This window comes from Kingella sp. (in: b-proteobacteria) (assembly GCF_030527935.1).
In the GTDB taxonomy this organism is placed as follows: domain Bacteria; phylum Pseudomonadota; class Gammaproteobacteria; order Burkholderiales; family Neisseriaceae; genus Kingella_B.
Window position 1 is genome coordinate 1 of the sequence record NZ_JAUMZV010000014.1, and the last position, 52901, is coordinate 52901.

The window sequence follows — 52901 nt, forward strand, 5'->3', positions numbered from 1 at the left end:
CATTTTAAAACAATTGGTAAGAAGTAATTTATCCTAGTTATCTAGGACAGCCCCTATCTTTTTTGTAACAGCCAATTTTTGGGCAGCCTGAAAGCGTAAGTAACCCATTCAAAACACGCCATTTTTGGATAACCGCCCTTGCTGGCGCAAATGAAGCAAAACGTTATTATTTGAATGCAAAACAATCGTTTATGATGTAAAGAATTTTGTCAATATGTTCAGACAGCCTGAAAATTTGTAAAATTTGCCCACTCAATAAACACACCAAAATGCCGAATTTAAACTCGGCATTTCGCATTTTTGTAGGGAGAAGCACACATGACCGACAACATGAAAGTAACCAAACGCGATGGTCGGCTTGAAGCCATTGATTTGGACAAAATCCACCGAGTTGTAACATGGGCAGCCGAAGAATTGGACAATGTGTCCGTGTCGCAAGTGGAGCTGAAATCGCACATCCAGTTCTACAACGGCATTCGCACCGATGACATCCACGAAACCATCATCAAATCCGCTGCCGATTTAATCTCGGAAGACACGCCCGATTATCAATATCTTGCTGCGCGGCTGGCGATTTTTCACCTGCGCAAAATTGCCTACGGCGAATACACCCCGCCGCATTTGTTTGCCCATGTGCAAAAAATGGTGGCATTGGGCAAATACGATGCCCATCTGCTGCAAGACTACACCGAAGCCGAATACGATGAAATCAACGCCTATATTGACCACGAGCGCGATTTAACCTTCTCCTACGCGGCGGTTAAGCAGCTGGAAGGCAAATATTTGGTGCAAAACCGCGTAACGCGGCAAATCTTTGAAAGCCCACAGTTTTTGTATATGTTGGTGGCAATGTGCCTATTTGCCAAATATCCCAAAAACACGCGCTTGGATTATGTGAAACGCTTTTATGATGCCGTTTCGCAATTCAAAATTTCGCTGCCCACGCCGATTATGAGCGGCGTGCGCACGCCCACGCGCCAATTTTCCAGCTGCGTGTTGATTGAATGCGATGACAGCTTGGACAGCATCAACGCGACCACATCATCCATTGTCAAATACGTTTCCCAACGCGCGGGCATCGGAATCAACGCGGGGCGCATTCGCGGCTTGGGCAGCGAAATTCGCGGTGGCGAAGCGCAACACACGGGCTGCATTCCGTTTTTCAAAATGTTTCAGGCTGCCGTGAAGTCGTGTTCACAAGGCGGCGTGCGCGGCGGCGCGGCAACGCTGTTCTACCCGCTGTGGCACATTGAAGTGCAAAGCCTGCTGGTGTTGAAAAACAATCGCGGTGTGGAAGAAAACCGCATCCGCCAGTTGGATTACGGCGTGCAAATCAACAAATTGATGTACACGCGCTTGATTAAAGGCGGCGACATCACGCTGTTCTCGCCACATGAAACCCCTGGCTTATACGAAGCCTTTTTCGCCGACCAAGACGAATTTGAACGCCTTTACGTTCAATACGAAAACGACCCAAATATCCGCAAAGAAACCATCAGCGCGGCGGATTTGTTCTCCATCTTAATGCAGGAACGCGCAGGCACGGGGCGCATTTATGTGCAGAACGTGGACCATTGCAACACACACAGCCCGTTTGACCCGAAAGTTGCGCCTGTGCGCCAGTCTAATCTGTGCTTGGAAATCACGCTGCCGACCAAACCGCTGAACAACATCAACGATGAAAATGGCGAAATCGCGCTGTGTACGCTGTCTGCGTTTAATTTGGGCGCATTGGAAAATTTGGACGAATTTGAAAACTTGGCCGACCTAGCCGTTCGCGCCTTGGATGCGCTGCTGGATTATCAAGATTACCCCGTGCCCGCCGCGCACAAAGCCACCATGAACCGCCGCACGCTGGGCATTGGCGTGATTAACTACGCTTATTATTTGGCGAAAAACGGCGCGAAATACAGCGATGACAGCGCAATCGGCTTAACCCATCGCACCTTTGAAGCGATGCAATATTATTTGCTCAAAGCATCGGTAAACCTAGCCAAAGAATATGGCGCGTGCCCGCTGTTTGGCGAAACCAATTACGCCAAAGGCATTTTGCCGATTGACACCTACAAAGCCGATTTGGACAAATTCTGCACCGAGCCTTTGCATTACGACTGGGAAGCCCTGCGCGCCGATATTGTTAAATATGGCTTGCGCAACAGCACGTTAAGCGCGTTAATGCCCAGCGAAACCAGCAGCCAAATCGCCAACGCCACCAACGGCATTGAGCCACCACGCGGCTTGGTAACCATTAAGCAATCCAAAGATGGCATTTTGAAACAGGTTGTGCCCGAGTTTGAACGCCTGAAAAATCAATACGAAACGTTGTGGCAAATGGGCGGCAACGATGGTTATTTGAAACTGGTGGGCGTGATGCAAAAATTTGTGGATCAAGCCATTTCTGCCAACACCAGCTACGACCCCAAACGCTTTGAGGGCGGGCGCGTGCCGATGAACCAAATGCTCAAAGATTTGCTCTCGGCATACAAATACGGCGTGAAAACGCTGTATTACCACAACACGCGCGATGGCGCGGATGATAGACAGTCGGATTTGCAAGATGATGATTGCGCGGGCGGGGCGTGTAAGATTTAGTTTCAGGCTGCCTCAAAATGAAATTTCTCAATTTTAATTACAAAGGGCAGGTATTTGATTTATCACATCTTGCCTCTTTTTATTGTGAGTATATTCAACCAGCAAGCGCATCTTCTGATGAGAAAATTTATCGTTGTATTGTAGAGTTTAGCGGGCATTGTTTTACTAAGTCGCCCAACCAGCGCAAAGGCGAAACTCTTGCCAGCTATGAGTCCGAATTGCATTATTCTCTTGCAACTGAAACGCGAATTTTTTGTTTTGAACGGCATCGCTATTCTTTGCAATTACCGCAAATAATCAAAGAGCTTGCTAATAGAAAATGCTTTTTCACTTCGGCAGACGATAAATTTTTAACCATAGAAGTACAAAACGAAGAGGGTAAAACAGTTGATTATGAAATTTATTTTTCGTTGAAAAAATCAAAAGAAAAACAATGCGATATTCATCTGTTTATCAATAGTGCATACATCCGTAGCGATGATTACAAACCAGTTAATCATCCCATTCGTCGTAAATCTATTTCATTTTTTGTTTTGCTTCACAATACGCTGACTAATAAACGCATCAAAAAACCATGCTAAAAAAATACGCCCCTGAAACTCTCAGGGGCGTTTGTACAGGCATCGCTTTATAACTGCTCTTGGGCTAGTAGCCAAATTGGCTGGATAAACGCTGAATTAAATTCAAGCCTGCTCACACGTTTTATTGGATGTGGATTTTACTTTTATTGTTGTGTTTCATCAACTCTATTTTTCAGGCTGCCTTTGGTGTCATGCAATAGGCAGCCTGAAAACGTTTAATTCACCGTGCCCAGAAGTTCGCCTACGCGAGTTTCGGCATTTTCTTGCAGGCGCGCATCCAGCGTGATGGTGTTGTGGGGGAAAAGGTTGATAACGGTTGAGCCGAGCAAGAACGCGCCCATTTCGTCGCCTTTGTTGAAGCGGATGGCTTGCTCACCGTCGGTGGGGTAATCCCATACGCGCACGGTTTCGCTGCGTGGCGGGTTGATGATGCCTGCCCATGTTGTGCGGATGCTGGCGGTGATGGTGGCGCCAACGAGAATTTGCACCATTTTGCCAAAGGCGGTATCAAACACGCAAATTACGCGCTCGTTGCGGGCGAATAGGTTGGGGATGTGTTGGGCGAGAAAGGGGTTCACGGAATAGAGTTCCCCCGGCACATAAACCATTTGGCGCAAGGTGGCGGCGCAGGGCATATGCACGCGGTGGTAGTCGCGGGGGGAAAGGTAGGTGGTGATGAATGTGCCGTTGGCGAATTGGGCGGCGAGTTCGTGGTCGCCTGCGAGCAGGTCGGCTAGCGTGAAGCTGTGTCCTTTAGCTTGCAGCAGTTGGTTGCCGTGGATTGCGCCGCTTTGACTGACGCGCCCGTCGGCGGGCAGGGCGATTTGTTTGTCGCCTGATACGATGGGGCGTGCGCCGTCTTTTAGAGCGCGGGTGAAGAATTGGTTGAAGGTGGGGTAGTCGCTGGGGTTGGGCTGGGCGGCTTCTTGCCAGTTGATTTGGTAGGCGCGGGCGAATTGTTTGATGATGAAGTGGGTGGCTGCGCCCCATTGTTGGTTGGCAATCCAGCCTGCTAGGCGGGTGAGCGCGTGTTGGGGGGTCAGGTAATGCAGAGCGAGTTTGATGCGTTGGCGGGCGGTGGGTTTGGGGTAGAGTTGGTGGGGCATGGGGGTTCCTTGTGGGCAGGGGAACGTGGCGGGTGGTGTCCTAAAAAGTATGCTGCACCGCTGTCCCCTTTCCCGCTGGCGGGGGAGGGTTAGGGTGGGGGTGGCTGTTTAATCCACCTACCACCCCCATCCTAGCCTTCCCCCGCCAGCGGGGGAAGGAACAGATGACAGGATTTTTAACCCATACTGCTTGCTATCAACCATAATCAAGCCAGCATACTTTTTAGGACACCACCTTATTTTTCAGGCTGCCTTATAGCTTTGCGCGTGGGTTTACAAGCCCATTTCGTCTAGCTTGGCGAGTGCGTCTTTGGCATCTTGGTTGTCTTGGGCTTGGGCTTTGTTCCACCAATGCCGCGCGTGGGTGTATTGCTTGGCGTTGGCGTAGAGCACGCCAAGGTTGTATTGGGCGGGGGCGTGTCCTTGCAGGGCGGCGGCTTCGTACCAATCGGCGGCGGTGTCGGTGTCTTGTGGCACGCCGTTGCCTTGCACATAAAGCGAGCCGAGTTGGTATTGGGCATCGTCTATGCCGTATTCGGCGGCGCGTTGCCAGTAGTGGGCGGCTTTTTCGGGGTTGGGTGTGCCGATTTCTTCGTCCATCAGCAAGTAGCCGAGATAGTGTTGCGCGGGGGGGATGTCGTTGTCGGCGGCTAGGGTGCAATAGGCTAGGGCTTTGGCGGCATCGGGTTCGGTGCCTTGCCCATTGTGGTACATGATGGCTAGGTTGAACTGGGCTTGGGCATCGCCTGCATCGGCAAGCGGTTGCCATGCGGCGAGCGCAGTGGCGTAGTCGCCGTTTTGGTAGGCAGTTAGGGCTTCGTCTTGGGCGGCGTGGTTTTTGTCGGTTTCGTGTTGGGTTTGGGGTTCGGTGGTCATGGTGGGCTTTCGTTTTGAGTGGGAGAAATGGGGGAGTGTTGCAAGTGGTGTGCCAGTTTTGGGGTGGGGGTTGAATAGGCAGCCTGAAAAACCAAAAGATTGGTGTAACGATGTGGCGCAGTAGGCAGCCTGAAACCTTTGCGCAGCCCGCAAGCGATGGCATCAAAGGTTCGCCGATATTGCCAACCAATACAGCTCCATTGAATAAACCATTTGGCGACGAGCCGTCGCCGCTCCATTTTGGTTTTCAGGCTGCCTATTATTTTTTCAGCAGCAAGGTCAAACCATCGCCCAGCGGCAATGTGAGCGGGATGATGCGATTGTCGCGCGGTAGGCTGGCGTTGAATGTTTGCAAAATGGCTTGGCTGGCGGGGCTGCGTTCGTTGGTGGGCTGGATGATGCGCCCGCCCAGCAATAGGTTGTCGATGGCGATGATGCCGCCGCTGCGGATGAGTTTCAGGCTGCGTTCGTAGTAATGCGGGGTGGGCGGCTTGTCGGCATCGATGAATATCATGTCGTAGCTGCCTGCTTTGCCTTGGGCGATGAGTTCGTCCAGCGTGATGATGGCGGGTTGCAGGTGCAGCGTGATTTTGTGGGCGATGCCTGCGCGTTGCCAATATTGTTGCGCGATGGCGGTGTGGGTTACGTTGATGTCGCAGCAAGTGAGTTGTGCGCTGTTGGGCAGGGCGAGCGCGATGGCGGTGCTGCTGTATCCTGTGAACGTGCCGATTTCTAGGTAATTTTGCACGCCCATCAGCCGCGCCAGCCATGCGAGCAAGGCGGCTTGCTCGGGGGCAATCGCCATTTTGCCAAGGCGGTGCGCTTCGGTGTGGGCGCGGATTTGGGCGAGTATGGGATGCTCGGGTTCGCTGATTTGGCTCAGATAGGCGAGTAAATCAGGAGTGAACTGGGGGGCGTGGACGGTCATTGACTTTCAGGCTGCCTGTTAATCGGCTTGGTAGGTGTAGGGCTTTTTGGCGATGCGCGATTCGGCAAAGGCTTGTTGCTCATCGGCATTGAGTTCCACATCCCACAGCAGCTGGCGGTTTTTCAAGCGTTGCTCGGCTTCTTCCGCGTGTTGCGCGATAAATTCGTTTAAAAATTGGGTGGCTTCGGATTGGTAGTTATACATGGCGATTCCTTTTATATGGATGAATAGGCAGCCTGAAAGCTGGTTGATAAACAAAAACAGCGGTATTTTACTGGATTATTGCGGATTTGTTTACGCAAGTTTACGAAAGCGTTTTCAGGCTGCCTATTGCTGTGCCGATGTAAAGGCAGCCTGAAAGCCCATCATACCGTTTCAGGCTGCCGATTAGTAAACAGCCATCGCACCAAACAATAAGCAGCCTGAAAACGAGTAACGCTATTTCAGGCTGCCTATTGATAAACACCCATCGGCCAACCCAATAGGCAGCCTGAAAACAACCCCAGCCCCACCCGCCCCACCCCATTGTGTTTACAAAATCTCACACCGCCCCACCCCGCGCAACCCGCATCAACACAAGCCCATCCCGCCCATTTCCGCCCCAATCCCCATTTCAGGCTACCTGCCCCTTACATAACTTCACAAAAAAGCATTACAATACACTACATCAGGCAAAGGCAGCCTGAGAAGCTGTATTCATTATTTGCGTAGGTAGATTTGATGACATAAAAGCGTGGATACAGGTTCTAAACCCCAACCCTTGCCCACAAAGGACAACGTGCAATGAAAGAAGCCCGCAATTTCTCCTACCTATTCGGTTCAAACGCGCCCTACATCGAAGAACTCTACGAATCCTATCTGGATAACCCCCAATCCGTTGAAGAAACATGGCAACGCTATTTTGCCAGCCTAGCCGCCACAGGCAGCGGCGCAAAAGACGTTGCCCACCGCCCCATCCAAGCATCCTTTGCCCAGCTTGCCAAGCACCCACGCCGCGCAAGCCGCAGCAGCGCAGGCTTGGATGAAGCCATGCTCAAAAAACAAATCGCCGTGCAACACCTGATTACCAACTACCGCATCCAAGGCGCAGATGCCGCCGATTTAGACCCGCTCAAACTGCGCCACCCCCGCCCCGTGCAAGGCTTGCAGCCCGAAGAACACGGGCTCACCGCCGCCGACATGACCGTACCCTTTGGGCTAGGCGATGGCGATTTTGCCGTGGGCGGTTCAGATAAACTGCCGCTCTCTGAAATCATCAGCAAGCTCAACCGCACCTATTGCCAACACATCGGCGTGGAATATATGCACATCGGCAGCCGCGAAGAACGCCTATGGATACGCGACCGCTTTGAACACGATTTATCCACCCCCCATTTCAGCGCAGACGAAAAACGCTACATACTCAAACAAATCACCGCCGCCGAAACGCTAGAACGCTATTTGCACACCAAATACGTTGGGCAAAAACGCTTCTCGGTAGAGGGCGGCGAAAGCGCGATTGCAGGCTTAAACTATCTCATCCAAAACGCCAGCAAAGACGGCGTAGAAGAAATCATCATCGGCATGGCGCATCGCGGGCGGCTCAATGTGCTGGTGAACGCGCTGGGCAAAAAACCTGCCGATTTGTTTGCCGAATTTGAAGGCAAGCAAGACATCAAATTCCCCAGCGGCGACGTGAAATACCACAACGGTTTCAGCTCCAACATCGCCACACCACACGGCGCGGTGCACGTTTCGCTGGCGTTTAACCCATCGCATTTAGAAATTGTGAACCCCGTGGTGGAAGGCTCGGCACGCGCCAAACAACGCCGCCGTGGCGAAAAAGGCACCGCGCAAGTGTTGCCCGTGTTGATTCACGGCGACAGCGCGTTGATTGGCTTGGGCGTAAACCAAGCTACCTTTAACCTATCGCGCACCCGTGGCTACGGCACAGGCGGCACAGTCCACATGGTGATTAACAACCAAATCGGTTTCACCACATCCGATACCCGCGACACCCGCTCCGCCGTGTATTGCACCGACATCGCCAAAATGGTGGAAGCCCCCATTTTCCATGTAAACGGCGACGACCCCGAAGCCGTGTGCTATGTGATTCAGGCTGCCTTAGACTACCGCCGCACATTCCACAAAGACGTGGTGGTGGATGTGGTCTGCTTCCGCAAGCTGGGGCACAACGAGGGCGACGACCCCACGCTCACCCAACCGCTGATGTATCGCGCCATCGCCCAACACAAAGGCACACGCGCCCTATACGCCGAAAAACTGGTCAGCGAGGGCGTGATAACCGCCGAGCAAGCCGAGGGCTTTGTTACCGCCTACCGCGAAGCGTTAGACAAAGGCGAACACGTTGAACTCACTCGCCTAACTGACTACGAAAACAAATACCGCGTGGATTGGAACAAATACCAAGGCAAAGACTGGCGCGAAAAAGTGGAAACAGGCTTGCCCGCCTCCGACATCGCGCGTTTGGCAGAAAAATTCACCGCCGTGCCCGACAACTTTGGCTTGCACAACACCGCCAAGCGCGTGATTGAGCAGCGCAAAGCGATGGCAAAAGGCGAGCAGCCGCTGGACTGGGGCATGGCAGAAACCATTGCCTACGCCAGCATGGTTACCAACGGCACGCCCGTGCGCATTTCGGGCGAAGATTCAGGGCGCGGCACGTTCTCGCATCGCCACGCCGTGTTGCACGACACGCAACGGCAAAAACACGACTTGGGCATTTACACCCCGCTGGAACACATGGCGGAAAACCAAGCATCGTTTACCGTGATTGACAGCATTCTCAACGAAGAAGCGGTGTTGGCGTATGAATACGGACACGCTTGCTCTGCGCCCGAGCAGCTCACCATTTGGGAAGCGCAGTTCGGCGATTTTGCCAACGGCGCGCAAGTGGCGATTGACCAGTTTATCTCGTCTGGCGAAACCAAATGGGGGCGGATGTGCGGTTTAACCGTTATCCTGCCGCATGGCTACGATGGGCAAGGCCCCGAGCATTCATCGGGGCGATTGGAGCGTTGGCTGCAACTGTGTTCCGAAGAAAATATGCAAGTGATTATGCCCAGCGAAGCCGCGCAAATGTTCCATATCTTGCGCCGCCAAACGCTGCGTTCTTACCGCAAGCCGTTGGTGATTTTTATGTCCAAACGCTTGCTGCGCTTTAAAGATTCCACCAGCCCGCTGGCGCAGTTTGTGGAAGGCACAGCGTTCCGCCCTGTGATTGGCGATGGCTTATCGCGTGATAATAAAAACGTGAAGCGCGTGATTGTGTGCGCGGGGCAAGTGTATTACGACCTGCTGGCAGGGCGCGCCGAACGCGGTTTGGACAACGAAATCGCCATCGTGCGGCTGGAACAGCTTTATCCGATGCCGTATGCGGAATTAGCCGCCGAGTTGGCAAAATACCCCAACGCGCAGCTGATGTGGGCGCAAGAAGAGCCGAAAAACCAAGGCGCGTGGTATCAAATTCGTCATCGCTTGGAAAATGTGTTGGCGGATGCGGGTTGCGCGGGCAAACCTTGGCAGGTTGTCGCGCGCCCTGCTAGCTCTTCGCCAGCGGTGGGCTATAGCAGCTTGCATGTGGCGCAATTGAAGCAGTTGGTGGAAGATGCGTTGAAATTGGATTGATGGGCTGTTTAGGCAGCCTGAAAACGAGTTGAGCGACTTTGCGCGAAGCCAAACCAGCATTGGAACAGACGTTTTCAGGCTGCCGATAATCAGCCATTCTGCGCTAGCATCCATCTTTATAAACACACATAGGCAGCCTGAAACCTATTAGCAGCCTGAAAACCATATCAAGGCAGTCTGAAACCCTATCTGAAACCTTTGCAAAACCTAAAACGCCATAAGAAATAGTAAATTCTCCGTCATTCCCGCGCAGGCGGGAATCTTGGTTGAGTTTATGCAATAGATTGTTTTATAAGATGATTTTTGAATATCAAACAAGATTCCCGCCTACGCGGAAATGACGGCATTTCTTGTGTTTCAGGCTGCTGTTAGGGGTTTTGCAAAGGTTTCTATCTTGGAGACAAATCATGATTATTGAAGTAAACGTACCCGTATTCGCCGAAAGCATCACCGAAGGCACTTTGCTCAAATGGTATAAAAAAGTGGGCGAAAGCGTTGCTCGCGATGAAACGCTAGTAGACATTGAAACCGACAAAGTGGTGCTGGAAGTGCCTGCGCCGCAAGCGGGCGTGCTGGTGGAAATCATCGTGCAAGATGGCGAAACCGTTACCACGCAGCAACTGCTCGCCAAAATTGACACCGAAGCCGCTGCCACGCAAGCCGCGCCTGCTGCTGATGCCGTTCAGGCTGCCCCTGCTGCTCCCGCATCGGCACAAGCCGCATCCAACAGCCAAGCAGGTGTTGCCATGCCTGCCGCTGCCAAGCTCGCCGCCGAAAAAGGCGTGGACGTGAGCCAAATTCAAGGCTCGGGGCGCGATGGTCGCGTGTTAAAAGAAGACGTGCTCAACGCGCCTGCCGCGCCCAAAGCTGCGCCCGCCGTTCAGGCTGCCGTTGCCCTGCCCTTGGGCGACCGCTCCGAGCAGCGCGTGCCGATGAGCCGTTTGCGCGCGCGGGTGGCGGAACGTTTGCTGGAATCGCAAGCGCAAAACGCCATTTTGACCACGTTTAACGAAGTGAACATGAAGCCCGTGATGGATTTGCGCGCCAAATACAAAGACAAATTTGAAAAAAACTACGGCGTGAAGCTGGGCTTTATGTCGTTCTTTGTGAAAGCCGCCGTTGCCGCACTGAAAAAATACCCGATTGTGAACGCATCGGTGGATGGCAAAGACATTGTTTATCATGGCTATTTTGACATCGGCATCGCCATCGGCAGCCCGCGCGGCTTGGTTGTGCCCATTTTGCGCGATGCCGACCAAATGAGCATTGCCGACATTGAACGTGCCATCGCCGATTACGCCACCAAAGCCAAAGATGGCAAAATCGCGATTGAAGACTTAACAGGCGGCACATTCAGCATCACCAACGGCGGCACATTCGGTTCCATGATGTCCACGCCGATTATCAACCCGCCACAATCCGCCATTTTGGGCATGCACGCCACCAAAGAGCGCGCGGTGGTGGAAAACGGCGAAATTGTGGTGCGCCCGATGATGTATCTCGCGCTGTCCTACGACCACCGCATCATTGACGGCCGCGAAGCCGTGCTCACGCTGGTTACGATTAAAGAATTGCTGGAAGACCCCGCGCGTCTGGTGTTGGATGTTTGATGTTGCGCGGTGAATAAAAGGCAGCCTGAAACTGGGGTACTGGTTTCAGGCTGCCTTTGGTGTTGACAGCGATATAGGCAGCCTGAAACCTTTGCCCAAACCTAAGTAGGTCGGGCATTTATGCCCGACGTTTTTAAATTTATAGCGTATTAAGAACCTGTATTCACTATTTCCATAGGCAGATTTTATGAAATAAAAGCGCGGATACAAGGCAAAAAGCGCAGCAAGGTTGGACACCTTGCGAGCATTTTTAACGCAGTAGCCACGTTTTTAGGGCATAAAAGATGTCTATGGAAATAGTGAATACAGGTTCTAAAATAAATGCGTGAGTATTTGTCGGGCATAAATGCCCGACCTACTAAACAACAGTAAACCTTTATTGCAAATCCTTCGCTCAAAGCAAAGGCAGCCTGAAAACGAGCGTAGTGAGTTTCAGCGAAGCTAAAACAGCATCTAAAAACGTTTTCAGGCTGCCTACTCTTTTTCAGGCTGCCTTATTTTGCCAACGGCTGCCATTTCCATTCCGCCACTTCGGGAATGTCCTTGCCGTGTTCGCGGATATAGCTACGGTGGAACGCAATGGTTTCGTCCATCTTGTTGGCAAAATCCGCCGCTTTTTCGCCGTAAACCGCTTGCGCCGCGTCTTTGGCAACGTGGAATCTGTCCATTTCCGACAACACGCGCATATCAAACGGCGTGGTGATGTCGCCATTTTCGCGGTAGCCGTGAATGCGCACATTGTGGTTGTGGCGCGGGAAGAAAATATCGCGCACCATGTTTTCATAGCCGTGGAAGCAGAACACAACAGGTTTGTCACGGGTAAACAGGGCATCAAACGCTTCATCGCTCAAGCCGCGCGGGTCAATGCTGGGGTGGCGCAGTTTCAAAATATCCACCACATTGATAAAGCGGATTTTCAGCTCGGGATAATGCTTGTGCAGCAAGTTCACCGCCGCCAACGCTTCCATGTTTGGCTCTGTGCCCGCCGCCGCCATCACCACATCAGGCTCGCCATCGTGGCAAGTGGATGCCCATTCAATCACTTTGTAGCCTTCGCGCACCAATTCTTTGGCTTCGTCCGCGCTGTAAAACTGCGGGCGCAAGTGTTTAGACGACACGATTAAATTGATACGGTCGCGCGAAGTTAAGGCTTCACTCATCACCGCCAACAGCGTGTTGGCATCGGCGGGCAAATATTCGCGCACAAATTCGGGCTTTTTCTCTGCCAAATGGGTGAGCAAGCCAGGGTCTTGGTGGGTGTAGCCATTGTGGTCTTGCTGGAACACGGTGGAAGTGGCAATCAAGTTCAGCGATGGATAATCCTTGCGCCAAGGCGCGTGGGTTTTGCATTTGCGCAACCATTTGAAATGCTGGGTAATCATAGAATCCACCACGCGCAAGAACGATTCGTAGCTGGCAAAAAAGCCATGTCGCCCCGTCAAAACGTAGCCTTCCAAAAAGCCTTCGGCTTGGTGTTCCGATAATTGCGAATCAATCACCCGCCCAACAGGCGCAATCCATTCGTCATACGCCGCATCGCGCACGCCCAGCCATTGACGGTTGGTTACTTTAAACACTTCGTTCAAGCGGTTGGATTTGGTTTCATCTGGGCCAAAGATGCGGAAATTATCGGGGTTGGCGGTAATCACATCCGCCATCAAGCGTCCGCACTCAATCATATCTTGCGCGTCTTGGCTACCGGGGGTGCCAATTTTTAGCGCGTGTTTCGTCCAATCAGGCATCACTAGGGCTTTGGGCGCAACGCCACCATTGGTAATCGGATGCACCGACATCCGTTTCGCGCCTTTGGGCGAAATCTCGCGCCATTTGTCCAAAAAGCGACCGTTGTCGTCAAACAATTCTTCTGGGCGATAGCTGCGCAGCCATGCTTCCAGCGCATCAGCGGTGCTCATATCGTGCGAATTGGTGGGAATGGGCACTTGGTGGGCGCGAAAGCCACCTTCAATCGGCTCGCTGTTCCATGTTTTCGGACCTGTCCAGCCTTTGGGAATCCGCGCCACCAACACAGGCCAGCGCGGCATGGTGGCTTGGTCTGCGCTGCGGCTGCGTGCATCTTGCCAAATCGCCAAAATGCGCTCCACCGCTTCATCCAATTTTTGCGCCATGATGGCGTGGCTATGGGCAGGGTCGATCACTTCCACAAAAATCGGCTCCCAGCCCATACCGTTGAAATATTGGGTTAATTCGGCATCGGTTTTACGCGCCAAAATGGTGGGGTTGTGGATTTTGCCGCCGTTCAAATACAAAATCGGCAACACTGCGCCATCGTTCACAGGGTTGATAAATGTGTTGCCAAACCAGCCTGCGCACAACGGCCCTGTTTCCGCTTCGCCATCGCCAATCACCGCAGCGGCGATGATATGGGGGTTATCCAACACCGCGCCAAAAGCGTGCGATAAGGCGTAGCCCAATTCGCCACCTTCGTGGATAGACCCAGGAGTTTCAGGCGCGGCGTGCGAAGCGATGCCACCGGGGAACGAGAAGATTTTGCACAGTTTTTTTAATCCCGCTTCATCTTGCGTGATTTCGGGGTAGATGTCGGTGTAGCTGTGGTCAAGATAGGAATTGGACACCATCACTTGCCCGCCATGCCCCGGCCCTTCAATGTAGAACATATCCACATCATATTTGTTGATGGCGCGGTTTAAATGGGCATAGATGAAATTTTGCCCTGGCACGGTGCCCCAATGCCCGATAGGGTGCGCTTTCACATCGTTTGCCGTTAGCGGTTTTTTGAGCAATGGGTTGTCTTTTAAATACATTTGCGCGGCGGAAATGTAGTTGGCAGCGCGCCACCAAGCATCTACTTTGGCAAGGTATTCGGGAGTATCAAATTGCGTGTTTTGCATATTTTTCTCTTTCTATCGTTGTTTACAATGGATTACGGTGTGCAATCATACTCTCTTTGTCTGTGTTTTTGTAATAAAACTAGAATAGTTTGCGCATAAATTGCGCATAAACAAAGGCAGCCTGAAAACTAAATTTCAGGCTGCCTTAATGATGCTTATACCGGCGTGATTAAATTACAAGCCAGACAAACGCGCGGTGTCGTGTGCAATCATCAATTCTTCGTTGGTGGGGATGACTACGCCAGCCACAGGGCTGTTTTCGGCGGTGATGTAGCCACCATTGCCAAAGCGTGCGGCTAGGTTGCGCTCGTGGTCGGCTTTCAAGCCCAAAAATTCGCAGTATGCCAACACTTTTTCGCGGATAACATTGGAGTTTTCGCCGATGCCGCCTGTGAACACCACGGCATCCACACCGCCTGCGGCAACTGCCATAGCGGCAACGTATTTCGCCAAGCGGTAGGAGAAAATTTCCAACGCCAATACTGCGCCTTCGTGTCCTTTTTCGGCGTTTTCTTCAATGGTTCGGCAGTCGTTAGACAAGCCTGAAATGCCGAGCAAGCCGCTTTCTTTGTTCAACATATCGGTAATTTGTTGGATGTTCATGCCTGCGTTGTTTGCCAAGAATGAGAACACGCTGGGGTCAATGTCGCCAGAGCGTGTGCCCATTACCAAGCCTTCCAATGGGGTTAAGCCCATGCTGGTATCCATACATTTGCCATTGCGCACGGCAGCGATGGATGCGCCGTTGCCCAAGTGGGCGATGACCAGTTTCAGGTTGCTGCTGTCTTTGCCCATAAAGCGTGCGGCTTCTTCGGCAACAAAGCGGTAGCTGGTGCCGTGTGCACCGTAACGGCGCAGACCCAAATCGGTGTAGTATTTGCGTGGGATGGCGTAGGTGTAGGCGTGTTCGGGCATGGTTTGGTGGAATGCGGTATCAAACACGGCAACATTGGGCAAGCCCACGAAGTATTTACGCGCGGCGTGGATGCCGAGCAAGTGCGCGGGGTTGTGCAAAGGCGCGAGCGGAACGCATTTTTCAATGCCTGCGATGACTTCATCTGTAATCAACACCGAGTCGCTATACAATTCGCCGCCGCTTACCACGCGATGACCGATTGCGCCCACTTTTTCATACAGCCCCAATTTTTTCAATTCTGCCAACAGGGCTTCCACCGCACCTGTGTGGTTGGGCGCGTGTGCCAATTCAACACGCTCTTTTTCGCCGTTTACTTTGAACGTGATGTAGGCATCGGGCAAGCCCATTTTTTCTGCCAAGCACGTCATCAACACGTCGCCGTTGTCGTTGTTTAATACCGCGCCTTTGAGCGATGATGAGCCGCAGTTCAATACCAAAATCAGTTTATCTGTCATGATTGAGATGTCCTTAATAAAAAGTCGTGAAGTTAATCGGGCGCACGCCCAAAAAAACCTGCGCATTCTAGCATGAAAAAGCCCCCAATATTGGGGGTTTTCGTTTTACTGATTTTCAGGCTGCCTTTTGTTGCGCTACATTGCCGCTAATCGATTTTCAGGCTGTCTAATGCTTCTTGCCCAACATTTTGCCCAACAGCAACACCACCGCGCACGCCGCCGCCCCTACCACAATTCCCACGCCAATGGTAAAGCCCGTATCCGCCAAAAAATTATTCCAATGAAAATGATGCAGCCAAGCGACGTTGTGCACAAAAATCCCGCCGCCCACCATAAACATCGCCAGCGTGCCCACCACGCTCAACCCGCGCATCAGCCAAGGCACAAAGCGCACCAAGCCCTTGCCCAGCCATTGCACTAATTTGCTCGGCTTGCGCATCAAATGAAACCCCAAATCATCCATTTTCACAATCATCGCCACCAAGCCATACACCGCCACCGTCATCCCCACGCCCACCAGCGACAACGCCACCACCTTGCTCAGCATCGTAGCCTTGCCCATGCTATCCATCGCGCCCAACGCCAAAATCACAATCTCCGCCGACAAAATAAAATCGGTGCGAATCGCGCCGCGTATTTTTTCTTTTTCCGAATTTAATGAATCGGTTACGATTGGTTTCTCCGTATGGTCATCCTGCGGCAAAATTTTGTGCAACAGCTTTTCCGCGCCTTCAAAACACAAATACGCACCGCCAATCATCAGCAAAGGCGTAATCCATTTGGGCGCAAACGCCGCCAGCAGCAGCGCAATCGGAATCAAAATCACCTTGTTCACCAGTGAGCCTTTGGCAACTTCCCACACAATCGGGATTTCGCGCTCCGCCGCCGCGCCCGTTACTTGGTTGGCATTCAACGCCAAATCATCGCCCACCACGCCAGCGGTTTTCTTGGCGGCGACTTTGGTCATCAACGCCACATCGTCCAGCACGGATGCGATGTCGTCCAACAAGGTAAAAAGAGAAGCTAATGCCATCGGGATTCCTATTTCAGCAAGATAATGAAAGGGCAGGATTATATTTTTAGGCAGCCTGAAAGTCTATGATGCGTTGGGCGAGGCATCAGCGGGTAAACACGTTTTCAGGCTGCCTTGATGCGCGGATATTAGGCAGCCTGAAACGAAGTCCAAGCCACGCCACGCATCTATTTTCAAGCTGCCTAATCGCGTGAACACATACAGCCCAAAAGGCAGCCTGAAAATCGGATAGCAAAATGGCAATCACCCAATTCATCCCACCATCAACCCAATTCTTTGCCAGCGCACGGCTTGCAAGCAAGCCGTAGGGAACGCGGGGCAAACATTTCAGGCTGCCCAACCTTCGCGCCCGCGTTCAAAGTTTCAGGCTGCCTTGTTGTACGAATAAAAGGCAGCCTGAAACCTTTGCAAAACCCCTAACAGCAGCCTGAAACACAAGAAATGCCGTCATTCCCGCGTAGGCAGGAATCTTGTTTGACATTAAGAAACTCATGTAAAAACAATCCATTGCAAAAATTTCACCAGGATTCCCGCCTACGCGGGAATGACGGAGAATTGACCCTTTCTTGTTTCATTTTAGACTTTGCAAAGATTTCAGCCTGAAAACGAGCGTAGCGAGTTTCCGCGAAGCTAAAACCACCCTACTTCCCATTTCAGGCTGCCTAATCAAACAAATCCCCCTGCTTTTGCAAACTCAACACCTGCACATCGCTCGCCCCATGCGCAAACGAAACGTGCAACGTCTGCCCCTGCTTCAACGAATCCGCATCGCGCACCACCTGTCCCCGCGCATTCTGCACAATCGCAAAGCCCCGCTCCAACACCGCGTGCGGCGACATCGCCGCCAACACGTCCGCCTGCTTCGCCAGCCGCGCCGATGCAGCCTGAAATTGCGTTTGCCAGCCAAACGACAAAGCAGCCTGAAACCGCTCCATCCGCTGCTGCGCCCGTGCCACATCAGGCTGCTGCCCACGCAACGCCTGCGCCGCCTGTGTCACACGATGCTGTTGCCCGCCAAGCTGCTGCCCCATCGCCCATGTTAATTGCGCCCGCAGTTGAGCCACTTGCGCCTGCTGCGTTTGCCATTTTTGGCGCGGATGCTGCAACTGCTTCGCCAAAAAATCCACATTCTGCGCCGCATTCTGATAACGCTGCTGCAAGGCAGCCTGAAATCGCGCCTGATAATTCGCCAGCTTGTGCAACAACTCCGCGCGATTGGGGCTCACCAATTCCGCCGCCCCCGTAGGCGTAGGCGCGCGCGCATCCGCCACAAAATCCGCCAGCGTAAAATCCGTCTCATGCCCCACCCCGCTCACCACAGGCAACGCGCAATCCGCAATCGCCCGCGCCACCACCTCCTCGTTAAACGCCCACAAATCCTCCAAGCTGCCACCACCACGGCACACAATCAACACATCCACTTCCGCGCGCGCCGCCGCCGTCCGAATCGCCTGCGCAATCTGCTGCTCGCTGCCCGCCCCCTGCACAGGCGTGGGATACACCACCAGCGCAAGATGCGGCGCACGACGGCGCAGCGTAGAAACCACATCGCGCAGCGCAGCCGCCGCCAAACTCGTTACCACACCAATGCGCTGCGGATTTTCAGGCAGCCTTTGTTTACGCTCGGGCGCGAACAAACCCTCCGCATCCAACTTCTTTTTCAGCCGTTCGTACCGCTCAAAAAGCTGCCCCACACCCACCTGCCGCACTTCGTTCACATTGATTTGAAACTCGCCCCGTGCCGCATACACCCCAATCTTGCCGCGCACCTCAATATGCTCGCCCTCGCGCAACGGTTGCGCCAACCGCGCCGCCGTAAATTTAAACAACGTGCAACGCACCTGCGCCAAATCGTCTTTCAGCACAAAATAATAATGCCCGCTCGCCGCCCGCGTTAAATTAGACACTTCCCCCGCCACCCAAATGCCGACAAACTGCTGTTCCAGCAATTCATCCGCCATGCCGTTTAACTCATGCACCGATAACGCGCTGGGCGCAAATAAATCATCCATCGTATTTCCCATAAACATAAAGAAAGCTGCCTGAAATTCAGGCAGCCTATTGTGCATCACGCTAAATTATTTCTTTTTAGCAGGTTTTGCTTTGCTTGCAGCAACCGCGTCTTTCAACGTTTTGCCAGCAGTAAATTTGGGCACGCGAGCCGCAGGAATTTTAATCGCTTCTTTGGTGCGTGGGTTCAAGCCTTGGCGAGCAGCGCGTTCAGCCACTTTAAAAGTACCAAAGCCAACCAAAGCGATGCTATCGCCTGATTTCAACGCATCTTTTACCACAGTAGTAAACGCATCAACGGCTTTGCCAGCGTCGGTTTTGGTTAAGCCAGAGTGTTGGGCGATTGCTTCAATCAATTCAGATTTATTCATAGTGAACTTTCCTTTATGTTATGGTTAGGATATTCATTCAAATGCCCGAAAAATCGGGCATTCACACGGTTTTTTACAACGAATGGATTTATATCAATTCCTAAATTACCGTGTCAAGCACAAAAGTTAAAATTGTTAAGAAATCGTGTTGAAAGCAACACATTTTGTTAATTATTAATGTTGTTGCGCTTTTCTGCTGGATTTCGCTTTGGGCTTGGCAGGCACAGTTTCAGGCTGCGTTTGCGCGATATAAGGCGTGGGCTGACGCTCCAAGCCCCATTCAAACACTTCATCAATCCATTTAACCGCATGGATTTCCAAACCATCTTTCACGTTTTGCGGAATTTCTTCCAAATCTTTCACGTTGTCTTTGGGAATCAAAACGTGTTTGATGCCGCCGCGCAAGGCTGCGAGCAGTTTTTCTTTTAAGCCGCCAATCGGCAACACTTCGCCGCGCAACGTGATTTCGCCCGTCATCGCCACATCGGCGCGCACGGGAATGCCTGTGAGCGCAGACACCATCGCCAGCGTCATTGCAATGCCTGCGCTGGGACCATCCTTGGGCGTTGCGCCTTCGGGAACGTGAACGTGCATATCGTTTTTTTCGTAAAAATCAGGCGCGATGCCCAAACTTTCGGCGCGAGAACGCACCACCGACCACGCGGCGGTAATGGATTCCAGCATCACATCGCCCAATTTGCCTGTGCGCACGATGTTGCCTTTGCCTTTGAGCGCAACGGCTTCAATAGTGAGCAATTCGCCGCCCACTTCCGTCCACGCCAAGCCTGTTACTTGCCCTACGCGGTTTTCGCCTGCGGTTACGCCGTAATCAAAGCGACGCACGCCCAAATAATCGTTCAGATTATCGGCGGATACTTTAATCACTTTCGCTTTTTTCGTTTTCAGGCTGCCTGAAAGCTCATTTTTAATCACGGCTTTGCGGCAAATTTTGGCGATTTCGCGGTCTAGCGAGCGCACACCCGCTTCGCGCGTGTAATAGCGCACAATATCGCGCACGGCGGTTTCGTCAATCAACAATTCGCCGTCTTTCACGCCGTTGCGTTTAATTTGTTTGGGCACAAGGTATTGCATGGCGATGTTGATTTTTTCGTCTTCGGTGTAGCCCGATAGGCGGATAATTTCCATGCGGTCAAGCAGCGCGGGCGGAATGTCAAAGCTGTTGGATGTGGCGATAAACATTACATCGCTTAAGTCAAAATCCACTTCAACAAAATGGTCGGCAAATTTGGCGTTTTGCTCAGGGTCTAGCACTTCCAACAACGCCGCCGCAGGATCGCCGCGGAAATCGTTGCCCAGTTTGTCAATCTCGTCCAGCAAAAACAGCGGATTTTTCACGCCAGCTTTAACCATGCTTTGCATGATTTTCCCTGGCATAGAGCCGATGTAGGTGCGGCGGTGCCCACGGATTTCGCTTTCATCGCGCACGCCACCCAACGCCATGCGAACGTATTTGCGCCCTGTGGCTTTGGCGATGCTTTCGCCCAGCGATGTTTTGCCCACCCCCGGTGGCCCAACCAAGCACAAAATCGGACCTTTCAGCTTATCGGTGCGTTTTTGCACGGCAAGGTATTCCAAAATGCGCTCTTTGACTTTTTCCAAGCCGTAGTGGTCTTCATTGAGCACCAAATCGGCTTTGCTTAAATCTTTGCTGACGCGCGTTTTTTTCTTCCACGGCAGTTCAATCAGCGTTTCAATATAGTTGCGAACCACGGTGGCTTCGGCAGACATAGCGGGCATCATTTTGAGTTTTTTCAGCTCGCTCATGGCTTTTTCTTCGCCTTCTTGGCTCATGCCTGCGGATTTGATTTGCTGTTCCAGCTTGTCTAATTCGCCTTTTTCGTCTTCTTCGCCCAGCTCTTTTTGGATGACTTTAATCTGCTCGTTTAGGTAATAATCGCGCTGGTTTTTCTCCATTTGGCGTTTCACTTTGCCGCGAATGCGTTTTTCTAGCTGCGAAATTTCCAACTCGCCTTCAATTTGCGCCAGCAAAAACTCCATGCGCTCGCCGATGTCTGCCAGTTCCAGCAGTTTTTGGCGTTGCTCTAATTTGAGTTGCAAATGGGCGGCGACGGTGTCAGCAAGGCGGCTGTTGTCTTCAATTTCTTGAATGCTGGTGAGCACTTCGGCGGGGATTTTTTTGTTGTTTTTGGTGTATTGGTCAAATTGCGCCAATAGGCTGCGGCGCAGGGCTTCTTGGTCGGCGGGCGCGGCGATGCTGTCGGCTAACACGCTGACTTGCGCTTCAAATAATTCGCCCGTGTCTTGCAGCGTGTTGATGCGGGCGCGTTGTTTGCCTTCCACCAGCACTTTTACTGTGCCATCGGGCAGTTTTAATACTTGTAGGATTTCGGCGATGGTGCCTGTTTCGTGCAAATCGTTGGGGCTGGGGTCTTCATCGTTGCCGTTTTTTTGCGCGAGCAGGAAGACGGTTTGGTCGGCGGTCATTGCGGCGTTGAGCGCGGCAACGGATTTGGCGCGGCCCACAAATAGCGGCAGCACCATGTGTGGGTAAACCACCATGTCGCGCAGGGGCAGCGTGGGCAATGTGATGGGTTGAGATTTTTTTCTTGCCATGATGTTCTCTTGTATTGGGAAAATAAGTGGGGCAGCAAATGGGGCTGCCGGGGGATATTTCAAGCGATGGGGATGAAATGTTTTCAGGCTGCCTTACTCTAACTGATTAGGCAGCCTGAAAATATTAGCGTAGTCGTCCTGCTTTGCGTTTGCCGCCTTGCTGGCGTTGTTGCTTCATCAGCTCTTGGTTGGCAGCTTGCTTGCTGATGCGTGCGCTGAGTTGTTTTTCGGCTTCTTGCACCGAGCAGCGCATGGCTTGGCTGGCGATAAACAAGGCATCTTTGCGGTCTTTGCCGCCCGAGAAATACATTCGGCGCAAATCGGCTGGGTTGATTTTGCCTGCTTTTAGGTCAATGTTGAAGCGGGCGGCGTTGTCAATCAGCTTTTTTTGTTTCCAATAGACTGTGCCTGTGGCGATGCCGACAATGGCGGCAACGGTGGCGATGCCAATCAGCGCGGCAACGATGGGGTTTGCGCCCGAAAGGTAGGCGATAAGCCCGATAACGGTTGCCATAGCAATCCAAATCAATATGGCGCGTTTTCTATCCATGATGTGTTCCTTGTGTGTTGCGAGAAAGGGGTGGGGTGGTTTTCAGGCTGCCTTTGGCAGAGCGAATAGGCAGCCTGAAAAGGGTGTTTTGGGGTTTTCAGGCTGCCTATTGAGCGGGATGCAGTAGGCAGCCTGAAAAGGATGTTTCGCTGTGGATTGTTGGGGCTACGCTGAACTGCGTTTCAGACTGCCTTATGTTGCCAACTGCATCACCAACTGGCGCAGCGTTGTCCAAGCATCGCCTGTTTCTGCGCCTTTGATTTGGCGGTCAATTTGCGCACAGGTTTTCAGCGCGTCAATTAAGCGTGGCGCGGTTAAACGCGCGACGGCTTGGCTGGTGTATTGTTGCTTATCGCCCCACAAGCGCAATTCGTTACGCACGGTTTGCACGGTTTTGCCCTGTTTGAGTGCCGCGCTCAACCGTATCAACGTGCGCACATCTTCGGCAATCGCCCACAGCAGCAAAACAGGTTCTTCATTATCGGCAGCCAATCCGTCTAACAAATGGGCGGTGCGGCGCACGTTACCGCTCATCCACGCGGCGGCAAACTGAAAAACATCAAACCGCGCCACGTTGGCAATGCTCTCTTGCGCGTCTTGAATGCTGATTAAATGCCCTTGCGGGAACAGCAACGCAAGTTTGTCTATTTCTTGCTTGGCGGCGAGCAAATTGCCTTCCACGCGCTCGGCAAACAGCGCAACGGCGGCGGCTTCGGCTTCCAAGCCATGTTGTTGCAGGCGGGTGTTAATCCACGCGGGCAAGGCGTTGGGGCTAACGGCTTTGGCTTCCAGCATCGCGCCGTGTTTGCTTAACGCAGTGAACCATTTGGCTTGGGTTTGAGCGCGTTCCAGCTTGGGTAATACAATCAGCGTAACCGTGTCGCGCGGCAGGTTTTCTGCCAATTGCTGCAAGGCTTCGCTACCATTTTTGCCCACTTTGCCACTGGGGATGTGGATTTCCAGCAGTTTTAAATCGGCGAACAAGCCCGCGCTGTCGGCATTGGCTAAAACTTCGTTCCAATCAAAGCTGGCATTTTCTACGGTGTAGCTTTCGCGGTTTAAATAGCCGCGTTGCTTGGCTACGGCGCGGATACTGTCTAAGGCTTCAATGCGCAGCAAATCTTCTTCGCCGTGGATAACATAAAGCGGTTGCAACGTGCTTTTCAGGCTGCCTGAAAGCTGGTTGATGTCAAGCTGGGGCATTATGGATTGGGCTCGCTGGCGGATGGCTGCGATGATGCGTTTAAAAAGCCAAGCTGACGCACGATTTGCTCGGCGGCATCGTTGTGCATATCGCGCCAAATGGTGTTGGTTTCTTCGTCTTTGCCCAGTGTTAAGCCGTTTGAATACGGCATGGTGCGGCGCACATTGGCGACAAGCGGCGCGCCCCACGGTTGATTGTTGCGATAGGCTTGGGCGGTTACGCGCAGGGTAAACAGGTATTCGTTGAGCTTGGCGGCGCGGGTGATGGTGTAGATGTCGCGCTTGTTGTCAAAGCTGGTTACGCGCAACTCGGCTTGGGCTTGGTTGGATTGTGCAACAGGTTTGCCCGAAGCGTGGCGAATGGCGTTTTCCAGCGGTTTTTGCAGTTGCCCGCCCGAGATGTACCATTTTTGTTCAGGCAGATGGTCGTGCGCGTAGGTGCCTTTTAGGTGAAAACCGCAGGCGGAAAGCGTGCTCACGGCGATAAATGCAACAAGTTTTTTCATGGCGTTGGGGCGGGTTGGGCGACAAATTAAAGTGGCGCATTATAGCGTTAAAATGGTTAATTTTCCATTAAAAAGCCTTTACAAACGCGGGGACGGTTTGCAAAGGCTTAATGTTTGCTGCGGGTTCAGGCGAATGCAAAGGCAGCCTGAAAATAGTGAATGCAGGTTCTCACATTCGGCTCAACTCGCGCTGCAAGGCTTGGATGTTTTGCTGGCGGTCTAGCACGGCACTTTCTAGCTGGCGGATGCGGGCATCGCGGTTGGTGTCGTTCGCGCCTTTCACAATGCGCCCATCGGCTAGGTTTTGCTTGGCTTGGGCAAGGGCGTTGCGCTCGTTGTTGAGTTCTTGTTCCAAGATGGTGCGCCGTCCGTTGGCGCGCGCGCTGCTGATTTTGGGCGCGGCAGGCATGGCGGGCTGCATATTGGCAACGGGCACGCTACGCGCGGGTGCTGCGCCGCCGCTGGGGCGGTAGCTGCTGCGCGAAGCAACGGATGTGCTGCGCGAAGTATCAACAGGCGCATCGTAATGATGTTTGACGCTGGTGTAGCTGCCAATTTTGTTGCCCAAATCGGCTTTGCCGCTGCCTTTTTTGGCGTTGGATGTGTAGCAGCCTTCGCCGCAGCTGTAAATCTCGGCAATCGCGCCTTGCGATAGGGTTAATAAAACCATGCTGGTTAAAAGTGTTTTTTTCATGTTTACAAGTCCTTTTTCAGGCTGCCTGAAACTCGCTATCGATTTGTTTGTTAATGGTTTCCAAATCTTCTTGCCATTGCAGCCATTCTTCTTCCAATTTTGTTAATTTTACTTTAATTTCGTTGGTTTTTGCTAATGTTTCTTGCAATTTGGCTTTGTTTTCAGGTTGATAGATGCTTTCTTGCGACAGTATGGCTTCGCACGCTTGTTGCTCGACGGTGAGCTTGGCGATTTCCTTTTCGGCTTGGTCTATTTTTTGTTGCACGGGCTTGCTGCGGCGGGCGCGTTCTTGCCGCATTTGCGCTTCCTGCCGTTTGGTGTCTTTGCGGCTTTGCGACTGGCTGGATTGTGCGGGCGCGGCGGTGGCGTTTTCTTGCGCCAGCCGCCATGCGCGGTAGTCGTTTAAATCGCCGTCAAAGGTTTTCAGGCTGCCTTGGTCTATCAATAGGAATTGGTCGGTGGTAGCTTCAATCAGGCTGCGGTCGTGCGACACCAAAATCAATGCGCCTTCAAAACTTTGCAGCGCAAGGGTGAGCGCGTGGCGCATATCCAAATCCAAGTGGTTGGTGGGTTCGTCCAGTAGCAGCAGATTGGGCTTTTGCCACACCAGCATGGCAAGGGCGAGCCGTGCTTTTTCGCCGCCCGAAAATGGGGCAATCGGCGCGGTCGCCATGTCGCCTGCAAACAAAAATCCGCCTAGGAAATTGCGAATATCTTGCTCGCGGGCTTCGGGTGAGAGCTTTTGGATGTGCCACACAGGGCTTTGGTCATCGCGCAGGGTGTCTAACTGGTGTTGGGCAAAGTAGCCGATGTTGAGCTTGTCGGAGCGGATGATTTGCCCGCTTTGCGGTTTCAGGCTGCCTGAAAGGGCTTTGATAAAGGTGGATTTGCCGCTGCCGTTTACGCCGAGCAAGCCGAAGCGTGCGCCGTTTTCCAATGATAAATTGATGTTGCGCAATATGGTTTCCGCGCCGTAGCCCAAATCGGCGCGTTCCATTTTGAGCAGCGGGTTGGGCAGGTGCTCGGGCGCGGCAAATTCAAACAAAAATTCGTTGTCCAACTGGGCGGGGGCGATTTTTTCCATTTTTTCCAAGGCTTTGATGCGGCTTTGCGCCTGCGTGGCTTTGGTAGCTTTGGCTTTGAAGCGGTTGATAAACGATTGCAGATGTTGGATTTTGGCTTGCTGCTTGGCGAACGCGGCTTGCTGGTTTGCCAAGCGTTGGGCGCGTTCTTTCAGGTAGAAATCGTAGCCGCCGCCATAGAGCGTGAGTTTTTGTTGCGCCAGTTCAAGCGTTTGCGTGGTGGTGGCGTTGAGAAAATCGCGGTCGTGCGAAATGATGATTTGGGTGCAGGACAGGCTGGCAAGGTGGTTTTCCAGCCACAACACGGTTTCCAAGTCTAGGTGGTTGGTGGGTTCGTCCAGCAGCAGCAAATCGGCGCGGCACATCAGGGCTTGCGCAAGGTTGAGCCGCATCCGCCAGCCGCCCGAAAAGGCTTTGACGGGCTTGGCGTGTTCGTCTTGCGCAAAACCCAGCCCGCTCAACAGTTTGGCGGCGCGAGCGGGCGCGGAGTAGGCATCGATTTCGTCTAATTTGGCGTGCCATTCGGCTTGTTTCATGCCGTCGTTTTCGGCTTCGGCGGCGGCTAAGGCAGCCTGAAAATGCTGTAACTCGGCATCGCCCTGCAACACATAATCCAGCGCGGCGGTATCCAGCGCGGGCGTTTCTTGGGCGACGGCGGCGAGCTTCCATGTTTTGGGCAGCAGCAAATCGCCTTTGTCTTGCCCGATTTCGCCTTTAATCAGCGCAAACAGGCTGGATTTGCCTGTGCCGTTTTTGCCGATTAAGCCGACGCGCTGGCGCGGGTTGATGGTGGCGGTGGCGTTATCCAGCAGGATTTTGCTGCCGCGTTGCAGGGTGAGATTTTTGATTTCTATCATTTTTGTTTACAGAGATGGATTTCAGGCTGCCTTTTGCGGTGGCGGTTTAGAAGCGGTAATACGACCAATTGGGGTCGTATTCGCAGCTGATGGTGGTGGGCAGCGGGCATTGTTCGCACAGCGTGGCGGTTTTTTCCACCAAGCCTGCGGGGTTGCTGCTGTAATACATGGTGCGCGTGCCGTTGGTCATATTCATGACGCTCAATGTGAAAATGCCTTGCTGGTTTAGGCTGGCTTCGGCTTCTACATTGTCTTGCAGCTCGTAGGCGGCATCCAAATCGGCTTTGCTGGCTAACTGCGCTTCCACGCACACCACCCAGCCCATATCGGCGCGACCGAGCAGGCTGGCGGCGGATTCGTTGCGCATCAGCACCAAAGCGTCTTGCTCTCGGTCTTCGTCTTCTTCAATTTGGTATGTGCCAAACTGCCATTCTGGCTCGGGGTAAACGCCTGTGTAGCCCAGTTCTCGCCACATTTGGTTGAGCTTTTCGGGCAGCGCGGTAAACGACATGGCGCGTTCGGGGGCAATGTTGTCCACAAAATCTACCATGCCGATTTTAACGCTGGCTGCCCATTCACCAATAATATGGTCTAGCATGATGATTGCTATGTTTTGGGCATGGTCGCACATATCAGTGGGGATAGGCCTGGTGAACGCGATTTCCAGCGCGGGCAGCATCCGCCATTCGTTCAACGCGATGGCAACGTCGCTCGTGTTCAAAAGAAAATCACCTATGCCAATGCCAAAATCGTCAATGCTCAAATCGGGCGCAACACTGCTCTCTGGCGAGCGAAACGCGCGAACGTGGTAACGCTGGGTCTGCGCCAATTCCGCCAAGGCTTGCACTTGCGGAAAGTGTTCACGGATGCCTTCGGCTGAAAAAACCAAGCTGGGCAAATCATTCAAATTGGGCGCATTGCCTTCCCGTTCCACAATGCACTCGGGGCAAAATTGGCGCAGCAAATCATTGGCTTGTTCTACAAACTCAATGTCGCTTAACTGCGCCAACTGCGCTTCTTGCTGCTGCCACGCCGCCCAAAATTGGCGGGCGTTTTGGCGCAGGGCGCGGATTTGGGATAGATGAGGGTTGGTCATTTTCTTGCTCCTTGGGTTGGGGGGAATGCAGTTAAAACGGGGTTGGGCGATGCGAAACGGTTTTAGCTTCGCAACTCCACTACGCTGCGCAGGCTGCCTTTACTGGCTGGCATGGCGCAATGCCAAAGGCAGCCTGAAACAGCGTTTACGGGTTCTAAAATTTTACCTTTTCATATACTCGCACACTTTATCAATCTGCTCGGCGATGCTGCCTGAAAACTGGTTATCAAAAAACGCGCTGCCGATGGTGAACGCCCACGGTTGCGCGGCTTTGAGTTCGTCCAGCCGTTGATAGCTGTTTACGCTGCCTGCGATGCACACGGGGATGGGCACGCTTTTCACCAGCTCGGCGTTGAGTTGAGCCGCGTCGCCTGTGTAGCGGTAGCCGAGCAAATCTATGCCGTGCACGCCTTGGGCGGCGTAGCTTTGCGCTTCGGCGATGATGTCGGTGATGTTGCCGCTCAGGATGGTGGGGCGTTCGGCAAGCTCGCCCACAAAGGGCATATATTTCAAGCGGTTGGCTTGGCAAAATTGGTTGATGGATGGGTAGAATTTTGTGCCCATCAAAATATCGCAGCCGCATTCTAGCGCGGCTTCTGCGCCTGCTAAGCCTGCGTCTTCGGTGTATTCCACCACTTCTAAAAACGTGGTTTTGCCGTCTGCTTTCATCAGGGCAAATAAGTCTTTCATTTCTTGGCGCGACAGCGGTTCTTCTTTGAAGCCCCAAAATTGGGCTTGGCTGTGGCGGTTTTGCAGGTAGATTTCGCGGGCGTTGGCAACGGTGTGGTCGTTGTGGGTGAGCATAACGATTAAGTGGGGCGTGGGCATGGTGTTGTTCCTTAATGGGTGGGCGGGATGCGGTTTCAGGCTGCCTTGGTCGGTTTTATTTTGTTATGAACATAGGCAGCCTGAAAACTAAATTTGCCAATCAATCGGCACGATGCCGTGTTGCGCTAGATAAGCGTTGGCTTGGGAAAAATGCTTGCAACCAAAAAAGCCGCGATAGGCAGACAGCGGCGATGGATGCGGCGCGGTGAGCACCAGATGGCGGCGGCGGTCTATCATCGCGCCTTTTTTCTGCGCGTGGCTGCCCCACAGCATGAACACGATGTTTTGGCGATGCGCGTTAAGCTGGGCGATGACGCGGTCGGTAAAGGTTTCCCAGCCAAGGTTGGCGTGCGAATGCGCTTGGTGGGCGCGCACGGTGAGCACGGTGTTGAGCAGCAACACGCCCTGCTCCGCCCAATGGTTTAGGCAGCCTGAAACGGGGATTTGGAAGCCAGCGATGTCGTCCGCCAATTCTTTATAAATGTTCACCAGCGATGGCGGCACGCTGATGCCGTGTTGCACCGAAAACGCCAGCCCGTGCGCTTGATGCTCGCCATGATACGGGTCTTGCCCAAGGATAACGATTTTGGTTTGGGCAAACTCGGTGAGCTTAAAGGCGTTGAACACATCGGCAGCGGGCGGATAGATGGTTTGCCCGCTTTGGCGTTCGGCGCGAACGGTGGCGAGAATGTGTTGAAAATAGGGCTGGGCTTTTTCTGCGGCAAGGGCATCGTGCCAAGTCTGCATAGACTGCATGGGGTTGTCCTTTGGGATGACGCCGTTTCAGGCTGCCTATGATGCGGCATTAGGCAGCATGAAAACTGGGCGCGTTGGGATGGTTTGAAAAATGCTTTTCAGGCTGCCTTGCTTAATCCGCATCAGCATGATGCAGCCTGAAAGCGATGCAGCGCGGCATCCACTCTGGCTCGCGCTTCTGCATAACGGATGCCGTGCGTGTAATCGCGCACCAGCGGATGCTCGGCTTGATGCGGCGCGATAAACGGGCGGCGACCATCAGGCTGCGTGTTCACATTGCAATGCAAAAACATCGTGCTCGGCTCGTAGCCCATGATGCGGTTGCAAATCATGCCGAAATAAGTGGCTTCGTGGTCGTCATCAAAATGGGCGCGGTAGTCGTTGAAACTGGCTTCGCTCATCGACACCCACACGCCATACTCCAACGTTTCTTCGTGGTCAATAATCGGAATGTCCAGCACCACGCGGATAAAGCGGTCGGTTTGGTCGGGATAGCGGATGATGCAAAAATTATCATCGCACTCGGCTTGGAACTCGGCGCGTTGCGCTGCGGAAAGCTCGGCATACGGGTCGGGCGCAATAAAGCCCAGCGCGGGTAAATCTTCGTGCGTTTCGTGGCAAACGGTGCAAGTGTAGTTTGTTGAATGGTCTGTCATTAAATTATCCTTGTGATGATGCCGTTATCCATTTTCAGGCTGCCTTTTGATAATAATAGGCAGCCTGAAAACCATAAGGCAGCCTGAAAGCACCCCAACCACGCCAGCAAACTACTCCACTTCATGCCCTTCCATCACCGCTTTCAACTCCTGATACAACGCGCGAAAATTCTTCGGTGGCTTGTTCAACTCCGCTTCCTTACGCGCATTGCGAATCAGCGTGCGCAGCGTGCCCACATCCGCGTGCGGAAAATCCGACACAAACGCCGTCAGCGCATCATCGCTTGCCAGCAAACGGCTACGCGCCTGCTCCACCCGCTGCAAAAAAGCATTGTGCGCTTGGTTATCACCTTTAAGCCGCGCCAAAAAATCGCGGATGGGCGCGGGGTCAATATCGCGCATCAGCCGCCCAATATATTGGCGTTGGCGTTTCAACGCGCTGTTGGAAGTAATCTTTTTATACTCGCGGATGGCATCCAGCAAATCTTCAGGCAGCGCGAGCTTTTTGATGGTTTCGCTGGATAACGCGGTTAATTCCATGCCCAAATCTTGCAGCGCATCCATCTGTTTTTTCATTTGGGTTTTGCTTACCCATTCTTCTTCGTTTTGGTTTTCCATAGCCGTTTATATTGGTTTACAAAGGGCGCAATCATAGCAAAAAAACATTAGGGGCTGCTTACATTTGCTATGACGACGGCTTTTGCGTCATAAAACAGCATCTGCCACGTTGCCAATCCTCGCAAGGTGTTCAACCTTGCTGCGGTTTGCGCCTTGCATCTGCTATTTTCTGACACAAAATCCGCTTCGCCACCCAATGCAAGCAGCCTCTAAAGCAGCCTGAAAAAGTCGGGATAACCACCCTGCCCCATTCACAACAAAATAGCGTGATTAGCAAAAGATTGCCATCTTTAGACATCTTTAATTTTTTTAACGCCCAATCAGCCTGAAAACCGCTAAAATCCAGCCGTTTTTTGTTCACAAAGACCCTTCAATGTTCCAACACACCGCCGATGAACTCAAACAAGCCGCGCAAACCGCGCTTGAACTCGCCCAGCAAAAAGGCGCAACCGCCGCCGAAGTAGATTTAAGCGAATCGCTGGGGCAAAGCGTGCAAGTGCGCTGGCGCGAAATTGAACAAATAGAATATCAACAAGACAAATCGCTGGATATAACCGTGTTCGTGGGGCACAGCAAAGGCCGCGCCAGCACCGCCGATTTATCGCCTGCCGCCCTAGCCAGCACCGTTCAAGCTGCCTGCGACATCGCCCGCCACACCGCCGCCGACCCCTTTGCAGGCATCGCCGATGCCAGCCTAATGGCAACGCACATCGCCGATTTAGACCGCTACCACGAATGGGATTTATCCAGCGAAAACGCCATCACCATCGCCAAAGAATGCGAAGAAGCCGCGCTATCCGCCGACAGCCGCATCAGCAATTCCGAAGGCGCAAGCGTGAACACCGCGCATTTTCAATTTGTGTACGCCAATTCGCACGGCTTTTGCCAACACCAGCGCGGCACCCGCCACAGCCTATCGTGCAGCGTGGTGGCCAGCGATGCCAACGGCATGGAACGCGATTATTGGTACGACATCGCCTGCGACCGCCAAGATTTAGACACCCCCGCCCACATCGGCAACATCGCCGCAGAGCGCGCCACCCGCCGCCTAGCCCCGCAAAGCGTTGCCACAGGCAGCTACCCCATTCTTTTTGATGCCACCATCGCCAACAGCTTAATCGGGCATATTGTGGGCGGCTTAACAGGTGGCGCACTCTATCGCCAAAGCAGCTTCTTGCAAGACAGTCTCGGCACGCAAATTCTCCCCAGCTTCATCAGTTTACGCGAAGAACCACACATCTCCCGCGCCCTAGGCAGCACCTATTTTGACAGCGAAGGCGTTGCCACCCAGCCGCGCTTTGTGATTGAAAACGGCATCGTGCGCGGCTATTTTTTAGACAGTTACAGCGCGCGCAAGCTCAACCAAACCAGCACAGGCAACGCAGGCGGCGCACACAATCTTTATCTAACCGCCACCGAAAACAGCCAAACCGCCCTGCTCAAACAAATGGGCACAGGCTTGCTCATCACCGAACTGATGGGACAAGGCGTGAATATGCTTACAGGCGATTATTCGCGCGGCGCAGCGGGATTTTGGGTGGAAAATGGCATCATCAGCCACCCCGTTTCAGGCATCACCATTGCAGGCAGCCTGAAAGAAATGTTGCACAACATCATCGCCACGAGCAGCGATTTTCGCCGCAACGCCAGCAGCAAAATCGGCTCAATTCTCATCAGCAGCATGACCGTTGCAGGAGCATAACCATGACACGCCAACCACATATTTTTTTCATCGTACTTTCCGCCGCCTTTATGCCAATCACCGCCGATGCCTGCGCCCGAATGCAGCCCGTTGCCGCGTTTGTGGTGCTCAACGACCAAGACGGCGACCGCGCCCTAAACCTAACCGAATGGCTTGCCGCCAGCACAGGCGACAATTTAATCGCTTCGTTCAAGCTCAACGACCCCGAAGAATTTGCCCTTTACGATATTGACCACAACGGCGTGGTGGAAGCGCGAGAATTGGGGTTTAACTCGATACACTATCGCACCGACCCTTGCTTGCGCATCCAATCATCCAATTTTATAAACTTGAACGCCAGCAGCGTTGCCCTGCATTAAATCCGCTTAATAGGCAGCCTGAAAATGGGAAAACAGCATTTTCAGGCTGCCTATTGGTGTATAGCATGAATGCGCAAACAATTAGGCAGCCTGAAAACTAAAATGAAGCGGCGACGGCTCGTCGCCAACTGGTGCAATCTGTCGGCGAACCGCCGACGCTTCATCGTTTGCAGATTTGGCAAAGATTTCAGCTTTCACATTGATACACGCCCAATCCATCCCGCCCACCATATAGGCAGCAGCCTGAAAACCCCCGCCATACGCCAAACCCTTTTTCAGGCTGCCCCATCCCACCCACAAGGAAACCCATCATGACCGACTACCTAATCGCCCACAGCCACGACAACCAACCCGTTTATCTGCATTCCCAACTCGCCAACCGCCACGGCTTAATCGCAGGCGCAACAGGCACAGGCAAAACCGTAACCCTGCGCAAGCTCGCCGAAGCGTTCAGCCAAGACGGTGTGCCCGTGTTTATGGCGGATGTGAAAGGCGACCTTTCAGGCATCTGCCGCGCAGGCGAAAACAGCGGCAAAGTTGCCGAACGCATTGCCCAATACCAACTTGCCGCTGATTATCTGCAAGGCTTCCCCGTGCGCTTTTGGGATGTGTACGGCGCAACAGGCATCCCCGTGCGCGTCAGCATTTCCGCGATGGGCGCGATGCTGCTCGCCCGCCTGATGAACCTAAACGACACGCAAGAAGGCGTGCTCAATCTGGTGTTCAAAGTGGCGGACGACAAAGGCTGGCATCTGATTGACCTGAAAGACCTGCGCGGCGTGCTGCAATATGTGTCCGAACACGCCGCCGAATTTCGCAACAGCTATGGCAACGTTTCCGCCGCCAGCATCGGTGCCATCCAACGCCAGCTTTTGCAACTGGAAAGCGAAGGCGCAGACCAATTTTTCGGCGAACCCGAGCTCAACCTGCAAGACTGGCTGCAAACCAAGCCCAATCAAAACGGGCAGGGGCAAGGCATCATCAACATACTCAATGCCGAAAAACTGATGCGCTCGCCGCGCCTATATAGCGCGTTTATGCTGTGGTTTCTCGCCGAATTGTTTGAAACCCTGCCCGAAGTGGGCGACCCCGAAAAGCCCAAATTTGTACTGTTTTTTGACGAAGCGCATCTGATTTTTGACAACGCCAGCAAAGTGCTGATTGAGCAAGTGGAGCAATGCGTGCGGCTGATTCGCTCCAAAGGCGTGGGCGTGTATTTTGTAACGCAAAACCCGCTGGATTTGCCCGACACCGTGTTGGGGCAACTGGGCAACCGCGTGCAACACGCCCTGCGCGCCTTTACCCCGCGCGACCAAAAAGCGGTGAAATCCGCCGCCGACACTTTCCGCAGCAATCCGCAGCTCAACGTTGCCACCGCCATCACCGAGCTAGCAGTGGGCGAAGCCTTGGTTTCTTGTTTGGACGACAAAGGACAGCCTGAAATCGTGCAACGCGCGTTCATCATGCCGCCGCAATCGCAGCTTGCGCCCCTGCCCGAAGCCGAGCGCAACGCCGCGTTCCAAGCCGACAGCTTGTATCCTGTTTACAAAGATTTGGTGGACAATTTCTCCGCCTACGAAGCCTTGCAACAACTGGCAGGCGAGCAAGCGCAAGCCGCCGAGAGCGCGAAAAAATCGGAAGACGGCTTGCTGGGCGGCTTTTTGGGCGGACTGTTTGGCAGCCGCAAAAAAGCGGGCAAAGGCTTGGGCTACGACTTGGCAGACAGCGTGGGCAGCCAAATCAACAAGCAAGTAACCAAAGCCATCAGCCGCAGCATCATGGGCGTGATTAAAAATATGTTGAAATAAGGTATAATCGCCCCCGTTTCAGGCAGCCTGAAAGCATGATTTCAGGCTGCCTGAAACGTTTATAAACCCACTCTCTGCTAACCCCAAAGGCAGCCTGAAAACAAGAAATGCCGTCATTCCCGCGCAAAGCACAGCAAGGTTGAACACCTTGCGCGCATTTTTAACGCAGTAGCCGCGTTTTTAGGGCATTAAAGATGCCTATGCAAATAGTGATGAATACAGGTTCTTAGGATGTCGCCAATTTCTGAGCATCAAACAAAATTCCCGCCTGCGCGGGAATACCGATGATTATTTTCAGGCTGCCTCTAAGGTTTCGCAAAAAGGCAGCCTGAAACGAAATTCAACCAAACCAACACACTGTCCACACACAGGCTTATCCAACACACCGCGCCATTGATGGCAGCCTGAAATTCAAAACTACGCACCACCCATGATTGCCAAAATTTTCCAATCCAAAAAATCCGCTCCCCAGTCCAAAAAATCGGCAAACAAAGCCGCCAGCAGCCGCACCGCGCCGCCGAAAAAACCCGCCGCCAAGCCGCTGAACCCCAAAACCAAAGCCAAAACCGCCGATACCGCGCGCAAGCCGCCCAAAACCGTGTTGTCCGTGCACAACGGCGGCAGCAGTGCCGAGCGCGACCGCAATTTAACAGGCGACACGCTGTGGCTGTTTGGCTTGGTGGCGACCATCTATGCCGCCATCGCCCTGCTCACGTTCACCATGCGCGACCCATCTTGGTCGCGCAGCGTGCCGCATTTGGGCATGGTGAAAAATTTTGCGGGCTTGCTCGGCGCGTATCTGGCGGATATTGCTTATTATTTATTCGGCTTTTCTGCGTGGTGGGGCATCATCGCGGCGGGCGTGGCGTTGTATCGCACGTTTCGCCCGCTGGTGGATGCGGGGATGCCGCCGTATAAAAAAATCAACGCGGGCATTGGCTTGGGGCTGATGATGATTGCCAGCCCTGTGCTGGAAGCGTTTGCCTTTAACGCGCATTTGGATAAATCGCTGCCCTTTGGCGCGGGAGGTTTGGTGGGCTCGCTTACCGCTGCGGGCATGAACCACATGCTCGGGCGCGTGGGCGGCACGTTTGTGTTGATTGTGCTGGTGTTGCTGTCGCTGTCGTTTATCGTGCAGATTTCGTGGCTGGATTTTATGGAAAAGCTGGGCGTGCAACTGGAACGCTTTTTCCGCGCGGTGTTTCGCCAAAAAGACCGCTTGATGCAGCCTGAAATCATCGCCGAAACCAAATTGCAGCCGCGCGTGTTGGCGGAAGTGGAAAACATCATCGCCGAGCCTGTGGCGGAAAAGGTGAGCAGCACCAGCAATCGCAAAAAAATGGCGGTTACCATTGCCAACCCAGCGCAGCAATCCAACCGCCGTGCGGTTGCCGATGCCCCTGCAAGGCAGCCTGAAAACGGTATCTATCGCCTGCCCGAATTAGGCAGCCTGAAAATCCCCGCCAACCAAGACGTGATACTCGCCAGCGAAGAGCAGCTTCGCCAAACAGGCAAGCGCATTGAAGCCAAGCTCGCCGAATTTGGCATTGAAGTGGAAGTGGTTTCCGCCACCGCAGGGCCAGTCATCACGCGCTATGAAATCATCCCCGCCAAGGGCGTGAAAGGCAGCCAAATTGTGAACTTGGCAAAAGATTTGGCGCGCTCGCTGGCGGTGCAATCGGTGCGCGTGGTGGAAACCATTGCAGGCAAAAACACGATGGGCATTGAGCTGCCCAATGAGCATCGCCAAGAAGTGCTGCTGCACGAGATTTTTACCGCCGATGTGTTTGCCGATGCGCCATCCAAATTATCCGTGGCGTTGGGCAAGGATATTGCGGGCGATGTGGTGGTGGGCGATTTGGCGAAAATGCCGCATTTGCTGGTGGGCGGGATGACAGGCTCGGGCAAATCGGTGGGCGTGAACGCGATGATTATGTCTATGCTGTTCAAAGCCACGCCCGATGAAGTGCGCTTTATTATGATTGACCCGAAAATGCTGGAATTAAGCATTTATGACGGCATCCCGCATTTGCTCTGCCCCGTGGTTACCGATATGCGCGAAGCGGGCAACGCGCTTAATTGGTGCGTTGCCGAGATGGAAAAACGCTATCGCCTGCTCTCTTATGCGGGCGTGCGCAATTTGGCGAGCTACAACGAGAAAATTCAGGCTGCCCAAGCGGCGGAAAAACCGCTGTTTAACCCATTTAGCCTGAACCCCGATGAACCCGAGCCGCTGGAAAAACTGCCGCAGATTGTGGTGGTGATTGATGAGCTGGCCGATTTGATGATGACCGAGAAAAAAGCGGTGGAAACGCAAATCGCCCGCTTGGCGCAAAAAGCCCGCGCCGCTGGTATCCACATGATTATCGCCACGCAACGCCCCAGCGTGGATGTCATCACAGGCTTAATCAAAGCCAATGTGCCCACCCGCATGGCGTTTACCGTGCAAAGCCGCATTGACAGTCGCACCATCTTAGACCAAATGGGCGCGGAAGATTTGCTCAAATACGGCGATTTGCTGTTCTTGCAACCGGGTAACGCCGAGCCAACCCGCTTGCAAGGCGCGTTTGTGAGCGACGATGAAGTGCATCGCGTGGTGGATTTTATCAAGCAGCAAGCCGAGCCCAACTATGTGGACGGCATTCTCACCGGCGAAGCCACCGAAGAAACCAACCAGTTTATCCACCCCGAAGCCCGCAGCAACCACGGCGACGATTTGTTTGACCAAGCCGTGCAGTTTGTGGTGAGCACGCGCAAAACGTCTATTTCATCGCTGCAACGCCAGCTACGCATCGGCTACAACCGCGCCGCCAACCTGATGCAAGCCTTGGAAGACGAAGGCATCGTGTCCGAAGCCAGCGTGGATGGCAAACGCACGATATTGTCGCGCACGGATAACTGATTTTAGCTTCGCAACTTTGCTTCGCTACGCAGCCTGAACCCTAAAATGGAACGGCGACGGCTCGTCGCCAAACTGCTTATTAAACATCTCATGACTGGTTTGCTAAGATGTCGGCGAGCCGCCGACGCTCCATCGGTTACAGGTTTTGCAAAGGTTTCAGGCTGCCTTTTAACGCATAGGCAGCCTGAAACGAGTTTACCAACTTCCACACCATTCAACTCCAAACCACAACAGCAATGCCCACCGCCGCCCAAATCAACGCCCTACTCCCGCAAACCCAATGCCGCGAATGCGGCTTTTCAGGCTGCCTGCCCTACGCCCAAGCCATCGCCCGCCGCGAAGCCCCCATCAACCTTTGCGCCCCTGGTGGAGCCATCGTTATCCACGACCTAGCCCAGCTACTTGGGCAGCCTGAAATCGCCCCCGCCAAAAGCCAAACCCCCGCCCTAGCATGGATAGACGAAGCCATCTGCATCGGCTGCACCGCCTGCATCCGCGCCTGCCCCGTGGATGCCATCATGGGCGCAAGCAAGCAAATGCACACCGTGCTGGCAGACGAATGCACAGGCTGCGGGCTATGCGTTGCCCCCTGCCCCGTAGATTGCATCTATATGCAGCCCACCACCGCCCGCCACCTGCCCCAAGCCCGTGTGCTCACCACCAATGCCCACGCCGCCGAGCGTTTTCAGGCTGCCCAACACGCCCAAGCCCGCTACGAAAACCAAATCGCCCGCAAACAACGCCTAGAAGCCGAACGCAAACAAAAAGCCGCCGCCTATCAAGCCCAATTTGCCACCCCCATCCCAAGGCAGCCTGAAAATGAGTGCAACGAGTTTCGGCGCAGCCAAAATGAACAAAGTGAGTTTCGGCGCAGCCAAAACGAATTTCAGCGTAACCAAAACGAGTGCAACGAGTTGCAGCACAACAGCCCCAATCAACCCAGCACATCGCAACCACCCACCCCAACCCCCAGCCTAAACCCCGCCGACCTAATCGCCCAAGCCATGCAACGCGCCCAAAAGCAAAGCAACGAACGCATCGTCCCCAGCAACCACAACGACTTCCGCCAAAACCAAATCCGCGAAGCCCAACAACGCGCCACCTACCGCCGCTACCAACGCGATGCCCAATACGGCACGCCCGCCGAAAAAGCCGCCGCAATCGAATGGCTACGACAATACAAATTAGAACAAGAAGCACGCGAAGCCGCCAAGCAATAGGCAGCCTGAAAACCTTTGCAAAACCCCAATGGCAGCCTGAAACCTAAAATGGAACGGCGATGGCTCGTCGCCAAAATGCCAATCCACGCAGCAAAATATAGCCAGCCAAAATAAAAACAGCATAAGTAGGGTGTGTGGCTTGCCACGCACCATTTAAGCATTGCTAAACGGTGCGTGAGCAAGCTTACACACCCTACACACCATAAAACTTTGCCAACACAATAGTTTTCAGGCTGCCTTAACCACCTGATGCAGCCTGAAACCGTTTACAAACCTACAAACCATCGCCCCCCAATACTTTTCAGGCTGCCTAACCCCACCGCAGCCTGCCCTCCAATCACCATCCACAAGGAACCCCCATGTCCAAACCCAAAAGCGGTCTCGGCAGAGGCTTAGACTCACTCATCTCCCTATCCAACAATCTCCCCCCCGCCGAGCAAAACAACCAGCTCACCCGCATCCCCATTGCCCAAATCCGCCCCAGCCGCTACCAAGCCCGCACCCAATTCGACGACGACAGCCTGCAAGAACTCGCCGACAGCATCAAAGCCCAAGGCATCATCCAGCCCATCACCGTGCGCGAATACGGGCTAGACAACTACGAACTCATCGCAGGCGAACGCCGCCTACGCGCCGCCCAGCTAGCAGGGCTGGCCGAAGTCCCCGTTGTCATCAAACACATCAACGACAAAACCGCCATGGCAATGGGCTTGATTGAAAACATCCAGCGCGAAAACCTAAACCCCATAGAAGAAGCCCAAGGCTTGCGCCGTCTGATAGACGAATTTGAACTCACCCACGAAGCCATCGCCCAAGCCATCGGGCGCAGCCGCAGCACCATCACCAACAGCCTGCGCCTGCTCAAACTGCCCACCCCCATCCAAGACATGATGGCGCAACACCACCTAGAAATGGGACACGCCCGCGCCATCATCAATCTGCCCGTGCAACAGCAGCTAGAACTCGCCCACAAAGCCGTAAAACACGCATGGTCGGTGCGCGAAATGGAACGCCGCAGCCAAGAAATCCTAAAAGACAAACCCGCCCCCGTCCAGCCCCACCCCGACATCCAACACATCGCCGAGCAGCTCACCGAAAAACTCGGCGTGCTGGTAGAAATCAAAACACGCAACCAAAAATCAGGGCAAATCATCCTGAAATTCAACAGCCCCGAGCAGTTTGAGCAACTGTTGCAACAGCTTTAAAATTTTGCAGCGTATCTTAAAAAATATGCTGACTAGATGGCTGTTAATGGCACGCAACATGAATTAAACACTCTGCAATCTGTTCCTTCTCCCGCTGGCGGGGGAAGGTTAGGAAGGGGGTGGCAGGTTTGAACAGCCATCCTAACCTTGCCCCGCCAGCGGGGCTGGAAAGAGCAGCGCAGCATATTATTTAAGACACTACCCAAATTTTCTTCCACCATCCAACCAAAGGAATAACCATGAAAATTCTTGCAACAGGCGGCGCAGGCTTTATCGGCTCAGCCGTAGTGCGCCACATCATCAACCACACCCAAGACAGCGTGATTAACCTAGACAAGCTCACCTACGCGGGCAACCTAGACAGCCTAACCAGCATCGCCCACAGCGACCGCTACACCTTTGAACATGCCGACATCTGCGACCGCGCCGCGCTAGACCGCATTTTCGCGCAACATCAACCCGATGCCGTCATGCACCTTGCCGCCGAAAGCCATGTTGACCGCAGCATAGACAGCGCAGGCGAATTTATCCAAACCAACATTGTCGGCACATTCACCCTGCTAGAAGCCGCCCGCGCCTACTACCAAGGGCAGCCTGAAAACCGCCGCGCCGCCTTCCGCTTCCACCACATCTCCACCGATGAAGTCTATGGCGACCTACACGGCACAAACGATTTGTTCACCGAAACCACGCCCTACGCCCCATCCAGCCCTTATTCCGCCAGCAAAGCCAGCAGCGACCACCTTGTCCGCGCATGGCGGCGCACCTACGGGCTGCCCACCATCGTAACCAACTGCTCCAACAACTACGGCTGCTACCACTTCCCCGAAAAACTCATCCCCCACATGATACTCAACGCCCTAGACGGCAAGCCCCTGCCCGTGTATGGCGACGGCAAGCAAATCCGCGACTGGCTGTATGTAGAAGACCACGCCCGCGCCCTGTATCTCGTGGTAACCCAAGGCAAAATTGGCGAAACCTACAACATCGGCGGCTTTAACGAACAACAAAACATCCAAGTCGTGCGCACCATTTGCGCACTCTTGGAAGAACTCGCCCCCAACAAACCCCAAGGCATCGCCCACTACGCCGACCTGATTACCCACGTTACCGACCGCGCAGGACACGACGTGCGCTACGCCATAGATGCCAGCAAAATCCAACGCGAGCTCGGTTGGACACCGCAAGAAACCTTTGAAAGCGGCATCCGCAAAACCGTACAATGGTATTTAGACAATAAAGACTGGTGGCAGCGCGTGCTAGACGGCAGCTACCAACTGGAACGCTTGGGCAAAGCCGCCTAATCCTGTTTACCCTTTCAGGCTGCCTAACACCACAAGGCAGCCTGAAAACCAATCAACTCCACTATTTTGCGTAGGGTGTGTGGCTTTGCCATGCACCGTTTACCCCCATCCCACAAGAGCCCCCCATGACCACCCCACCCAATCCCCCCCACCGCAGCATCAAATCCTACGTCCTACGCCAAGGACACATGACTCCCGCCCAACAAAAAGCCATAGACGACAATTGGGCAACCATCGGCATCAACTTTCAGGCTGCCCCGCTAGACTTAACCACCACCTTCAACCGCCCCAACCCCAAAGTCCTAGAAATCGGCTTCGGCATGGGCGTTGCCACCGCCCAAATCGCTCAATGGCTGCCCGACACCGACTTTCTCGCCATAGACGTACACGGCCCAGGCGTAGGCAACCTATGCAAACTCATCGCCGAGCAAAGCATCACCAACATCCGCGTCATGCGCCACGATGCCGTAGAAGTCGTAGAAAAAATGTTGCCCGACAACAGCCTAGACGGCATCCACATATTCTTCCCTGACCCATGGCACAAAAAACGCCACAACAAACGCCGTCTCATCCAAGCCCCATTTATCGCCAAACTGCTGCCCAAACTCAAAAGCAACGGCTACATCCACCTAGCCACCGACTGGGAAGAATACGCCCAGCAAATGCTCGCCGTGCTGCAAAGTTTCCCCGAACAGCTCACCAACACCGCCACCGACTTCGCCCCCACCCCCAGCTACCGCCCTGAAACCAAATTTGAAGCCCGCGGCAAACGCCTAGGGCACGGCGTGTGGGATTTGGTGTTCCGCAAAAAATAAGGCGCGGGCGAAACGCCAAAGGCAGCCTGAAAAGGGAAAATCCATTTTCAGGCTGCCTTTAAACCCTGCCCATCCTTTGCCAGAACACGGCTTGCCAGCAAGCCGTAGAAACGCGAGCCAACATTTCAGGCTGCCCAATATTCGCGCCCGCGTTCAACGCACCGCATCCGTTTTCAGGCTGTCTAAAGCCCCAAAGGCAGCCTGAAACGCCCAACATCCAGTGCTATATAAACCACGCACTTTGCCGATAGCCGTGAGCTAATGTTCAACTGATATAATGGCACAGCACGTTTTACCGTTTATTTTCAGCAAATGAAAAGGTTATGTCATGAGATTATTGATGATTACCACGCTTGCCGCGCTCAATATTGCCGCGTGTACCCACACGAATACAGCAACAGAAAGAAAATGGGATGCATCGCAAGAGCTGCACGGCACGGATTGGAACAAAACCCAAGCCGATTTAGATGCGGCTGCTCAAGGCAGAGTGAAAGCCGATTGGAAAAAAATACGCGATAATTTGCGCAGCGGCAACGCGGGCAAATAAAATATACCGCCATCTCATTATTTAAAATCAACAGGTTACAAAATGCTTTTATTTATTGATAATTACGACAGTTTTACCTACAACATTGTTCAATATCTGGGCGAGCTGGGGCAGGAAGTGCTGGTTCGCTGCAACGATGCCATCACCTTGGATGAAATTACTGCGCTCAACCCCAGCTATCTTGTTATCGGACCGGGGCCTTGCACGCCGAAAGAAGCGGGGATTTCGGTGGCGGCTATGCAGCATTTTGCGGGCAAAATCCCCATTTTGGGCGTGTGTTTGGGGCATCAAAGCATAGGCGAAGCGTTTGGTGGCAAGGTGGTGCGCGCGCAAACGCTGATGCACGGCAAGACTTCGCCTGTGTTTCATGAAAATTTGGGCGTGTTTAAGGGACTGCCCAACCCTGTGGTGTGCACGCGCTATCACAGCTTGGTGATTGACCGCGCCAGCTTGCCTGCGCATCTGTGCATCACGGCGTGGACGGAAGATGGCACGATTATGGGCATTCGCCACCGTGATTACGCGATTGAAGGCGTGCAGTTCCATCCCGAAGGCTTGCTGACCGAATACGGGCATGAAATGCTGAAAAATTTTTTGGATGAATTTGCGGCATGATGGGATGGCGGCAATAAAAAGGACGTATGGGTTACGTCCTTTTTTGTTGCGTAGGGTTGATGCTGAATGGCTTTCAGGCTGCCTTTGCTCACCGCCCTGCCCTGTTTGCAAGCTCACTCATCCCCATTTTCCAGCCAAATCATGCTTACCATGCGCCCTGTTGCGCCATCGCGGCGGTAGGAAAAAAAGGTTTCGCGTTCCAGCACGGTGCAATGTTCGCCGCCAAAAATCTGCGTTACACCTTCGAGTTGCAAAATCAGCCGCGCCAAGCCGTAAATATCGGCAAGATATTTGCCGCCGCCAATCGGCGTAAACATTCGCTCGGCGGCGCGATGCTCGGCGCAAAATGCGTCAAACACGTCTTGCCCCACTTCAAACGATTCTGCGCCAATGGCGGGGGCAAAATACGCCATGATTTCCATCGCGGGCACGCCCATTGCGGCAACGGTGTTTTGCAGCACGCCATCCGCCAAGCCGCGCCAACCCGCGTGCGCCGCGGCCACCACCGTGCCTGCGCGGTCGCACAGCAGCACGGGCAGGCAATCAGCGGTCATCACGGCGCAGGCAACTTTGCCGCTGGCATCCACCGAAGCATCGGCATTCAACGGCGCGGCGATGCTGTCGGCAGCCTGAACCACGATGGTGCTGTGGGTTTGCTGCAAATAAGCAATCGGCACAGGCACTTGCGCTTGCACGCGGGCGCGGTTTTGCGCAACGTGGTCGGGATGGTCGCCAACGTGTGCGCCCACGTTTAGGCTGTGATACGCGCCGATGCTGGTACCTCCGTTGCGCGTAGTCATCAGCGTTTTCACGTTGCGCGGGGCAGTCCAGCTGGCGGTGAAAAAACTGCCTGCGATGGGCTCGGGTAGGTTGATGGCGGTGGAGAGCGATGTGTGCATGGGCGTTCCTTTTGTGGATAAGCGTAGGCAGCCTGAAAACATTTTTATTTTGCTGAAACTCGCTGCGTTCGTTTTCAGGCTGCCTTAATACTCGTCAAATTGAATCGTGCGAATTATGGCTTGCCGACAAATCAATCCATTGATGTTGGATGAGCCATCATTCTACTTCTGCTAAAAATGGTGGGTTGATTTCTTATGCAGCTGAAACCTTTGCAAAACCACAATGGCAGCCTGAAAACGTTTGTAGATGCTGTTTGAGCTTCGCTGAAACCCGCTGCGTTCGTTTTCAGGCTGCCTTCACATCATCTCACCACTCAATGCCGAAAATGTCGCACGCCCGTTACCACCATCGCCATGCCGTGCTCATCGGCGGCGGCGAACACTTCTTCATCGCGCACCGAGCCTGCGGGGTGGATAACGGCTTTGATGCCCTGCTCGGCAATCACGTCCACGCCGTCGCGGAAGGGGAAGAATGCGTCCGAAGCGGCGCACGCGCCGTGCAAATCCAAGCCTGCGTCTTGCGCTTTGCGGACGGCGATGCGGGTGCTGTCCACGCGGCTCATTTGCCCTGCGCCGATGCCGTAGGTTTGCCCGCCTTTGCCGAACACGATGGCGTTGGATTTCACAAATTTCGCCACGTTCCACACAAACAGCAAGTCCGCCCATTCTTGCTCGGTGGGTTGGCGTTGCGACACCACGCGCAAATCTTCGCGGGCGATGCGGTGAATATCGGGCGTTTGCACCAGCAAGCCACCGCCCACGCGCTTCAATTCAAAGCGGTTTGCGCCCGCGAGCAGCGGGATTTGCAGCACGCGCACGTTTTTCTTTTCCGCCAAAATCACCAAGGCTTCGGCGGTAAACGCGGGCGACATGATGACTTCCATAAATTGATTGCGGGTGATTTGCTGGGCGGTTGCGCCGTCCACTTCGCGGTTAAAGGCGATGGTGCCGCCGAACGCGCTGGTGGGGTCGGTGGCGTAGGCAAGGCGGTAGGCGGTGAGCGGGCTGTCGGCAACGGCTACGCCGCAGGGGTTGGCGTGTTTCACAATCACGCAGGCGGGCGCGTCAAACGATTTGACGGCTTCCCATGCGGCATCGGCATCGGCGATGTTGTTGTACGACAGCTCTTTGCCTTGCAACTGGGTGTAGTTTGAAAGGCAGCCTGAAAATGGGTAAACGTCGCGGTAGAACGCGGCTTGCTGGTGTGGATTTTCGCCGTAGCGCATTTCTTGCACTTTGAGCCAGCTTTGGTTGAACTGGGCGGGGAACGTGCCGATTTCGGGTTCGCCCGATAGTTTTTCGTCCGACACGCTGGTGAGATAGTTGGAAATCATGCCGTCATATTGCGCGGTGTGGCTGAATGCTTTGCGGGCAAGGTTAAAGCGGGTTTTGTCGGATAGGCAGCCTGAAAGTTTTAATTCGTTGATAACGCTATCAAAATCGGCGTTGTCGGTAACGATGGCGACGTGTTGCCAGTTTTTTGCGGCGGAGCGCACCATGGTCGGGCCGCCGATGTCTATGTTTTCAATCGCGTCTTCCAGCGTGCAGCCTGCTTGGGCGATGGTGGCGGCAAAGGGGTAGAGATTCACGGCGACCAAATCAATGTTGCCGATGCCGTGCGCCGCCATTTGCTCGGCGTGGTCGCTTAAATCGCGCCGCCCAAGTATGCCGCCGTGGATTTTGGGGTGCAGGGTTTTCACGCGCCCGTCTAGCATTTCGGGGAAGCCTGTGTAGTCGGCGACTTCCATCACGGGTATGCCGACATCGGCAAGCAGCTTGGCGGTGCCGCCTGTGGACAGGATTTCTACGCCCATTTCGTGCAGGGCTTGGGCAAAGGGGACGATGCCTGTTTTGTCGGATAGGCTGATTAGGGCGCGTTGGATTTTTGTGGACATGGGTTCTTTCGGGGGTGGGTTGGAGAAAAAGGCGTTTCAGGCTGCCTGAAAGGGTTAATGGCGTTGGTTGAGCGATTGGATGTGTTGCGCCAATCGCTCAGGCGTGGCTTCCCATTCGGGCTGGGCTAGGATTGCGCAAATACGCTGAACTTGCTCAGGTGCGATAATGGGTTTTGTAAACCGTTGAACATAAGGAATAAATTGATTGGTTAAGCAAACCCTATCTGGAAATTCGGTTCGCAGTTGGCAAGCGCGGTGGGTAAACACAACAATAGAGTGAAATCGGTTTTCAGGCTGCCTAACCAGTTGCTCCAATGCTTTAATGTGGGCGTAATTTTGGTGTAAAGGATTGGTAAACGGATATTTTTCATGACGAGATTTGGTATGCCACCATGTTTTTTGTTGTGCGCCACCAAAAATCCAGCCTTCATAATATTTCGCTTCTATCACAAACACGCCAAACGGCGACACGATAATGTTGTCAATTTGCGTGGTTACGCCGTTGTGCGGAATGATGAGATTGTGAAAATAGTGGTACTGGCTGCGGTCTAGCTTATTCAATGCTTCCACTTTAATGATTTGCTCGCCTACTGCCCCTTTTTTGATGTTGATATTTGCAATTTCAGGCTGCCTTGGATTGGCTGGCGGTTGCTGGACGTTTCGGTGTGCAGACGTGTTTTCAGGCTGCCTTTTGTTAGCTGGCGGTTGCTGAGTATTTCGGCGTGCAGGCTTATTTTCAGGCTGCTTTTTGTTGATTGGCGGTTGCTTGGTTTTTCTACGTTTAGGCGTGTTTTTAGGTTCATCTTCGCTGCTGACGGCTTGGATAACAGCAAACAGCAAAGCGATGAACACGAGAGCATAAGCAAATAGTTCCATTTTCAGGCTGCCTTATCGTTACCGATATTCCTGCAAACGCAGTTTTTCACCTGTTTCGGTTTTGATGCCTGTTTCCCAAACCGAGCAGGCGGCGAGCAGGGCAATCAGCGTTAGGATGATGATTTTGTTCATGGTAGGGCAAGATGAAAGGCAGCCTGAAAAGCTGCGCGGGGCGTTTTCAGGCTGTCTTGGATTTAGTTAATCAACTGATGTTGCAAAAGTTTTTTGCGTAGCGTGTTGCGGTTTAAGCCGAGTATTTCGGCGGCTTTGGATTGATTGCCACCGCATTCGTGCATCACATACGCCAACAGCGGTTTTTCCACTTGCGCCAGCACCATCTCGTACACGCCGCAAGGGGTCTCGCCATTTAGGTCGCGGAAGTATTGGGCGAGATTTTGGTGGATGCAGTCGGCAATATCGGGAGCAATGGGCATGATGTGAATTCGGGTTAAGATTTAAGGGCGTATTGTAAACGATTTTGGGCGGGCTTGGGGTTTCAGGCTGCCTTTGCTTGCGCTGCGATGCGAGCAATAGGCAGCCTGAAAACATGGTTTACTCTGCTGCCGCGCTTTCGCTGGGGTGGGTTAAATCGTCCAACGCTTCTTGCGCCAAGCGCGATACGGCTTCGTTGCTGGTTTGCGCGGCAGCTTTGCGATACCACTCGGCGGCTTTGATGGCACTGGGCGCAACGCCTTCGCCGTCGTGGTACATCGTGCCAAGGATGTATTGCGCTTCGGGGTAGCCTTGCTCGGCAAGCGGTTTGACTTTTGCCAGCGCGGCTTCGGCGCGTCCTTCTTGCAAATCGGTGCTCACTTGGCTCATGGTTTCGCCGTATTGGGCGTTGTTGGCAGGCTCGGCGTGGGCGAACACGGCGGATAGGGCGAGCGCGAGAAATAGGGATTTTTTCATGGCGGTGGGATCTTTGAGATAAGGGGTTGATGGTTTGGGCTGCGCTGAAACTTCATTCGTTTTCAGGCTGCTTTTTGGGTTGCACCGTTAGCATGGATGCTGGCGACCATAGACAGCCTGAAAGCAATTATCCGAACAACAAAACAGTCGGGCATTGCACCCAACTGTTGCTGTTTTCAGGCTGCCTAGTGCATAAAATGGCGGATTACTTCCAATAACGCCACCACGGCATATCGTCAGGTTTCCATTCTTTTTGCAAATAGGGGCTTTGCGGGAAGTTTTGTTGCAACACGCGCTGGCTGTCATTTGCCGCTTGCGTGTTGCCCATTTTGCCGTAGGTGTATGCCATGATGGCAAGGGCTTCTTCCACAAAGCGCGTGTTTTGGAACTGCTTGATGACTTCCTGCGCACGATTGTTGGCGGCGAGATATGCGCCGCGTTTGGCGTAGTATTTGGCGATGGCAATTTGATGCCCGCCCAGCGCGTCCACCAGCTGCGCCATGCGTTTGCGCGCGTCTTCGGCGTATTTGCTATCGGGGTAGCGCGTAACCAACTCATTGAACACGCGATAGGCGCGGCGGTTGGCTTGCGGGTCACGGTCTGACCAATCTTGCGATGCCAGCTTGCGCAAAAACGATTGGTCTTCATCAAACAATACCAAGCCGCGCAGATACAAGGCGTAGTCCATATCAATGCTGGCGGGGTAGTTGTGCTCAAAGCGCGTGAGCAGGGCTAGGGCTTTGGCGGGTTCTTCGTTTTTGTAATGCGCGTAGGCAGAGTCCAACAGCGATTGCTCGGTGTATCGCCCTGGGGCTTGGCGGGCGCGCAGCAATTCATAGAGCTTGTTGGCGTGTTCGTAGTTTTTCGCGTTCAGCTCGCTGCGGGCTTCGTTGTAAAGCTGGTCGTTTGACCAATTTTGCGCGGCAATCGTCTCGCTATCCAGTTTAACCTTTTTGGCTTTGTTTTTAGCGGCGCAGCCTGTTAGGGCAACGGCTAGGGCGATGAGTAGCAAAGATTTTTTCATAAAGATTATTCATCCTTGTTGATAAAAAGTTTTCAGGCTGCCTTATCTGCATCATCGTTGTCCGCATCATCTCGCGTGCGCGGTTTAATCATGCGACACACCAGCAACCCGCTTTCGTAGAGCAAAATCATCGGAATGGCGAGCATGATTTGCGACAACACATCGGGCGGCGTGAGTACAGCGGCAACAATAAACGCAGCCACAATCAGATAAGGGCGGGCGGCGGATAATTGCGCGAAAGTAATCACGCCCATGCGATACAGCAACACCACCACCACGGGGATTTCAAACGTCATGCCAAAGGCAACAAACATCCCCAACACAAACGACAGATATTTATCAATATCGGTTGCCATAGAAACACCTGTGGGGGTCATGCCTGCGAAGAATTTGAACACCACGGGAAACACGAGAAAATAGCAAAACGCCATGCCTGCGGCAAACAAGATTAGGCTGGATAAAATCAGCGGCACAATCAGTCGTTTTTCGTGTTGATACAGCGCGGGGGCAACAAACGCCCAAATTTGATACAGCGTGTTGGGCAGCGAAACCAAAAACGCCGCCATCAACGCCACTTTAATCGGCACAAAAAAAGGCGCGATGACATCGGTGGCAATCATGCTGGTGGTGTTGGGCAGCACCGCCATCAAAGGCTGGGCAACAAAGGCATACAAGGGCTGCGCAAAGGGCACAATCGCAAAAAAACACAGCGCTATGCCCAACAACGCCCACACCAAGCGGCGGCGCAATTCCAGCAAATGTTCCACCAGCGGCTGCGCTTGCCCGCCGACTGGCTCGGTAGCTTGGCTCATCGGCGACTCCTTAGCTTAGGTGTGGCGCGGTGGCGCGGGCGCATATCGCGTTTGCGTGCCATCGCTTGTTTGCGCAGCGATTTGGCGTTGAGCGCGGCAATGGGCTGCTGCGGTGTGTAGTCAAATGCGGGGGGCGCATCTTCTGTTATGCCAAAATCGGCTGGCGTTTTTTGCTCGGGCAATCGCTCCCATGCGGGGCGGTTGTCTTCTTGCGCTTGCGCGGCGATGGCTTGTGTGTGTTGGGCGATTTCTTGCGTTTCTTGCTCAACTTGCTTGCCGAAATCTTGCAATTCTTGTTTTAAATCGGCAACCGTGCTGGTGAAATCTTGCTTCACTTTGCTTAATTCGGCGTATTCGCCGTTGGCTGCCAATTCTTGTTTGACACCTGCTGCCAAGCGTTGAATTTTGCCTACCCATTCGCCTGCTTTGCGCGCCACTTTGGGCAGACGTTCTGGCCCTAATACCACTAGGGCAACCACGCCTGATAACAGCATCTCGGTGAAGCTAAAATCAAACATGGTTAGGCTTGTTTATCGGTTTTTTGTTCAATCGCTTCTTCTTTTTTGCTGGCTTCGGCTTCGTTGCTGCCTTTTTCCAAGCCTTCTTTAAAGTCGTGGACTGCGCCGCCTAGGTCTTTACCTACGTTGCGCAATTTTTTGGTGCCAAATACGAGCACAACGATTGCCAATACGATAAGCCAATGCCAGATTGATGTTAATCCCATGATTGAGTTCCTTGTGATGTTTGGGGTTGGTAAAAAGGGTTAGGCAGCCTGAAAAGGGGTTGGGCTGCGCGGGGGGTATTTTATTACTTCGTCCGTTTTAGCTACGCTGAACTGCGTTTCAGGCTGCCTTGGGGGCTTGCTTGATGAGTTTGGTCCAGTTGTAATAGCCGTAGAGCGAGTTGCATAGGTATGCGCCATACATCAGATACATGGCGGGAGTGTTTGCCCACAAGATGATGGATAACACGTTGAGCGCAATCCAAAGCAGCCATTGTTCGCGGTAGCGCAAAATCATCATGGCTTGGGCAACAAATGTGATGACGGTGGTTGCGCCGTCTAGCCCTGTGGAACTACCGCCTGCGGCGCGTAGGGCTTGGATGAAGCCGTATGTGCCGATGCCGATGATGGCGAGCATGATTGCCCAGCCTTGCGGGCTTAATGCTTTGGCGATAACGGTGTCGCCGTCGCTGCTGTGGGCGGTGTTGCTTTTCCACATGAAGTAGCCGATAAATTGCGATGGCAAATAGATATACAACACGGAATTCATTTCGCCGATAAAGTTGGCGCGCCATGCAACGTAGAAATAGGTGTAGGCGAAAATCAGCCCGAAAAAGTAGTTGCTGATTTTGCCTTTGCTGACCAGCACCACGCAGATGATGCCTGAAATGCCTGAAATCATTTCTAATGCGCTGGTGGGATTTTGCACATAGGCAATCACTTGGGCGGCGATAAAGGCGAGCAGCCAGATGACTTCAAATGCTTTCCAGCCACTGAATAGTTCGTCTGCGATGAGCTTGATGTAGTCGGGTTTGTTGGCGGGGGTGGTCATGTTGCTGCTCCCTTTGGGGTGGATGAAAATGCGTTTTGGCTTCGCCGAAACTCACTTTGCCTGTTTTCAGGCTGCCTATTGTGGGTTGCCGAGTATGTGGATGTGCAGATGGAAGACTTCTTGCCCGCCGCCTTTGCCTGTGTTGATTTGGGTTTTGAAGCCGTGGCTTAACCCTGCTTGCTGGGCGATTTGCGGCACGTGCAGCATCATTTTGCCCAGCAGTTCTTGGTGTTGGGGCTGGGCGTGGGCGAGCGAATCAAAATGGGTTTTGGGGATGAGCAGCAGGTGCACGGGGGCGGCGGGGTGGATGTCTTTGAAGCAGAGCATTTCGTCGTCTTCATACACGATGCTGCTGGGGATTTGTTTGGCGGCAATTTTGCAAAATAGGCAATCGGTCATGGTTTTGTCCTTGATGGTTTTCAGGCTGCCTGAAAGGGTGGCATTTTAATAGAGTTTAGCTTTTTGGGCGAGATGCTTTTTCGGCTATGCCTGATATTCCTTGGCGGCGGGCGAGTTCGGCGAGTATGTCGTCTATGCTTAGGTTGTGGTGGGCGAGCAGGATGATGCTGTGAAACCAAAGGTCGGCGATTTCGTACACGATGTGTTGGGCTTCGCCGTCTTTGCTTGCCATCAGCACTTCGCCTGCTTCTTCTATGACTTTTTTGAGAATTTTGTCTTGCCCTTGGTGTAGCAGTTGGGCGGTGTAGGATGTTTCGGGGCTGGCGGTTTTGCGTGCGTTGATGGTGGTTTGCAGTTGGGCTAGGATGGATTGGGGCATGGTGGGGTTCCTTTGGGTTGGGGATGACGGGGCAGCAGCCTGAAAAGGGTGTTTTTGGCTACGCTGAACGGCGTTTCAGGCTGCCTATGGGTTTTTGCCGTAGATTTGCTGTTCGTCTTTGATAACGGGGTCTTGGATTTGCCAGTCGTTATGTTGCCATTGGCGGTAGAAGCAGCTTTCGCGTCCTGTGTGGCAGGCGATGCCGCCGTTTTGTTGGATTTGCAGCAGGATGGCATCACCGTCGCAGTCGGTGCGGATGGCGAGTACGCGCTGGGTGTGCCCTGATTCTTCGCCTTTTTTCCATTGTTTTTGGCGGCTGCGGCTGTAATAGTGGGCGTAGCCTGTTTGGATGGTTTGTTGCAGGGCTTCGGGGTTCATGTAGGCAACCATCAGCACGCGCCCTGTTTGGGCATCTTGGGCGATGGCGACGATGAGATTGTTGTTGTCCCATTTTAGGGATTGGATGGGGGGGAGCATGGGGTGTTCCTTGCGGTGGGGGATTTCTACCTTGCGCGTTGCGCTGCGGACTACCCCTTTATACCCAAATCAAAGATTTGGACAAAGGGGCAGGCTGCCTTTGGGGGGCTAAAATAAAAATCTGCTAATCGGTGCGTGGCAGAGCCACACGCCCTACGGATTGTTGCTTCAATCACGCGCTGATGTCGCACGCGCCGATTTGTTGGATGTTGCTGGCGGGTGCGGATGCGCTGGCGGCTGGGGTGGCGCGGGTGGTGCTGTAACACGAGAAGGCGGATAGGGAGTTTTTGGGCGAGCCTTCTATGATTTTGTCGCTGTACACCATGTAGGCAAAGGCTTTGCGCTTGGGGTCGTAGTAGCGGACGATTTGCAGGCTTTTGAAGGCGAAGCTGGCGTTGCGTTTGAATACTTGGCGCGGTTTGCTGACAACGTTTTCGCTGTATGCGATGCTGGGCGCGGTTTGCACGCAGGCGACGCTGGCATCGGATGCGTCTTCTTCTAGGTTGACGGTTTCTTTGATGCCGCCTTTTTTGGCGTAGGATAGGAAGCATGAGATGCCGTGCACGTCGGGGTCGTCAAAGGCTTCTATTTCTATGCGGTCGTTTTTGCCGAGCAGGTTGAACACGGTGGATGCTTCGCCGATTTTGTCGGTGTTTTTGCCGCAGGCGGCGAGCAGGGTTAGGGCGGTGAGCAGGATGATTTTGTTCATGGGGTTTCCTTGTATGGTGTGGATTAGGTGTAGAAATCAACCGCGTTGTTTACACAACAGTTTGGGAAAAATAAGC

At 53.4% G+C, this 52901-nt stretch carries 59 protein-coding genes; 17 read left to right on the top strand and 42 right to left on the bottom strand.

The features are described from left to right. The first annotated feature begins 318 nt into the window (after positions 1-318). Together nrdA and Q4A85_RS05900 are read left to right on the top strand one after the other, a co-directional pair. A complete protein-coding gene (gene nrdA / locus Q4A85_RS05895) occupies positions 319-2592 on the top strand; it encodes a class 1a ribonucleoside-diphosphate reductase subunit alpha (protein ID WP_303108494.1) in 2274 nt (757 codons plus the stop codon). 17 nt (positions 2593-2609) lie between these two features. Then, on the top strand, positions 2610-3173 hold the full coding sequence (locus tag Q4A85_RS05900; protein ID WP_303108496.1) for a hypothetical protein: 564 nt from the start codon (positions 2610-2612) through the stop codon (positions 3171-3173). Between the two features lie 215 nt (positions 3174-3388). Here the strand turns inward: Q4A85_RS05900 and asd are convergent, their stop codons facing one another. The 6 genes from asd to Q4A85_RS05930 all read right to left on the bottom strand — a co-directional run bounded on the left by asd (position 3389) and on the right by Q4A85_RS05930 (position 6609). Beyond that, positions 3389-4279, bottom strand: a complete 891-nt coding sequence (gene asd / locus Q4A85_RS05905; protein WP_303108497.1) for an archaetidylserine decarboxylase — start codon at positions 4277-4279, stop codon at positions 3389-3391. A 273-nt stretch (positions 4280-4552) separates the two neighbouring features. After that, on the bottom strand, positions 4553-5155 hold the full coding sequence (locus Q4A85_RS05910; RefSeq protein ID WP_303108499.1) for a tetratricopeptide repeat protein: 603 nt from the start codon (positions 5153-5155) through the stop codon (positions 4553-4555). Continuing rightward, complete coding sequence (locus Q4A85_RS05915) at positions 5152-5394, bottom strand: hypothetical protein (protein WP_303108501.1); 243 nt, start codon at positions 5392-5394, stop codon at positions 5152-5154. Before Q4A85_RS05915 ends, Q4A85_RS05910 begins: the two co-directional genes overlap by 4 nt. 20 nt (positions 5395-5414) lie before the next feature. Continuing rightward, positions 5415-6083 carry a class I SAM-dependent methyltransferase gene (locus Q4A85_RS05920; RefSeq protein WP_303108503.1) on the bottom strand — a complete coding sequence of 223 codons (669 nt, stop codon included), beginning with the start codon at positions 6081-6083 and terminating at the stop codon, positions 5415-5417. 18 nt (positions 6084-6101) lie between these two features. Then, a complete protein-coding gene (locus Q4A85_RS05925; protein ID WP_303108505.1) occupies positions 6102-6287 on the bottom strand; it encodes a DUF3460 family protein in 186 nt (61 codons plus the stop codon). Between the two features lie 100 nt (positions 6288-6387). Beyond that, positions 6388-6609: a hypothetical protein gene (locus Q4A85_RS05930; protein WP_303108506.1), complete on the bottom strand. Its 222-nt coding sequence runs from the start codon at positions 6607-6609 to the stop codon at positions 6388-6390. A gap of 257 nt (positions 6610-6866) precedes the next feature. Between Q4A85_RS05930 and Q4A85_RS05935 the strand changes: the two genes are divergently transcribed. Together Q4A85_RS05935 and odhB are read left to right on the top strand one after the other, a co-directional pair. After that, positions 6867-9710: a 2-oxoglutarate dehydrogenase E1 component gene (locus Q4A85_RS05935; protein ID WP_303108508.1), complete on the top strand. Its 2844-nt coding sequence runs from the start codon at positions 6867-6869 to the stop codon at positions 9708-9710. Between the two features lie 407 nt (positions 9711-10117). Then, complete coding sequence (gene odhB / locus Q4A85_RS05940) at positions 10118-11320, top strand: 2-oxoglutarate dehydrogenase complex dihydrolipoyllysine-residue succinyltransferase (RefSeq protein ID WP_303108510.1); 1203 nt, start codon at positions 10118-10120, stop codon at positions 11318-11320. Here the strand turns inward: odhB and Q4A85_RS05945 are convergent. The 9 genes from Q4A85_RS05945 to Q4A85_RS05985 form a co-directional block, all read right to left on the bottom strand. Beyond that, positions 11274-11438, bottom strand: coding sequence for a hypothetical protein (locus tag Q4A85_RS05945; RefSeq protein WP_303108512.1), 165 nt, complete (start codon positions 11436-11438; stop codon positions 11274-11276). The two genes, odhB and Q4A85_RS05945, sit on opposite strands and share 47 nt — an antisense overlap. Positions 11439-11814: 376 nt before the next feature. After that, on the bottom strand, positions 11815-14190 hold the full coding sequence (locus tag Q4A85_RS05950; protein ID WP_303108514.1) for a phosphoketolase: 2376 nt from the start codon (positions 14188-14190) through the stop codon (positions 11815-11817). A 174-nt stretch (positions 14191-14364) separates the two neighbouring features. Continuing rightward, on the bottom strand, positions 14365-15561 hold the full coding sequence (locus Q4A85_RS05955; RefSeq protein WP_303108516.1) for an acetate kinase: 1197 nt from the start codon (positions 15559-15561) through the stop codon (positions 14365-14367). 166 nt (positions 15562-15727) lie between these two features. After that, on the bottom strand, positions 15728-16594 hold the full coding sequence (locus tag Q4A85_RS05960; RefSeq protein ID WP_303108518.1) for a DUF808 domain-containing protein: 867 nt from the start codon (positions 16592-16594) through the stop codon (positions 15728-15730). Between the two features lie 85 nt (positions 16595-16679). Further along, positions 16680-16916 (bottom strand): hypothetical protein, encoded by a 237-nt coding sequence (locus Q4A85_RS05965; RefSeq protein ID WP_303108519.1) that lies wholly within the window; start codon positions 16914-16916, stop codon positions 16680-16682. Between the two features lie 340 nt (positions 16917-17256). Beyond that, the gene (xseA, locus tag Q4A85_RS05970; RefSeq protein ID WP_303108598.1) at positions 17257-18606 is read right to left on the bottom strand and encodes an exodeoxyribonuclease VII large subunit; all 1350 of its coding nucleotides are present in this window, start codon (positions 18604-18606) and stop codon (positions 17257-17259) included. 66 nt (positions 18607-18672) lie between these two features. Then, the gene (locus Q4A85_RS05975; RefSeq protein WP_303108521.1) at positions 18673-18975 is read right to left on the bottom strand and encodes an HU family DNA-binding protein; all 303 of its coding nucleotides are present in this window, start codon (positions 18973-18975) and stop codon (positions 18673-18675) included. Between the two features lie 174 nt (positions 18976-19149). Then, positions 19150-21570, bottom strand: a complete 2421-nt coding sequence (lon, locus tag Q4A85_RS05980; protein ID WP_303108523.1) for an endopeptidase La — start codon at positions 21568-21570, stop codon at positions 19150-19152. A gap of 124 nt (positions 21571-21694) precedes the next feature. After that, positions 21695-22120 carry a magnesium transporter gene (locus Q4A85_RS05985; RefSeq protein WP_303108525.1) on the bottom strand — a complete coding sequence of 142 codons (426 nt, stop codon included), beginning with the start codon at positions 22118-22120 and terminating at the stop codon, positions 21695-21697. Between Q4A85_RS05985 and Q4A85_RS05990 the strand changes: the two genes are divergently transcribed. Then, positions 22119-22247, top strand: a complete 129-nt coding sequence (locus Q4A85_RS05990; RefSeq protein ID WP_303108527.1) for a hypothetical protein — start codon at positions 22119-22121, stop codon at positions 22245-22247. The two genes, Q4A85_RS05985 and Q4A85_RS05990, sit on opposite strands and share 2 nt — an antisense overlap. Before the next feature lie 65 nt (positions 22248-22312). On the opposite strand, the gene holA is transcribed toward Q4A85_RS05990, so the two are convergent. The 11 genes from holA to Q4A85_RS06045 all read right to left on the bottom strand — a co-directional run bounded on the left by holA (position 22313) and on the right by Q4A85_RS06045 (position 30777). Further along, positions 22313-23323 carry a DNA polymerase III subunit delta gene (gene holA / locus Q4A85_RS05995; RefSeq protein WP_303108528.1) on the bottom strand — a complete coding sequence of 337 codons (1011 nt, stop codon included), beginning with the start codon at positions 23321-23323 and terminating at the stop codon, positions 22313-22315. Then, positions 23323-23829 (bottom strand): LPS assembly lipoprotein LptE, encoded by a 507-nt coding sequence (lptE, locus tag Q4A85_RS06000; protein ID WP_303108530.1) that lies wholly within the window; start codon positions 23827-23829, stop codon positions 23323-23325. The genes holA and lptE overlap by 1 nt, the downstream gene beginning before the upstream one ends. A gap of 169 nt (positions 23830-23998) precedes the next feature. Further along, on the bottom strand, positions 23999-24523 hold the full coding sequence (locus Q4A85_RS06005; protein ID WP_303108531.1) for a hypothetical protein: 525 nt from the start codon (positions 24521-24523) through the stop codon (positions 23999-24001). A 16-nt stretch (positions 24524-24539) separates the two neighbouring features. Continuing rightward, entirely contained in the window at positions 24540-26462 is a 1923-nt protein-coding gene (locus tag Q4A85_RS06010) for an ATP-binding cassette domain-containing protein (protein WP_303108533.1), read from the bottom strand. Positions 26463-26508: 46 nt separating this feature from the next. Then, entirely contained in the window at positions 26509-27558 is a 1050-nt protein-coding gene (locus Q4A85_RS06015; protein WP_303108535.1) for a hypothetical protein, read from the bottom strand. Between the two features lie 162 nt (positions 27559-27720). Continuing rightward, a complete protein-coding gene (locus Q4A85_RS06020) occupies positions 27721-28386 on the bottom strand; it encodes a hypothetical protein (RefSeq protein ID WP_303108537.1) in 666 nt (221 codons plus the stop codon). Positions 28387-28473: 87 nt separating this feature from the next. Then, the gene (gene ung, locus Q4A85_RS06025; protein WP_303108599.1) at positions 28474-29133 is read right to left on the bottom strand and encodes a uracil-DNA glycosylase; all 660 of its coding nucleotides are present in this window, start codon (positions 29131-29133) and stop codon (positions 28474-28476) included. A gap of 131 nt (positions 29134-29264) precedes the next feature. Continuing rightward, the gene (locus Q4A85_RS06030; RefSeq protein WP_303108539.1) at positions 29265-29798 is read right to left on the bottom strand and encodes a DUF2199 domain-containing protein; all 534 of its coding nucleotides are present in this window, start codon (positions 29796-29798) and stop codon (positions 29265-29267) included. Continuing rightward, positions 29798-29923 carry a hypothetical protein gene (locus Q4A85_RS06035; RefSeq protein WP_303108540.1) on the bottom strand — a complete coding sequence of 42 codons (126 nt, stop codon included), beginning with the start codon at positions 29921-29923 and terminating at the stop codon, positions 29798-29800. The genes Q4A85_RS06030 and Q4A85_RS06035 overlap by 1 nt, the downstream gene beginning before the upstream one ends. Further along, complete coding sequence (gene yjgA, locus Q4A85_RS06040; protein ID WP_303108542.1) at positions 29910-30416, bottom strand: ribosome biogenesis factor YjgA; 507 nt, start codon at positions 30414-30416, stop codon at positions 29910-29912. The genes Q4A85_RS06035 and yjgA overlap by 14 nt, the downstream gene beginning before the upstream one ends. Positions 30417-30546: 130 nt before the next feature. After that, positions 30547-30777: a hypothetical protein gene (locus Q4A85_RS06045; RefSeq protein WP_303108544.1), complete on the bottom strand. Its 231-nt coding sequence runs from the start codon at positions 30775-30777 to the stop codon at positions 30547-30549. Between the two features lie 12 nt (positions 30778-30789). Here Q4A85_RS06045 and pmbA point away from each other — a divergent pair, with 12 nt between their 5' ends. Beyond that, positions 30790-32118: a metalloprotease PmbA gene (gene pmbA / locus Q4A85_RS06050; RefSeq protein WP_303108546.1), complete on the top strand. Its 1329-nt coding sequence runs from the start codon at positions 30790-30792 to the stop codon at positions 32116-32118. Positions 32119-32120: 2 nt separating this feature from the next. Continuing rightward, complete coding sequence (locus Q4A85_RS06055) at positions 32121-32477, top strand: UDP-glucose 6-dehydrogenase (protein WP_303108548.1); 357 nt, start codon at positions 32121-32123, stop codon at positions 32475-32477. Positions 32478-32558: 81 nt separating this feature from the next. On the opposite strand, the gene Q4A85_RS06060 is transcribed toward Q4A85_RS06055, so the two are convergent. After that, positions 32559-32777 (bottom strand): hypothetical protein, encoded by a 219-nt coding sequence (locus tag Q4A85_RS06060; RefSeq protein ID WP_303108550.1) that lies wholly within the window; start codon positions 32775-32777, stop codon positions 32559-32561. 11 nt (positions 32778-32788) lie between these two features. Here Q4A85_RS06060 and Q4A85_RS06065 point away from each other — a divergent pair, with 11 nt between their 5' ends. The 3 genes from Q4A85_RS06065 to Q4A85_RS06075 all read left to right on the top strand — a co-directional run bounded on the left by Q4A85_RS06065 (position 32789) and on the right by Q4A85_RS06075 (position 38407). Further along, positions 32789-34285, top strand: a complete 1497-nt coding sequence (locus tag Q4A85_RS06065; protein WP_303108552.1) for a helicase HerA-like domain-containing protein — start codon at positions 32789-32791, stop codon at positions 34283-34285. A 430-nt stretch (positions 34286-34715) separates the two neighbouring features. Beyond that, a complete protein-coding gene (locus tag Q4A85_RS06070) occupies positions 34716-37187 on the top strand; it encodes a DNA translocase FtsK (RefSeq protein WP_303108554.1) in 2472 nt (823 codons plus the stop codon). 236 nt (positions 37188-37423) lie between these two features. Then, positions 37424-38407 carry an RnfABCDGE type electron transport complex subunit B gene (locus Q4A85_RS06075; RefSeq protein WP_303108555.1) on the top strand — a complete coding sequence of 328 codons (984 nt, stop codon included), beginning with the start codon at positions 37424-37426 and terminating at the stop codon, positions 38405-38407. Here Q4A85_RS06075 and Q4A85_RS06080 read toward each other — a convergent pair. Further along, positions 38372-38560, bottom strand: a complete 189-nt coding sequence (locus Q4A85_RS06080; RefSeq protein ID WP_303108557.1) for a hypothetical protein — start codon at positions 38558-38560, stop codon at positions 38372-38374. The genes Q4A85_RS06075 and Q4A85_RS06080 overlap by 36 nt on opposite strands. Positions 38561-38766: 206 nt before the next feature. On the opposite strand from Q4A85_RS06080, the gene Q4A85_RS06085 reads away from it, so the two are divergent. The 6 genes from Q4A85_RS06085 (at position 38767) to Q4A85_RS06110 (ending at position 42893) form a co-directional block, all read left to right on the top strand. Continuing rightward, positions 38767-39612, top strand: coding sequence for a ParB/RepB/Spo0J family partition protein (locus Q4A85_RS06085; RefSeq protein ID WP_303108559.1), 846 nt, complete (start codon positions 38767-38769; stop codon positions 39610-39612). A 239-nt stretch (positions 39613-39851) separates the two neighbouring features. Further along, positions 39852-40916, top strand: a complete 1065-nt coding sequence (rfbB, locus tag Q4A85_RS06090) for a dTDP-glucose 4,6-dehydratase (protein ID WP_303108561.1) — start codon at positions 39852-39854, stop codon at positions 40914-40916. A gap of 125 nt (positions 40917-41041) precedes the next feature. Further along, positions 41042-41731: a tRNA (guanosine(46)-N7)-methyltransferase TrmB gene (gene trmB, locus Q4A85_RS06095; protein WP_303108563.1), complete on the top strand. Its 690-nt coding sequence runs from the start codon at positions 41042-41044 to the stop codon at positions 41729-41731. A 76-nt stretch (positions 41732-41807) separates the two neighbouring features. Further along, a complete protein-coding gene (locus Q4A85_RS06100; RefSeq protein WP_303108565.1) occupies positions 41808-41936 on the top strand; it encodes a hypothetical protein in 129 nt (42 codons plus the stop codon). A 123-nt stretch (positions 41937-42059) separates the two neighbouring features. Then, positions 42060-42278: a hypothetical protein gene (locus Q4A85_RS06105; RefSeq protein ID WP_303108567.1), complete on the top strand. Its 219-nt coding sequence runs from the start codon at positions 42060-42062 to the stop codon at positions 42276-42278. Between the two features lie 42 nt (positions 42279-42320). Further along, the gene (locus Q4A85_RS06110) at positions 42321-42893 is read left to right on the top strand and encodes an aminodeoxychorismate/anthranilate synthase component II (protein ID WP_303108569.1); all 573 of its coding nucleotides are present in this window, start codon (positions 42321-42323) and stop codon (positions 42891-42893) included. Between the two features lie 113 nt (positions 42894-43006). On the opposite strand, the gene pgeF is transcribed toward Q4A85_RS06110, so the two are convergent. The 5 genes from pgeF to Q4A85_RS06135 form a co-directional block, all read right to left on the bottom strand. Next, positions 43007-43792 carry a peptidoglycan editing factor PgeF gene (gene pgeF / locus Q4A85_RS06115; protein ID WP_303108571.1) on the bottom strand — a complete coding sequence of 262 codons (786 nt, stop codon included), beginning with the start codon at positions 43790-43792 and terminating at the stop codon, positions 43007-43009. Positions 43793-44106: 314 nt separating this feature from the next. Continuing rightward, a complete protein-coding gene (purH, locus tag Q4A85_RS06120) occupies positions 44107-45687 on the bottom strand; it encodes a bifunctional phosphoribosylaminoimidazolecarboxamide formyltransferase/IMP cyclohydrolase (RefSeq protein ID WP_303108573.1) in 1581 nt (526 codons plus the stop codon). Between the two features lie 54 nt (positions 45688-45741). Beyond that, complete coding sequence (locus Q4A85_RS06125) at positions 45742-46563, bottom strand: nuclease-related domain-containing protein (RefSeq protein WP_303108574.1); 822 nt, start codon at positions 46561-46563, stop codon at positions 45742-45744. Between the two features lie 194 nt (positions 46564-46757). Then, positions 46758-46997, bottom strand: a complete 240-nt coding sequence (locus Q4A85_RS06130; RefSeq protein ID WP_303108575.1) for a Fis family transcriptional regulator — start codon at positions 46995-46997, stop codon at positions 46758-46760. 118 nt (positions 46998-47115) lie between these two features. Further along, complete coding sequence (locus tag Q4A85_RS06135; RefSeq protein WP_303108577.1) at positions 47116-47472, bottom strand: hypothetical protein; 357 nt, start codon at positions 47470-47472, stop codon at positions 47116-47118. 74 nt (positions 47473-47546) lie between these two features. On the opposite strand from Q4A85_RS06135, the gene Q4A85_RS06140 reads away from it, so the two are divergent. Continuing rightward, positions 47547-47690: a hypothetical protein gene (locus tag Q4A85_RS06140; RefSeq protein ID WP_303108579.1), complete on the top strand. Its 144-nt coding sequence runs from the start codon at positions 47547-47549 to the stop codon at positions 47688-47690. Here Q4A85_RS06140 and Q4A85_RS06145 read toward each other — a convergent pair. The 9 genes from Q4A85_RS06145 to Q4A85_RS06185 form a co-directional block, all read right to left on the bottom strand. Then, positions 47678-48496 (bottom strand): outer membrane protein assembly factor BamD, encoded by an 819-nt coding sequence (locus Q4A85_RS06145; protein ID WP_303108581.1) that lies wholly within the window; start codon positions 48494-48496, stop codon positions 47678-47680. The two genes, Q4A85_RS06140 and Q4A85_RS06145, sit on opposite strands and share 13 nt — an antisense overlap. Before the next feature lie 32 nt (positions 48497-48528). Continuing rightward, the gene (tatC, locus tag Q4A85_RS06150) at positions 48529-49308 is read right to left on the bottom strand and encodes a twin-arginine translocase subunit TatC (protein WP_303108583.1); all 780 of its coding nucleotides are present in this window, start codon (positions 49306-49308) and stop codon (positions 48529-48531) included. Then, the gene (gene tatB, locus Q4A85_RS06155; protein WP_303108585.1) at positions 49305-49826 is read right to left on the bottom strand and encodes a Sec-independent protein translocase protein TatB; all 522 of its coding nucleotides are present in this window, start codon (positions 49824-49826) and stop codon (positions 49305-49307) included. The genes tatC and tatB overlap by 4 nt, the downstream gene beginning before the upstream one ends. 2 nt (positions 49827-49828) lie before the next feature. Next, complete coding sequence (gene tatA / locus Q4A85_RS06160) at positions 49829-50032, bottom strand: Sec-independent protein translocase subunit TatA (protein WP_303108587.1); 204 nt, start codon at positions 50030-50032, stop codon at positions 49829-49831. Between the two features lie 118 nt (positions 50033-50150). Further along, complete coding sequence (gene pnuC / locus Q4A85_RS06165; RefSeq protein WP_303108589.1) at positions 50151-50861, bottom strand: nicotinamide riboside transporter PnuC; 711 nt, start codon at positions 50859-50861, stop codon at positions 50151-50153. Positions 50862-50936: 75 nt separating this feature from the next. Beyond that, positions 50937-51260, bottom strand: coding sequence for a histidine triad nucleotide-binding protein (locus Q4A85_RS06170; RefSeq protein WP_303108591.1), 324 nt, complete (start codon positions 51258-51260; stop codon positions 50937-50939). Positions 51261-51315: 55 nt separating this feature from the next. Then, positions 51316-51639 carry a phosphoribosyl-ATP diphosphatase gene (locus tag Q4A85_RS06175; protein WP_303108592.1) on the bottom strand — a complete coding sequence of 108 codons (324 nt, stop codon included), beginning with the start codon at positions 51637-51639 and terminating at the stop codon, positions 51316-51318. Between the two features lie 84 nt (positions 51640-51723). Next, complete coding sequence (hisI, locus tag Q4A85_RS06180; RefSeq protein ID WP_303108594.1) at positions 51724-52116, bottom strand: phosphoribosyl-AMP cyclohydrolase; 393 nt, start codon at positions 52114-52116, stop codon at positions 51724-51726. Between the two features lie 172 nt (positions 52117-52288). Further along, complete coding sequence (locus Q4A85_RS06185; protein ID WP_303108596.1) at positions 52289-52825, bottom strand: CreA family protein; 537 nt, start codon at positions 52823-52825, stop codon at positions 52289-52291. Positions 52826-52901: the final 76 nt, after the last annotated feature.

Coding starts and splice junctions, on each gene's coding strand:
- nrdA (WP_303108494.1), top strand. CDS start 319: ATGACCGACAACATGAAAGTAACCAAACGCGATGGTCGGCTTGAAGCC.
- Q4A85_RS05900 (WP_303108496.1), top strand. CDS start 2,610: ATGAAATTTCTCAATTTTAATTACAAAGGGCAGGTATTTGATTTATCA.
- asd (WP_303108497.1), bottom strand. CDS start 4,279: ATGCCCCACCAACTCTACCCCAAACCCACCGCCCGCCAACGCATCAAA.
- Q4A85_RS05910 (WP_303108499.1), bottom strand. CDS start 5,155: ATGACCACCGAACCCCAAACCCAACACGAAACCGACAAAAACCACGCC.
- Q4A85_RS05915 (WP_303108501.1), bottom strand. CDS start 5,394: ATGGAGCGGCGACGGCTCGTCGCCAAATGGTTTATTCAATGGAGCTGT.
- Q4A85_RS05920 (WP_303108503.1), bottom strand. CDS start 6,083: ATGACCGTCCACGCCCCCCAGTTCACTCCTGATTTACTCGCCTATCTG.
- Q4A85_RS05925 (WP_303108505.1), bottom strand. CDS start 6,287: ATGTATAACTACCAATCCGAAGCCACCCAATTTTTAAACGAATTTATC.
- Q4A85_RS05930 (WP_303108506.1), bottom strand. CDS start 6,609: ATGGGGTGGGGCGGGTGGGGCTGGGGTTGTTTTCAGGCTGCCTATTGG.
- Q4A85_RS05935 (WP_303108508.1), top strand. CDS start 6,867: ATGAAAGAAGCCCGCAATTTCTCCTACCTATTCGGTTCAAACGCGCCC.
- odhB (WP_303108510.1), top strand. CDS start 10,118: ATGATTATTGAAGTAAACGTACCCGTATTCGCCGAAAGCATCACCGAA.
- Q4A85_RS05945 (WP_303108512.1), bottom strand. CDS start 11,438: ATGCCCGACCTACTTAGGTTTGGGCAAAGGTTTCAGGCTGCCTATATC.
- Q4A85_RS05950 (WP_303108514.1), bottom strand. CDS start 14,190: ATGCAAAACACGCAATTTGATACTCCCGAATACCTTGCCAAAGTAGAT.
- Q4A85_RS05955 (WP_303108516.1), bottom strand. CDS start 15,561: ATGACAGATAAACTGATTTTGGTATTGAACTGCGGCTCATCATCGCTC.
- Q4A85_RS05960 (WP_303108518.1), bottom strand. CDS start 16,594: ATGGCATTAGCTTCTCTTTTTACCTTGTTGGACGACATCGCATCCGTG.
- xseA (WP_303108598.1), bottom strand. CDS start 18,606: ATGGATGATTTATTTGCGCCCAGCGCGTTATCGGTGCATGAGTTAAAC.
- Q4A85_RS05975 (WP_303108521.1), bottom strand. CDS start 18,975: ATGAATAAATCTGAATTGATTGAAGCAATCGCCCAACACTCTGGCTTA.
- lon (WP_303108523.1), bottom strand. CDS start 21,570: ATGGCAAGAAAAAAATCTCAACCCATCACATTGCCCACGCTGCCCCTG.
- Q4A85_RS05990 (WP_303108527.1), top strand. CDS start 22,119: ATGATGTGTTCCTTGTGTGTTGCGAGAAAGGGGTGGGGTGGTTTTCAG.
- Q4A85_RS05985 (WP_303108525.1), bottom strand. CDS start 22,120: ATGGATAGAAAACGCGCCATATTGATTTGGATTGCTATGGCAACCGTT.
- holA (WP_303108528.1), bottom strand. CDS start 23,323: ATGCCCCAGCTTGACATCAACCAGCTTTCAGGCAGCCTGAAAAGCACG.
- lptE (WP_303108530.1), bottom strand. CDS start 23,829: ATGAAAAAACTTGTTGCATTTATCGCCGTGAGCACGCTTTCCGCCTGC.
- Q4A85_RS06005 (WP_303108531.1), bottom strand. CDS start 24,523: ATGAAAAAAACACTTTTAACCAGCATGGTTTTATTAACCCTATCGCAA.
- Q4A85_RS06010 (WP_303108533.1), bottom strand. CDS start 26,462: ATGATAGAAATCAAAAATCTCACCCTGCAACGCGGCAGCAAAATCCTG.
- Q4A85_RS06015 (WP_303108535.1), bottom strand. CDS start 27,558: ATGACCAACCCTCATCTATCCCAAATCCGCGCCCTGCGCCAAAACGCC.
- Q4A85_RS06020 (WP_303108537.1), bottom strand. CDS start 28,386: ATGCCCACGCCCCACTTAATCGTTATGCTCACCCACAACGACCACACC.
- ung (WP_303108599.1), bottom strand. CDS start 29,133: ATGCAGACTTGGCACGATGCCCTTGCCGCAGAAAAAGCCCAGCCCTAT.
- Q4A85_RS06030 (WP_303108539.1), bottom strand. CDS start 29,798: ATGACAGACCATTCAACAAACTACACTTGCACCGTTTGCCACGAAACG.
- Q4A85_RS06035 (WP_303108540.1), bottom strand. CDS start 29,923: ATGAAGTGGAGTAGTTTGCTGGCGTGGTTGGGGTGCTTTCAGGCTGCC.
- yjgA (WP_303108542.1), bottom strand. CDS start 30,416: ATGGAAAACCAAAACGAAGAAGAATGGGTAAGCAAAACCCAAATGAAA.
- pmbA (WP_303108546.1), top strand. CDS start 30,790: ATGTTCCAACACACCGCCGATGAACTCAAACAAGCCGCGCAAACCGCG.
- Q4A85_RS06055 (WP_303108548.1), top strand. CDS start 32,121: ATGACACGCCAACCACATATTTTTTTCATCGTACTTTCCGCCGCCTTT.
- Q4A85_RS06065 (WP_303108552.1), top strand. CDS start 32,789: ATGACCGACTACCTAATCGCCCACAGCCACGACAACCAACCCGTTTAT.
- Q4A85_RS06070 (WP_303108554.1), top strand. CDS start 34,716: ATGATTGCCAAAATTTTCCAATCCAAAAAATCCGCTCCCCAGTCCAAA.
- Q4A85_RS06075 (WP_303108555.1), top strand. CDS start 37,424: ATGCCCACCGCCGCCCAAATCAACGCCCTACTCCCGCAAACCCAATGC.
- Q4A85_RS06080 (WP_303108557.1), bottom strand. CDS start 38,560: ATGGTGCGTGGCAAGCCACACACCCTACTTATGCTGTTTTTATTTTGG.
- Q4A85_RS06085 (WP_303108559.1), top strand. CDS start 38,767: ATGTCCAAACCCAAAAGCGGTCTCGGCAGAGGCTTAGACTCACTCATC.
- rfbB (WP_303108561.1), top strand. CDS start 39,852: ATGAAAATTCTTGCAACAGGCGGCGCAGGCTTTATCGGCTCAGCCGTA.
- trmB (WP_303108563.1), top strand. CDS start 41,042: ATGACCACCCCACCCAATCCCCCCCACCGCAGCATCAAATCCTACGTC.
- Q4A85_RS06105 (WP_303108567.1), top strand. CDS start 42,060: ATGAGATTATTGATGATTACCACGCTTGCCGCGCTCAATATTGCCGCG.
- Q4A85_RS06110 (WP_303108569.1), top strand. CDS start 42,321: ATGCTTTTATTTATTGATAATTACGACAGTTTTACCTACAACATTGTT.
- pgeF (WP_303108571.1), bottom strand. CDS start 43,792: ATGCACACATCGCTCTCCACCGCCATCAACCTACCCGAGCCCATCGCA.
- purH (WP_303108573.1), bottom strand. CDS start 45,687: ATGTCCACAAAAATCCAACGCGCCCTAATCAGCCTATCCGACAAAACA.
- Q4A85_RS06125 (WP_303108574.1), bottom strand. CDS start 46,563: ATGGAACTATTTGCTTATGCTCTCGTGTTCATCGCTTTGCTGTTTGCT.
- Q4A85_RS06130 (WP_303108575.1), bottom strand. CDS start 46,997: ATGCCCATTGCTCCCGATATTGCCGACTGCATCCACCAAAATCTCGCC.
- Q4A85_RS06135 (WP_303108577.1), bottom strand. CDS start 47,472: ATGAAAAAATCCCTATTTCTCGCGCTCGCCCTATCCGCCGTGTTCGCC.
- Q4A85_RS06145 (WP_303108581.1), bottom strand. CDS start 48,496: ATGAAAAAATCTTTGCTACTCATCGCCCTAGCCGTTGCCCTAACAGGC.
- tatC (WP_303108583.1), bottom strand. CDS start 49,308: ATGAGCCAAGCTACCGAGCCAGTCGGCGGGCAAGCGCAGCCGCTGGTG.
- tatB (WP_303108585.1), bottom strand. CDS start 49,826: ATGTTTGATTTTAGCTTCACCGAGATGCTGTTATCAGGCGTGGTTGCC.
- tatA (WP_303108587.1), bottom strand. CDS start 50,032: ATGGGATTAACATCAATCTGGCATTGGCTTATCGTATTGGCAATCGTT.
- pnuC (WP_303108589.1), bottom strand. CDS start 50,861: ATGACCACCCCCGCCAACAAACCCGACTACATCAAGCTCATCGCAGAC.
- Q4A85_RS06170 (WP_303108591.1), bottom strand. CDS start 51,260: ATGACCGATTGCCTATTTTGCAAAATTGCCGCCAAACAAATCCCCAGC.
- Q4A85_RS06175 (WP_303108592.1), bottom strand. CDS start 51,639: ATGCCCCAATCCATCCTAGCCCAACTGCAAACCACCATCAACGCACGC.
- hisI (WP_303108594.1), bottom strand. CDS start 52,116: ATGCTCCCCCCCATCCAATCCCTAAAATGGGACAACAACAATCTCATC.
- Q4A85_RS06185 (WP_303108596.1), bottom strand. CDS start 52,825: ATGAACAAAATCATCCTGCTCACCGCCCTAACCCTGCTCGCCGCCTGC.